Here is a 46539-nt window from a genome sequence, read left to right as displayed (position 1 = left end):
CTCCCCGCTCCTCGCGCGCCGGGTTTCGCGCTGTGGGCCGCGGGGGGGGGGGTCCCCCCCCCCCCCTGTCACCGTCGTCGCGGGGGGGGCGCCCGGGGGGGGCCCCCCCACCGCAACGTCTATGTCATGGGCCGCCACCCCCGTTCCCGGGGCCAGCGGCGCCTGGGGTGAGCTCCGGGGGACTTCCGTCCGGGTTCACGTCAGGCGGTACTGCCTGGTCCTGATGTCCGATGGGTGGATCGCCAGGGTTTTCTGGCGAGAACGAACACTTGATGCGGAACGCAACGGCTTTCCACTCGACCTCGACGTGTCCGCCCGTCCTCTCGACCCGCCCCACAAAATAGTGAGCCGAGACGATGAGCAGCACTGGGATCGATAGGGGAGTAACCGCGGCGATCCAGCTCGCGGTTTCTCCCACTGTTGCGTACCTACCTGGCGGTACTGGGCTTCATGACATGCCCACCTTTCCTGCTCGATGCTTCCAACTCCTCTTGTCGTCGCTGCCCGTGTAGGCGCCTGCGACTCAGGCGTGGTGGTGGGCAGTTACACACTGCCGTTCCGCCTTCGAGTGGGGCTGCGTTGGCGGCTCACGCAGGTTGTAGCCACGGAGGATGACGGCGGCTGCCGAAACCCCCGGTCGACCACCATCGTCGCAGCCGAGCGCTTGTCGCATGGTGGGTTACGCTGTGCGCTGAACCGCCGATGCTGGCTGCGGGCCGGTCGGGACGAGATCCCTACCGTGCTGAGGAGCCGACGGTGGACTTTCAGATCCCTCCGAGCCTGGACGGGCTCGATCTCGACGCGCTGACCGAGCTGGAGAGCCAGGCCGTTGCGGCGTTCGACGCTCTCCGCGACGACCCGGCCTTGGACGCGGACGGCCTCGCCCGGCTGCGTGAGCTGGCCGCATTCGTCCAGTCCGTGCGTACGGAGCAGGCGCGGATCGAGCAGGCGGCGGAGCAGGTCGCCTCCGAGCTGGACGACCTGACCGCGACGGTGCACGGCGCTCCGGAGGGCGGCGATGGCGACGGTGACGAGGGCGACGGCGGCGAAGCCGAGGAGGAGCCGGCCGAGGAAGAGCCAGCGGAGGAGGCGCCGGCCGAGGAGCCGGCGCCCGAGGAGCCGGCGCAGCAGCAGCCGACGCCGGTCGTCGCGTCGCTGGCCCGCCGGGCGGCCCGCCGACAGCCGAAGCCGAAGATGACCAGCGCCGGCAAGTCGGCGGTCATCAAGGCGGCCGCCGACGTGCCGAACGTGCCGCACGGGCACGTGTTCTCCTCGGTGTCGGAGGTCGCGTCGGCGTTCGACGACAAGTTCGCTGGCTTCCCGCGCGGGGTGGGGGTCGCGACCCGCATCAAGCAGAACGTGGCCCGGGTGGAGCTGCCCGTCGACCAGGCGCTCGTCGCCGGGGGCAGGGGCCTGACCGACATGGAGCTGGTGGAGCTGGCCGCGTCGGAGTCGCGGCTGTCGGGCGGCAACCTGGTCGCGGCCGGCGGCTGGGGCGCCCCGTCGGAGACGCTGTGGGAGCTGTGCGAGGGCCTGGAGACGACCGAGGGCCTGCTGGACCTCCCGGGCATCACGGTCCCGCGCGGCGGCGGTATCAAGGTGCCGGCGAACCTCGACTTCCGCGACCTGTATTCCGGGATCGGCTTCGTGCAGACCGAGGCCGACAGCACCGCGGGGGTGGAGAAGTCCTCGTACCGGGTGCCGACGGTGAACTGGGCCGAGACGCGCCTCGAGGTGGACGGGGTGCAGATCGAGCAGGACATCGTGCAGAACGCGGTGTGGCCTGAGCTGACCCGGGACGTGGTGCGGCGAGCGCTGACCGCCCACGAGCACAAGATCAACGCCCGGCTGATTCAGCGGATGGCCGCCGCCCCGGGCCAGTCGACGCAGTTCGCGCTGACCCTCGGCGGCGACGTCGACGGCGACGAGACGACCACCGCGCTGCTCGGCGCGATCTCCCTCGCGGCGACGGACTACCGGTACCGGTACCGGCTGAGCCGCCGGCAGCTCCTCGAGTGCGTGGCGCCGCTGTGGCTGATCGACTGGATCCGGGCGGACATGTCGCGCCGGGCCGGGGTGAACTACCTCGACGTGACCGACGAGCAGATCGTCGCCTGGTTCACCCGGCGGCACCTGCGCCCGCAGTTCGTCTACGACTGGCAGGACGGGTACGCCGACGCGGGCGGCAACGGCTTCGGCGGCAGCGTGGCCCCGGGCCAGTGGCCGGGCACCGCGGACCTGCTGATTTACGCGCCGGGCACGTGGGTGAAGGGCGGCAAGCCGATCATCGACCTGTCGGCGGTCTACGACAGCACGAAGCTGAAGGACAACGAGTACATCGCGCTGTTCACCGAGCAGGCGACGCTGCTGGTGAAGCGGTGCTTCGTGTCCTACAAGGTGAGCGTGCCGCTGTGCCCGACCGGCGTCACCGGCAGCACCGTGGCGTTCGACTGCTCGGCGGTCTGAGCTACCCGTTTGACGGGGCCGCGCCCAGCTCGGACGCGGCTCCCAGCCCCGAGAGGTGAGTGACGGGTGACGCAACCCCTGGTGTACGTGGACGCCCCGGCGACGACGCCGTACCGGTACGGGCTGTTCTCGGCGGCGGTCGTGGTCGACCCCGCCGACCAGCGCGAGTTCCAGGCCGGGGTGGAGTGGGAGCCGCAGTGCGTCGAAGCGCCCGCGCCGACGAGCGCGGCGGCGGCCTCGGACCCGGCGCGGGCGCCGATGACGGTGCCGGACGGGGTGCCGAACGTGAAGGCCGGCGTGGTCCGGCTGTACGCCGGTCTGACCGGCCGGTCGGTTGCCCGGGACGACCTGCTCGACCGGGCCCGCCGGGCGATGGGGGCGGTGGAGCAGCAGTCGCTGGAGCACTACGTATGGACCGGCGAGGCCGGGCAGGCGGAGTTCCTGGCGGCGGCCGGCACCGCGGTCCTGGCGAACTCCGGTGCGGCGCCGGTGCCGCTGGAGAAGGGCGTGGGCCTGCTGGAGGAGCACATCGGCGACAAGTCGGGTGTGCTCGGCGCGGTGTGGGCTCCGCGGTGGACGGCCGGATGGTTCGCGGGGAAGGGCCTGACCCGGATCGAGGGTCCCCGGCAGGTGGCCCCGCTGGGCAACCCGCTGGTGTTCGCGCAGACGACCGGCGTCGGGCCGGGCGGCGCGGCGCCGGCTGTCGACGAGGCGTGGCTGTACGCCACCGGGCCGGTGATGGTGCGGCGGTCGGCGGTGTTCCTGCCGAAGCTGCCGGAGGCCCTGGACCGCACGGACAACGAGGTGTTCGCGGTCGCCGAGCGGTTCTACACGGTGGGGTGGAGCTGCGCGGTGGCGGCGGTGAAGGTCAAGCTGCCGGGCGTGCCGGCGTAGGAGGAGACATGCCGCTGATTTACCCGAAGGACCGCGAGGACGCCCAGGCCCTCGCGAAGCAGCTGCTCGACGCGGCCGGCGCCGAGCGGCACGACGAGGTGCGCACGACGACGGACGGCCCGATCGGGCTGGCGTTCGACGTGCCCGAGGACCTGGCGCAGAAGGTGCTGGGCTCCGGCGACGGCCGGCAGCTCGTCGAGGCGCCGACCGAGGAGCCGGTCACCGCGCAGGGCACGTCGGCTGACGCCGGGGCCGACGGGTCCGGGGCGGACGCCAAGTCGGCGGACGGTTCCTCCCAGCCGTCGACGAAGGCGTCCCGGTCGACCTCGCGCACGTCGCGGAGCTGACCGGTACCCCTCGCCCCGGACCGCGCCGCCCTGCCTGGTTTCTTCCCCGTGCCAGGCGGCGCGGCGCTTTTTGTGTGACCCGCTCCACGGCCCGAGGCGTACATAAAAGATGTATGCAGAGCTGAAATTCGCATACAATGAATATGTACGCAACGCGCTACCCCTACAGGAGGCAGGAAGATGGAGAAGCGGGTCGACGAGCTGCTCGCCGAGTTCAAGGTGGAGGCCGAGGGCGCCGACCGGTACGGCCTGGTCGCCCAGCTGGCGCTGCGGGTGGTGCAGGCCGAGCAGGAGCTGGAGCGGCACTCCCACGAGCTCATCGGGGCAACCGAGGGCGCGGTGGTCGGCGCGAAGGCGGGCGAGCTGCGGACGTCGGTGCGCGGCGACCTGCTGGCCGCCGTGAGCGGCAAGGCGGCGGCGGTCGACGCGGCGATGATGAAGGTGGCCGAGCGGCGGGAGGCCCTGGCGATCGTCGCCGAGGGCGTGAAGGCGGCGCGGGAGGCGAAGCCGGAGGAGAAGCCGCTGCCCGAGCTGGCCGAGAAGGACCAGGTGCGCTGGGACGCCCTGTGGGAGCCGACCCGGCGGCACGGTGAGGTGATGCAGGTCCGCGACGGCATGGTGTGGGTCCAGGAGAGCGGCGCCGACACCGTGTGGGTGATGGGCGTGGAGCGGGTGGAGAAGGTCGAGCCCGGGACCGCGATGGATCACGCGGACTGCCGGGGCTTCGACAACCAGGAGTTCTACTGGCACTGCTACACGCACGAGGTGTACAACCAGTCGTTCTGAGCCGAGCGGCCCGACGCCCCTCGCGCCCCACGTGGGCGCGGGGGCGTCGTCGTTTGTGTGGTCCGCTCCACAGCCCGAGCCATACATAAAACTTGTAGAGGGGCCTGGCGTCTGCCTACAATGAATATGTACAGCAAACCGCCCCGAGTGCGTGAGGAGTGCCCGATGGCCCGCGAGATGAGCTACGAGATGACCCGGACGATCGAGGCGCTGGACGCGCTGACCGCGGGCTTCCGCGAGCGCCTGGTGGCCGGCGAGGGCCTCTTCCCGCGCGAGACGGAGGAGCAGGAGCGTGCCCGCCTGGCCTACAACCGGGCGGCGCGCGAGCACAACGCGCGGGTGTACGCCGACCGCGAGCGGATGGCGCGGGAGAAGCAGGCTGCCGAGAACGCGCGGGAGGTGGCGGCCGTGCGCAAGCGGCTGTGCGACGGGTGCTTCTGCGAGCTGCCGGCGTCGGGCGTTTGCGGCAACTGCTGACCGAGCGAGCCAGAGAGAGGGAGCTGACCGTGAGCATCGAGCTGATCGAGGCCGAGCCGACCGCCGACCAGTGGGAGGTCATCGCGCTGTCCGAGGTGGAGGAGGGCGACGTCCTGTCGTTCGACCTGGAGGCGCTGACCGAGCGGCGGCACGAGCGTGCCCCGCGCGTCGACTGGACGCGGGTGATGGAGGAGGCCGCCGCCGTGGCGGTGCGCGAGGAGCTGGGCGAGAGCGTGCGGCTCCACTTCTACGACCTGGCCCACGAGACGGTGGTGGGCCTGCCCGAGATGGAGGTGTTGCGGCTGGTCTGAGCCGCCCGAGCGCCCCCGCAGCCGTGCTGGCTGCGGGGGCGCTGCCGTTCCCGCCGGCGGGCAGGCCGCCGGCAGTTCACGTGGAGGAAGAGCATGACGACGACGATGGCGCGGCGCGCGAACGCCGTGCCCAGCGACCCGAGGGAGCACGCGCGGGCGATCGCGGAGGCGGTCGACGAGGCGTGGCACAGCCGGTACGGCGGCTCGCGGATCGAGGTGCCGATGAGCGTGGTGGCCGCCCTGGCGCTGGTGGCCCGGGAAGCGCCCGTCCCGGACCAGCTGGACCGGCTGGGGGAGGCGGCGGAGCGCCTGGACTACGAGGGCTTCTGGCTGCTGGTGCAGCGGCTGTGGTGCGAGTTCGCGGCGCTGCGGCCGGACCTGAACCCGCGGACGAAGCACCTGTGGTACTGGATCGACGAGGAGCCGGACGAGACGACGCAGCGGGCGGTGCACGCGGTCGGCCAGGCGGCGCTGCGGCGCGGCGTGTTCGGCCGGTGGGGGCCGGACGGCTGGGGCGACACCGACCTGCTCGGGATGCTGTTGCAGCAGATGAAGAGCCACGGCGGGCGCAAGGGCATCGGGCAGTTCCTGACGCCGGAGAGCGTGACGCTGCTGCTGGGCCGGATGGTCGCGCCGGACGAGGGCGCGAGGATCCTGGAGCCGTGCGCCGGGACGGGCACGATGCTGCTCGGCGCGGCGCAGGCGATGCGGGAGAACGGGCTCGACCCCACGAGGTGCGAGTGGTGGGCCAACGACCTGGACCCGCTGGCGGCGGCGCTGTGCGCGGTGAACCTGCACCTCTGGGGCCTGGGCTGGCGGGTGGTCGTCGGCTGCGGCGACGGGTTGCAGGACGCCTGGATGCACGAGGCGTTGCGGGACCGTCAGGTGGCGATCGACGAGATGCAGGCGGCGTGGCGGCAGGCCAGGCAGATCGTTGCGCTGCGGCAGCTGCTGGACCTGCCGACGCCGGAGAGCGAGTTGTCGCGGCACATGCGGCGGGCGGCGCCGAAGCCGCCGCCCCCGCCGCCGCCCGCGCCGGCCTCGTCGACGTTCGACGCCGACGCGGTGTACCGGCAGGGCTCGCTGTTCTGACCGGCCGCGTGTGTGACGCGCTACACGGCCCACATGTATACATAAAAAATGTACGCAAAGGTGCTGGTCACATACAATGAATATGTACACCCTGCCCCGATTCACCTGGAGGTTGAGATGGGCAAGAGCACCGTGCGGGCCGGCAAGCGCGCGGCGGTCGCGGCCGGCCGGCCGGACAGCTGGCTGGACGAGAACGACTGCTGCCGGGAGTGCGGGGAGCACTTCTCCGGGCCGTGCGCCCCGAGGTGCCCGCGCGGCGAGCCGGTCGACGAGTGCGACGCGCGGCCGGCGGACGAGGAGCCGGTGACGGTGATCGTCACCAGATGGAGCGGCGGGACGACCCGGGTGCTCGGCACGCGCGACGCGCTGGAGGAGTACGCGGCCAGCCGGGTCGCGTGGCGCTACCGGGAGTCGACTGTGGAGAAGATGCTCGCCTGGCTGGCGGACGGTGCACCGTCGCCGCACACGGTCGTCGCGTGGCACGGGGAGACGGAGTTCTGGTCGGTCGACGCGACCGCCTAGTGGCTGCGTAGGCGGGGCTGGGCGGCGTGCCCGGCCCCGGTGCGGAGTCCCTAGACGGGCTCTTGCTGTCCGGTCGCTATTGACGATTGCGGCCGGACAGCGGCAAGGTAACTGTCCAAGTAAGACCCGGTTCACGTGGAGGTAAACCATGGGTCTACGCGCGCTGGTCGGCACCGAGGGTGCCGACGGCACGTACCTGGCGCGGCACGTCCAGCACGACGGCTGCCCGACGATGGTCGTCCCGGCCCTGTCGGTGCTGCTGCACGAGCTGTGCGGCCATAGCCCCGAGCGGGCGGCGACGGTGCTGTTGCAGTGCGACTGGTCGCGGCTGTACGCGGTGCCCGGCACCGGGCCGACCGGCCACATGGTCGGCGTGCCCTCCGAGGGCTACCCGCCGCAGACCGGCCGGATCGCCGAGGCCCGCGCGGGCGACCGCGAGTGGGCGTACCTGTTCGGCGGCCACCGGCTGCACGTCTACCTGGGGGTGTACCCCGAGACGGGCGCGAAGCGGTGGCAGGCGTGGGCGTGCTGGTCGCTGCACGAGCTGCCGAGCTTGACCACCCTCGACCTGCTGGAGGTCCAGAAGGCGGGCTACGCGGCGCAGTGGCGGGCGTCCGACTACCGCGGCTACATGGAGGCGGTCCGCCGGGCCGCCCGGGACGTGACCCGCATCCGGCTCATGGAGTCGGGCCGGTGAGGGCGCTGGTGGGGCAGTTCGCCCCGGGCGGCGGCCGGTGGTACCGGGCCCGGCCCGTCGACCTGGAGGGCCAGCCCAGCTGGACGCTCGCGCAGCTGCGGGCGATGTGGGACGGCCGCTTCCAGGGGAACACGGCGCGGCTGGTGCAGGTCCTGCTGCGCCGGGACTGGTCGGTGCTGGCCGCCACGGGGTGGCCGGCGCAGGTGACGGAGCACAACCCGTGCGAGTGGCGGTACGTGCAGGGCGTCGGGCGCGGCGTCCACGAGGGGCGGTGCGGCCGGGCGCTCGTCGGGCAGCTCGGCGAGACGCCGGCCGCCGACGAGCGGTGGGCCTACCTGTGGGAGCACGGGCTGGGGGCGCTGCACGTCTACGCGGCGCACCGCGGCCGGTGGCACCACCTGGCGACGCTGCCGCCCGACGTGTGGGCCGAGCTGACGGCGCAGCTGGTGGTCGATGTGGAAGCCAGGTTCTGCTGGCTGGAGCGAGAGGAGACGGCGGCGTGACCGCTGGAACGAGGGGACCGGGCAGCCAGCCGATCCGGGCGGACGAGCTGAGGCGCCGGGACGAGGTGCTGCTGTTCGGGCAGCTGATCGAGATCGCCGACGTGCAGTCGGTGCGGGAGTTCCCGACCTGCGTCAACCTGGTGATCCTGCCGCGCGGCGGGGCGCCGAGGGAGACGCTGGTGCCCCGGGACATGCTGCTGCTGGGGATGCGGCTGCCCCGGCTGCTGCCGCTGCGGTGCCAGGGCTGCAAGGGTGCCGTGCAGACGCCGGTCGACCTGGCGCAGGGCGGGGTGCCCGAGGTGGTGTGCGGCGGCTGCCGGGGCCGGATCGTCGAGGGCACGGCGCGGCTGAGCGCCCCCGTCCCGGCGGGGAGGTACTGATGAACGACGTGCTGGCGGCCCTGATGGCAGACAACGACGCCGACCGGGAGAAGTTCCTGAACCGGGAGGTGCTGCGGCACGCGGTGATGCGGCAGATCCTCTGCGAGCGGACGGGCCACGTCCTCGACGTCCGCACGGCGGTGATGGTGACGTGGATCAAGGGCGACAGCCGCAGCGCCGTGGTGGTAACCGGTGAGGCCTGGGACGAGGTGGCCGAGAGCGTCAAGGCAAGGGTGGCCGAACTCGGGGCCGAGCTGGAGGTGATTGACGGTCGGACGCTGAGCTGACGGCCGCAGACAGCGGGGCCGCACCCAGCCGGGTGCGGCCCCGCTCCGCTTGGGCGGGGCCCTGTCTCGGCTACGCTGACGGGGTATTCGCCGCTGGCTGCGGGCCGGGCATGGACCTTCGCTGTTGAGGGATGCCAGATGACCGCAGTGTGCGACACCCCGGTGAAGGGGAAGATGCTCCGCGCCACGAGGCTCGGGGTGTGCGGCGACCCGATCCTGGGCGCCGGAGGATGGCCGGTCCACGTCACGTCGAAGGGCTTCGTCTCGGTCGAGTACGCGGCCGAGGTCGACGACGGCGAGGAGATCGACCAGAAGGACGCCAACGGCGACAGCCTGGTCTACGAGCCGGCCCGCCGGCGGATCAAGCTGTACAACGTGACGGTGACGGCCGGGCGGGTCGACCCGGAGCTGTACACCCTGTTCACCGGGATGCCGGTGGTGCTCGACGAGGACGGCAACGCAACCGGCATGAGGGTCACGACGGCGGTGAACCTCGACAGCGCGGTGGCGCTGGAGGTGTGGTCGGGCACGCAGCTCAAGAAGTGCGTGGCCGGGTCGTTGCAGCGGCCGAGGTTCGGCTACTTCCTGCTCCCGCAGATCATCGACGGGCAGATCGGCGACTTCACGATCGAGAACGGGGCGGCGAGCTTCACGCTGACCGGCAAGGCGATCGAGAACCCGGGGTGGGCTGTCGGGCCGTACGACGTCTACCTGCGTAAGACGGGCGTCGAGGCCCTGATGGACCCGATGGGCGACCAGGACTTGCTGCACCTCGACTGGACGTACCTGCCGCCGCCGGCGCCGACGTGCGGGCTGACCGTGCGGCCGCCGGACGGCACCGTGACGGAGGAGGCCACCGACCCGACGGGCATGACGGCGCAGTTCGCGCCGACGTACGTGCCGGCCGCGCCGGACGACGCGTACACGGTGGATTGGGGCGATGGGGCGTCGTCGGCCGGGCCGGCGATGGCGGCCACGGCCACCCACCAGTACGCGGCGGCCGGCACCTACCTGGTGACGGTCACGCACACGGCCAGCGGGTCGCAGCGCTTCAAGTCGTTCGTCGCCCCGGCCGTCTGAGGTAGACAGTGACGCAGCCGGCGCGGACCGGCCCGTGCGACTGGCCGCTGAACACGGCGTACTGCAAGGGCTGGGACCAGCACGACGAGGCGGTCCGGAAGGCGGCCACCGACCTGGCGACCGAGGTCCTGTGGGCGCTGTCCGGCCGCCGGTTCGGCGTGTGCGAGTCGACGGTGCGGCCGGTGCGGCGCGGCGACGGTGAGGCCTGGCGGCGGTGGGAGTCGTGGCTGGGCCTGCCGTACGGCAGCGTCGCCGTGGCGTTCTGCGGCTGCCCGGCCGGGGTGTGCGCGTGCGGGCCGGTCGGGCAGGAGCTGAGCCTGCCCGGCCCGGTCCACGCGATCGTGCGGGTGCTCATCGACGGCCAGGTGGTGCCGGCCGAGGCGTACGCCGTCTATGACCGCCGGTGGCTGGTGCGCACCGACGGCGGGAGCTGGCCGACCGGGCAGGACCTGACGGCGGCCGACGACCAGCCGGGCGCGTGGGCGGTCACCTACCAGCGCGGGATCCCGGTGCCGGGCGGCGGGCAGGTCGCGGCCGGTGCGTACGCCTGCGAGGCGGCGAAGGCGATGGTCGCCGACACGACGTGCCGGCTGCCCCGCCGGGTGCAGTCGCTGGTGCGGCAGGGCGTGCAGCAGACGTTCGTCGACCCGGCGCAGCTCGCCCGGGACGGGATGACCGGGCTGCCGGAGGTCGACCAGTGGCTGCGGGTGGTGAACCCGAACCGGCTGCCCCGCGACACGGTGGTGTGGTCGCCGGACCTGGACCGAGGACGAAGGAGGACGTCGTGACCGAGCCCGTGGTGGAGCCCGTCGACGACGTGGCCTGGCCGGTGGCGGTGAGGCTGCGCGAGCTCATCGGCGGCGCGCTGGACGGGGCGCTCGGCGGCACCCCGGCGGTGGTGTCCGTGGTGCCGGGCCGGGACGTGGCGATCGACTCGTGCTGCGAGGGCCAGGCGTGGGTGCGGATCGTGCGGACGTACCCGGTGCTGGCCGGAGAGTTCCCGGCCGGGCGGGGCACGCCGCTCGACGACGGCGGCGACCCGGGCGTGTTCTGGGCGGTGGAGATGGGCGCCGGGACGGCGCGGTGCGCGCCGAGCCCCGACGACGCGGGGAACCCGCCGACGGCGGCGCAGCTCGAGCGCAGCGCGGCGGAGCTGGCCGACGACGCCGGCCGGGTCCGGCGGACGGTGCTGTGCGAGCTGCAGAAGCTGCCGACCGTCGAGTCGGTGTGGATCGGGGAGCAGGCCAGCGTCGGCCCGTCCGGCGGCTGCGTCGGCCAGGAGGTCCTGGTCGCGGTGATGACGAACATCTGCGTGTGCGAGGAGTGAGGCCGATGCGCAAGGGCCAGAAGGTGACGGTGAAGGCGCTGACGGCGATGCCGGGCGTCGCGGACGGCGCGGTGCTGCACCTGGAGTGGGGGCCGCGGCTGGCGACGCTCGTCGACGCCGGCCGGTACGAGGTGCTGGAGGGCGAGGCGGCCGAGCAGGCGGCGACCGCGGACCTGGCCCCGCCGGACGCCAGCCAGCCGACGCCGGCGCCGACGACGGAGGCCGACGGCGACGGCAAGACGCGGAGAGCCCGCCGCTGATGGCGGTGGTCGTCCGGCCGCGCGTCGACCTGTTCGCCGGCGAGGTGCGCAAGCTGCTGACCGGCCCGACCGGGCCGGTCCTGGCGTTCGTCCGCAGCGTGACCCGGAAGGTGCGGACCCGGGCGGTGCTCAAGTGCCCGGTGGACACCGGGCGGTTGCGGGCGGCGCACCGTGAGGAGGTCGGCGTGCGGGGCGGCCAGGTGTACGGGTTCGTGGAGAACGACGTCGAGTACGCGGCGGCCGTTCACGACGGGACGGGGGCGCACGTCATCCGGCCCCGGCGGCCGGGCGGGATGCTGCGGTTCGAGACGGGCGGGCAGGTGGTGTTCACCAGCCTGGTGAACCACCCGGGGACGCGGGCGCAGCCGTGGCTGCGCGAGGCGATGGAAGAGGTAGCGGTGCCGGAGGGGTTCCGGCTCGTTCGCTCGTAGGGAGGAAGCAGGATGCGGGAGTTCACGACCAGCGCGAAGGTGGCGAAGCAGTCCGACGGCGAGAGGAAACTGCCGGACGTGCCCTTCAAGCTGGACGGGGTGGAGATGGTGTGCCGGGCGCCGAAGGACGCGCAGCTGGCGTACCTGATGGCGGCGGCCTCGTCGAGCCGGTCAGAGGCGGACCAGGTGGCGGCGGTGCTCGACTTCTTCGAGCAGACGCTGGAGCCGAAGAGCCTGACGGTGTTCCGCAAGCGGCTGCTGTCCACCGACGACAGCTTCGACTTCACCGACGCCATGGGGATCTTCCAGCACGTGTGCGAGGAGTGGTCCGGCCGCCCTACTGGGTCGGGCAGCGCCTCCTGACCTTGGCGGTCAAACGCTGGCCCGAGTTCCACGGGACGCTGCTGATGCGGACCGGCCGGGAGCCGCTGGACCTGCCGCTGCCGTCGCTGCTGGACGTGATCTACGCCTGGTGGGTGGAGGGCGGCGACGAGAAGGACGTGGCGAAGTTCCGGCAGGCGTTGGAGGCCCCGCCGGTCGAGGTGGAGCTGGAGGGCCGCGAGGAGTGGTCCGACGAGGAGACCGACCAGAGTTTCGCCCGGGCGCTGGCAGGGTCCAGTTGATGGGTAACCGGAAGCGGCGCGGGCTTGCGGTGGAGGATTGCGGGCAGTGGTCTGTCGCCCGCCAGAGGTATGTTGCCGGCGTGAGCAGGCGATGAGCAGCAGACGGAAGCGGCGCGCGCGTCGCGCGAAGAGGCAACGAGCCGGCACGCACAGGTCACGCATGGGCCAGCGCGCCCCATCCGCGACAGAGGTAGCAGTTGCAGAGGCGTATGGGCGATTCGCTCGGTACGTAGAGTCGGCCAGCAGTCACGAGGAGGCTGCCGCAGCGGCGCGGGCGGATCTGCGAGCGGCGGTCGAGGAGGTCGCTCGGCTGGCGTGCGGTCTCGATCTGGTCAAAGTCGTTTCGGGTGTCCGTGTCGCCATGATCATGAAGAGCGCCACTAGCGGAGCCGAGCCGTCGGCTGCGGTCCTGGAGCTGATCGCACTGGCGCTGGTGTGTCGAGATTCCTCCACAGCTGAAGTCTCTGCAGCGGCTGACCAGTCCGAGTTCCTGCCACCGTATGTGGAGGCGGCTGCTCGGGAGGCTCTGGCCGCGGGCAACATGATCGCGCTGTTTGACTCGCCGCCGTCAGATGCGGAGAGCGCGATCCTGTTCCACTCGGTCCAACGTGAAATCACCCTTCGCAACCCGGTGTATCCGCATATGTTGCTGGACACCCTGCGTGGCCTGTTCGGCGATCCGGCCGTAAACGACGACTGCCGGGTCACGCTGGGCTTCACGGGCTTGGAAGCCGTCAACGTGATGGAAGCAGTCCGATCGCTGTCAATCAGGGAGTTAGCGAAGCGGTTTTCGCGCATGGAGGCAGCTCGGGACGCGAGCCTCCCGTACATCATGTCGTGGCGGAGCCACGACATGGACGAGGAGCAGCTGCCAGCGGAGGAGCATCGCGCAGCCGTACAGCAAGTCCTCGACGCGGCACGAGACCTCACCATGAACATCGCCGACGCGACCGTCATCGACCCTGACGCCATCGCCCAGCACACCGGCTACGAGCGCTCCACCGTTGAGGCTGTTCTCGATGCCTTTACCCTGACCGGTTTAGCCGACCTCGATGAGACCCTCGATAGGTTCTTCCGGGGGGACAACCCCTTGCGTACGGCGCCGATCGTCGCCGACGCGCAGGGCCGGCGGATGCTAGTCCACGACGCGCTCGCGCTGCCCGCCGTACGCGAGGTGATCGAGACCAGGCTCAAAGCAGCCAACCGCTGGGAAACCTACAAGGATCACCGTGGCGAGTGGGTCGAGACCCGCGCCATCGATCTGCTGGCCGGCGTGCTCCCAGGTGCTGAAGTCTTCCGCGGGTTCAACTACTTCGTCCCCGACCCGAAAGCGGCCACCCCCCAGACCGATCCCGCAACGTTCACCAAGCGCGTCGAAGGCGACGGCCTCATCCTCGTCGACGACGTCGCGCTGATCATCGAGGTAAAGTCCGTCGCGCTGACAGCCGAGGCACGCGGCGGCGTCGCCCGCCGGCTGCGGGGAAAGCTGCGCGACATTGTGACCGACGCGGCGAACCAGGCCGCGCGGCTCCGTGAGCGCATCATGACCGACCGGCGGATACGGCTCGATGACGACCAGTGGATCGACGTCAGCGGGGTCCGCGAGATACACACCATCGCGGTCGGGCTCGAAGATCTGTCCGGTGTCACGACCGCGACAACCATGCTGGTCGCCGCCGGCATCCTCAAGCCGGACCATATCCCCTGGACCGTGTCGGTGCACGACCTGCGCATCGTCTGCGAGTTGCTGGACCGCCCCTGCGAACTGCTGCTCTACCTGCGCCGCCGCACCCAGCCAGAAGCGACATGGAAGTACAGGGCTGTGGACGAGCTTGACCTCTTCCTGCTCTTCCTCGCCCGAGGCCTCTATGTCGAACCGGACCCGCACCAGACAGCAGAGGCGCTGCCGTGGTCCGGGCCCCCGTCCACCGCGGACCTGCGTCGCTTCGCCGCACAACGCCCCGAGCTGGTCACCAGCCACACTGAACCACTCGACGCCTGGTACGAATCGCAACTCAGCCCGACGGCGACGCCGGCAGAAAAGCCGCGACTCATCGCCGATCAAAAGCTCGTCGAGCTCGTCGACGAGGTCACCAGAACCGGGGCCCCCGGCTGGCTGTCGACAACAACCTCGCTGTTGGAGGGCAACGGACAAGTCCAACGGACATTCGGCCGATACGCCGGGGACCTCGCCAAACTTGTACGGCGCGACCGGCAGCACCATTCAATGACGCATCTGATGGGAGAAACTTCCGGCAAGCACGTGCTGCTCGTCTGGGCATGTCGAGGACCAGAGGAAGATGCAGACGCTGCTGTCTCCTATCTATGGCCATACCTACAAGCCAAGAAGCATCAAATGGGCGCCTATCGGGCCACTTGCATGCTCTTCGATCCCACCGGCAGGGACCTGCAACGACTGCTCTACGACAACCGCCCTACGGGACCGGATCCGGTGCTTGACCAGGCCGCGATGCGCCTTGTACCACTGCAGGAGATGAAGCGAGCCACTCCGCGACCCATCCGCGTACCCAAGACCCGCAATTGAACCGGCCAGAAGGCGGTTGGCAAGGGGCGTCAGCGGTGCGAGCAGTCGCCAACGGCAGTAGGCGGCACCGCGACGGCCCCGGGTCTGGGTGACCGTCGGCTGTGCGTTGCTGGCGTTGGCCGGCGTCCGCTCCCTGGATGCCGTTCCACACCCAGGCCGGGGGCGCCAGGTGGAAGGAGGGCGGCCCCGAGCCCGGACCGTCCTCCTTCCCAATTGCAATCAGCGGAAGCCGTCGCGTCGGAACAGGGCGCTGCCGGGCTCGCGCCGGGGCAGCGGCGGCGCCACCTCGCCGGCCGGCGCCGACGCCAGGAACGGCAGGTACCGGCGGAGGAAGTCGTCGACGCCGGGGATCGCGAGGACGCGGGTCACCGCGGCGGCGACGGCGAGGGCCTGGGCGACGAGCGGCATGGCCTCGATGCCAGCGACGGCGGCGATGGTCGGCAGCAGCGACAGCAGCGCGACCACCGCGGCGAAGATGGTCCGCGCGGTGGCCCGCCACGGGTGGCGGGTCTGGGTGCTCGGGAGCGCGTGCTTCGGGTTGGTCATGGGTCGGTCCCTCCTCGGGTTGGTCACACACACAGGTCGAGCAGCGGCACGCACACCAGCGCCGGGCTGGGCTGGGGCGTCGGCGTGGGTGCCGGCGGGCCCGGAGGCCCGCTGTGGCCCGGCGGTCCGGCCGGGCCGGTCGGACCGGGAGCTGGCGCCGGGCGGGGCGCGCCCGACGTCTCCACCCGCGCGCCCGGCACCGTGCTGAAGGTTGGTCCGGGCCCGCCCCCAACGGGCGGCGGGGGCGGGGTCGGGGTTGGGTCTGGGGCGGTGCACCCGTACCGGCGGCGAAGGTCCTGCACGGGCGGATCCCGGGGCACCACCCGGTCCAGGACGACGCACAGGTCCCGGCGGGTCTGGGCCAGCCGGGCGTCCCGCGCCTGGTCCGCTGCGGCGGCGGCCTGCCGCCGCTGGGCCTGGTCCTGCTCCAGCGCGGCCACCCGGCGGTCCATGCTGGCGTTGGCCAGGGTGACGGCGATGTACGCCGCCGCCGCCGAGCACAGCAGCGGCAGCACGGCGTAGAGCACCAGCAGCTTGGCGAGCTGCCGCCGGGGGTTGTGCACGACGAGCCCCGGCTCGTCGGTCAGCAGCCCGTACGACCGCGGCTCACCGTGGCGCCCGGTCACCGGCGGACCTCCTGCCCAGCTCGTCGGGGTCGAGGCCGGCGGCGAAGACGTCCAGCCGCAGCCGCGCGTACATGTCGCGGTACCGGGCCAGCTCCGACTCCAGGAACTGGTTGCGCTCCTCCAGCCGGGTCAGCCGCTCGTCGACCCGCTTGTCGAAGTTGGCCTCCCGCTGAACGTCGGCGGTGCGCAGGGTGCCCCGGAACCCGAGCAGCGCGGTGACGACCGTCGCCAGCACCGCCAGGGCCCCCACCGCCACGGTGAGGCCGGAGACGTCCCCGCCGGAGGCCCTGACGATCTGCGCCGCCAGCCACACCTACCTGCCCCCTCACCGGACCGGCTGGGCGCTCACCGCACCGGGTTGCGGTACGCGGCGTCCCAGGTGTTGCGGCCGATCAGCCCGTCGACGTCCAGCCGCTGGTCGCGCTGGAACGCGTCGGCGAGCGCCCGGTACTCGGGGCCGAAGATGCCGTCGTTGCCGGCGTCGCCGAGCCACCGCTTGCCCTTGCCGATCGACCAGCCCCGGCGGCCGAGCTGGGTGGCCCACTCGCGCAGCCAGGCGCGGTCGGTTCGGCCCCGGAAGTAGCGCTCGTGCAGGCCGGACACCGAGTAGGCCGGGCCGGACGCCGGGCCGAAGTACCAGCCGGCGGGCAAGGGGAAGGCGATCGGCGTGCCCGGCGCAGGCCGGCCGGCGGCCGGCGGCTTCGGCTGCGGGGCCGGCGTCGACCCGACGATGGGGAGGCCCGCCTTGAGCCAGGCGTAGATCTCGTCGCCGGGGCAGGAGGTGGAACCGCGGTCGCGGTGGCCGAGCAGCGTGAGCCGCCGGCCTTTGCGGTCGTTGGCCTCCTCGTAGAGCCACTTGAAGGCGCGGCGGGCAGCGTCGGAGACGTCCTGCTTGCCGGCCTGGTCCTTGCCGATGATGCAGACGCCGATCGCCTCGGTGTTGTGGCCCTCGCAGTGCGCGCCCAACGTCGTCCAGCCTCGGCCCTCGAAGAGGTCGCCGGTGACGCTGTTGATGAGGAAGTTGTAGCCGATGTCGCTCCAGCCCCGGACCCTCATGTGGTAGTCCTGGATCTGGCGCGGGGTCTGCGTCGCGCTCGCGGCGGAGTAGTGCCCCATGAAGACGGTCCGCTTCGACCAGGGCACGGTCGAGCGGGACTCGGGTGGGCGGGCGCCCCATTCGGCGCGGCTGATGATGTCCACTGATGTCCTCCCGGCAGCGTGGATCGTCTGTCGGGGGACAGCGGCTCCTACGGTAGCGCCCGGGGTGACGGGCGCGGGGCTGGAAGCAGGCCCGCCGGCCGCCGCTGCGCGGACAGCGGCGACCGGCGGGGGTCGTGCGGAGGCCGGCCACGACGCTGGGGCCGGCCTCCGGGTCAGCGGGCGTGCGCGGGCAGGTCGAACTCGCCCGCCTTCGCGCCGGCGATGAAGGCGTCCCACTCGCCCGCGTCGAAGACCCGGGTCGGGCCCTGCGGGTCGCGGCTGTTGCGCAGCTCGACGTTGCCGCCGCCGAGGAACTGGACCTCGACGCAGTTGTCACAGTTGGGGCCAGACTTGCTGGACTTGAACCACTGGCCGATCGGCCGCTGGTGCATGTCCACGCTGGTGCTCCTTCGGTTGCTTTGCCGGCCGCTCCCGTCGCGGCGGGCGGGTTTACGTGCGCCAGATGTAGCGCAGGTCGTCGGGGGCGTTGGCTCGGAGGATCACCTTGACCAGCAGCTGCTCCAGCACCGACTTGCGGAACGGCGGGGCGATGCCGGAGAGGGTGGCACGGCGCTCGGCGGCGGTCCAGGTGACCGCCTCGATGGCCTCGGCGGAGAGCGGGACCTTGCGGCAGCCGAGCGGGCATTTGTAGGTGCGCTCGCCGCAGTGCGGGCTCGGGTGCATGGGCACGTCGCACCGGCCGCACCACAGCAGGGTGCGCAGCAGGTACGGGTCGGTGCTGGCGGCCATGGGTCGCCGGCTCCAGGCGGCGGCCCGGCCGCACAGGGAGCCGCCAGAAATCAGGCCGGGGCGGGTGGTGTTCATGGCCGCCCCCCGTTGCCGCGCCACCGCTGGGCGGGGGTGGTGAGCACGGTGGTGGAGAGGATGAGCGTCGGCCCGTTCCAGGAGGGCTGGGCGGCCGGGGTGGTGGGCCGGGCGTCAGCTTCGGGTCCCGACGCCCGGCGGTCCGGGGTGGCGCGGCGGCGGAGCCAGCGGGTCCAGCGGCGGTGCCGGCCGGGGGCGGTCACAGCGCCCAGCCGTAGTCGTCGACCTGGACCTGCTCCGCCCAGCTCGCGGCGTTGCACGGCCACGGGTTGTGGCACCAGATGCAGTCGCGGTCGTTGACGGCGAGGAACGGCCACGAGCGGCAGAGGCGGATGACGGGGCCGTCGGGCTCGTGGACGGCGAGCATGTGACCGGCGACCACCAGGCGCTCGGCGGGGGAGAGGACGACGTAGCCGTAGGTCGGCACCGGCTCGCCGGGCGGTGGCGGCGGCACGTCCGCCGGGAGCACGGTTGGGCCTGTGTCCCTTGTGGCGGGCTCCTGTGGTGCGCGTAGACCGAGCTGGACCATGAGATGCCCCCAGGGGTGCTGTCTCTCGCGAATGGTCTTGCGTGGCACGGTGCCATCTCGGCACTGTGCTGGCTGGCACGGTGCCAGCATGGCACGGAGCCGGTCTATGTCACAAGGGGAACGCGCAGATTGACTGCGTGTGTCTGTCGTCCGTGGACGCAGAAGGGGCCGGCACCGTACGGTGCCGGCCCCTTCGGAGTGGAGTAGGTCAGCGCAGGTCGAACGTCCCGGCCTTCGCGCCATCGATGAACGACGTCCAGCTCGCGGCGTCGAAGGAGAGGACGGGGCCGCTGCGGTCCTTGCTGTCGCGGACGCGGGCCGAAGTGCCGTCAACGGCGTCGGACACCTCGACGCAGTTCTGGCCGCCGTCGGACCGGCGGGACTTCCGCCAGGGTGTGAACTGTGGATCGGACATGGGTGGCTCCTCGGGTCAGGCTTCGGCAGCCAAGGCGTCGGCCGCCTTCTGGATGAGGTCCGCGCTCTCCTCCTGGGACAGCGCGGCGGCGCGCAGCTGGTCGAACATGGCTGCGTACCGTTGGGCCTCCCGGGCCTCGGTGACCAGCAGGTCGGCCGTCACGGTGTCGACGGCGACGAGCGTCAGGTCCTCGGGGTCCGGGTAGGCGTACAGGGAGAACGGGGAGCGCGGGACGTACCCGCGGCCGAGCCGGGCGTCAACCGGCAGGACGCGGACGCTGATGTTCTCCCTGGTCGTGGCCAGAGTGAGCAGGTGGTGCAGTTGCTCCCGCATCACAGCGGGCGGCACGGGTAGCCGCTCGATGGCCTGCGGTTCCAGCACGACGTCGTACTCCGACCCGTCCGGGCCGGAAATCTGCTGTTGCCGGCGCAGCCGGCCGGCGACGGTGCCGTTGAGGTCGAAGTCGGCTCCGTCTTCGAGCGCTACCTGGCTCCGGTGGCGGGCGTACGCCTCGGTCTGCACGAGGCCCGGCAGCATGGAGGTCTGGTACTCACGGATTGTGCGGGCGCCGGACTCGATCTCGGCTGTGCGGGCCTGCCGGGCACCCATGGCGGCGAACTCCTGCGCGGTCCACCAGCCCTTGGCAAGCCCGTCGCGGGCGACTCGCTGAAGCCGGCGGTACCGTTCGTCGCCCTCGGGCAGGAGCACGTCCAGCAGCTTGAGGATGGTGTCGAGCGGCCGGCGCTCACCGTTCTCCACCTTCGACACTGCGGTACGGTCCAGCCCGGCCTCGCGACCAAGCTGCGCACTGGTCATGCCGGCCGCATCTCGCAGCTCCCGGATGGCGTGCCCGAGCCGAAGCCGTCGCGCGAGGGGACTGATCACGTGGCCTGCACCTCCGACTGTTGGCACCGTGCCAGCCTGGCACGCCGCACCGTGAGGGTACGCGTATGCGCCGAACGGCGGCCATCGGCGCGCGTCTTCCGGTGCTCGGCGCGGCGTCGTTAGGCTGGTGGCGATCCGGCGCGGAACGGGTCGGGCTCGCTGGATGAGCGAACGGCGCAGGGCCTCGGTTGCGTCACCGAGGCCCTTCGTCATGCGTGCAGCTCACTGCCGCATTGCTATCCGGTCACAGTGAACGATTGCGACCGCGGAGACTGGCCTAGGCTGGGAGCGTGGCGCTGGGTCGGGCGTATATCGAGATCATCGGCGACGTAAAGAAGTTCGCGCCGGACCTGAAGCGCGGGCTGAACAAGGCGCTGAAGATCGGGGCGCTCGGCGCGGTCGCCTCCAGCGCGACGGGCAGCCTGGTCGGCCTGGCCGGTGCCCTGACGCAGGTCAGCGGCGCGGCGTTCGCGGCGCCCGGCGCGGCGGCCGTCTTCGGGGCGGCGATGGGCGCGTTGAAGATCGCCACCGCCGGCTTCGGGGACGCGCTGGGCGCGGTCGCCGAGGGCGACGCGAAGGCGTTCGAGAAGGCGCTGGAGAACCTGTCGCCGCAGGCGCAGAAGCTGGCGCGCGAGTTCATGGCGGTGCAGCCGGCGATCGAGGGCGTGCGGACGGCGACGCAGGACGCGTTCGCCGCCCCGATGATCGGGCAGGTCAAGCAGACCGCCTCGGTGTTGGCCGGGCCGCTGCGCACCGGCCTTGCGGGCGTCGCCGCCGAGTTCGGGCTGGCGGCGCGGCGGGCGCTGGAGTTCGCCCGCGAGGGCGCCACCGTGTCGGTGCTGCGCGGCGTGCTCGGCACGACGAAGGACGCGGTGGCGAACCTGGCCGTTGCGGTGGGGCCGCTGCTGGCCGGGTTCCGCGACATAGTCGTGGTGGCGCTGCCGTCACTGGGCCAGCTGTCCGGTGTGGCCAGCGGGCTGGCGGCGAAGTTCGGCGGCTGGCTGTCGGCGATGGCACAGAGCGGCGCGGCCACCGCGGCGATCCAGACCGCGCTGGGCATCCTGCGGCAGCTCGGCCAGGTCGCCGGCAATGTCGGCGGGATCCTCAGCTCGGTGTTCCAGGCGGTCAGCCAGGCGGCCGGCGGCGGCGGGCTGCTCGGGAACCTGGTGATGGCCACCGGCACGCTGCGAGAGTTCTTCGCCTCGGCGGAGGGTGCGACGGCGTTGCAGGGGGTGTTCGCCGCGTTGGGCGCGGCGGCGTCGGGCCTGTCGCCGGTGCTGATGACGCTGCTGGGGATCATCGGGCAGTCGATCGTGCCGGCGCTGATGCCGCTGGTGCAGGCGGTCGTGCCGGCGTTGCAGGCCGTCGCGACGGCGTTGGGGCCGGCGATCGGCACGCTCGGCGCGGCGCTCGGCCCGGTGCTGTCCGCCCTGTCGGTGGGCATCCAGGCGCTGGCCCCGTCGCTGGGCCCGATCGCGCAGGTGATCGCGTCGATCGCGCTGGCGGTCGCGCCGCTGCTGCCGGTCATCGGCCAGCTGGTGACGATGCTGATCGGCCCGCTGGCGACGGCGCTGGGCGCGCTGGGCCCGCTGATCGGGCCGCTGGTGTCGGCGCTGACCCCGGTGCTGCTCCAGATCGGGCAGACGCTCTCCGCGGTCCTCGCCCCGGCCGCCGGGCTGCTCGCCGAGCTGTTCACCCAGCTGGGGCCGCCGCTGGGCCAGGTCGTGGCCGCGCTGGGCGGGGCACTCGCCCCGATCCTGGCGCAGGTCGCACCGCTGGCCGGGGTGCTGGTGAACGCGCTGATGCCGCTGATCCCGACGATCGTGTCGCTGCTGCCGCCGATCATCGAGATCGTCGTGGCGCTGACCCCGCTGATCGGGGTGATCGCGCAGCTCGCGACCATGGCGATCCAGGTCGCGGCGCCGCTGATCCAGCTCGCCGCGATCCTGTTGCAGTTCCTGGCGGCGCAGGCGATCGCGCCGCTGATCTCGGCGATCGCGTCGGCGCTGACCTGGCTGCTGCAACCGCTGTCCGGGGTGTCGAGCTGGCTGTCGCAGATCAGCGGCTGGCTGGCCAGCATCGACTGGGCCGGGGTCGGGTCGGCGATCGGCGGGGCGTTCTCGTCGGCGTGGAACGCGGTGGTCGGGTTCTTTACGTCGATCGGGCAGTGGTTCGCCGAGCTGCCCGGGAAGATCGGCGCCTTCCTGGCGAGCCTGCCGGGCCTGCTGTGGAACCTGTTCACCTCGGCGCTGGCCATGGCGCTCCAGGCCGTGGGCGTCGGCATCGGCCTGCTGATCTTCTCGGTGACGACGCTGCCCGGCCTCGTCCTTAACGGACTCAAGGCGCTGCCGGGCTTGCTGGCCGGGTTCTTCACCCAGCTGTGGGCCAGCGCCCGGGCGCTGACCACCGCGGGCATCAACGCCGTGGTGACGTTCGTGACGGGGCTGCCCGGCCGGGTCATGTCCGGCCTCTCGCGGCTGCCGAGCATCATGGCCGGCGCGCTGTCGTCGGCGATGAACGCGGCGCGCAGCGCAGCGTCCGGCGGCGTGAGCAACCTGGTGTCGTTCATCAGCGGCGTGCCGGGCCGGATCGCCGGGCTGGCCGGGAAGTTCGTGTCGGCGGGCAAGAGCCTCATCAGCGGGTTCATGAACGGGCTGAAGAACGTCGGCGGGTTCATCGGCGACGTCGCCGGGTCGATCACGTCGGCGATCAAGGGGTTCATCAACCGGGTCATCGGCAAGATCAACTCGGGGATCGCGTCGATCGACGCCAAGCTGCCGGGGTCGCTGCCGCGCATCCCGATGCTGGCCAACGGCGCGATCCTGCGCCGGCCAACGCTGTTCGTCGGTGGCGAGGCCGGCGACGAGGTGGTGGTGCCGCTGGCCCGGCCGCGCCGGGCGCGGGAGCTGGCCGAGCAGTCCGGGCTGATGCGCCTGCTCGGCGGAGACGGCGGCGGGTCGGTCGTGTTCGGGCGCGACGCGATCCGCGTGACCTTCGAGGGTGTCCTGCCGAGCAGGCAGGAAGCGCTGGACACCGGCCGGGCGGTCGGCGAAGGCGTGTTGCAGACGCTGGCCCGCAGGGACGTGGCCACGACCGTGAGGACGATCTGAGTGGGCGAGTACAACCCTGACCGGCCCTACGTGCTGGGGATGCAGTGGGCGCCGCTGGTGGCGGACCAGGTGCAGCTCGACACGGCCAGCGAGGTCGGCTACACCCTCCGGGCCCGCACGACCCACCCGGCGGGCGATGGGCTGCGGCGGGTCCGATTGCAGCTGTCGAGCCCGCCGCCGGGCCTGGCGGACCGCAAGGAGCTGCTGGTCAACCTGTACCCGGCGGGCCGGGTGGCCGGCACCGGCCCCGTCCGCAAGCTGGTCATCCCGTGCGGGTCGGGTGCGCTGCTGACCGGGGCGACACTGGCCGGCGGCTCGTCGACGCCGAACGACGCGGTGAGCAACCCGGCGGACCCGCGGTACATCGCCCTGACGGGCCCGAACGCGGCGGCCCGGTTCTGGTTCGAGACGACGTACTCGCCGACGGCGTTCAAGCTGTCGGGCCGGCGGATCCTCGACCTGTCGGTGCTGTACGTGATCTCGGGCCCGTTCGCCGACCTGGCCCCTGCTCTGACCCTCGGCCTCGAGCGCCCGTCGGCCGGCGTCAACTGGATCATGGACGAGACGCTGAACGGCCCGGCCGAGCACTACGGCGGGACGGCGATCGGCCGGTCCAGGCTGGGCGAGCTGAACCCGTGGTGGGACACCACGGCGGCGCCGACGGCGCAGCGGGGCCGGGTGCCGTGGCGGGCGGTGAACGTCGGAGGCACCGGCCCCGTGGCGGCGGGCCTGAGCGCGCTGGCGACGTCCGGCGGGACGAACATCAACGTGCGGCTCCAGACCAGCGCGGCCGCCGCGGCAGGCGCCGTGTTCAAGGTGCACTACCTGGCGCTGGAGGTCACGTACGGGGTCGAGAACAGGATCGGCGGCGGCGGCCTGGACATCTCGCAGGGGCCCACCGGCGTCATCCCTCCCGGGACCGCCGCCGTCACCGGGTTCTACTACGACGTCCCGCTGTGGGAGGTGCAGAAGATGGTCGGCGGTGTGGAGCTCACCGCCGGGCAGGAGTACGTGGTGACGGTCGGCCAGGCGTACGTGGGGCAGAAGTCGGTGGCATCGCCCGTGCCGGTGAAGGTCGACCGGCTCGGGTCGGTCGAGCCGTTCCCGTCGCACCGCGGCGTGCTGCTGCGCAAGACGCTGCGCGCCGGGCAGACGCCGACGGAGGAGACGGTGCAGGAGATGCCGTCGATCCTGCTGCTGACTGGCGCGGTCGCGCCGGGCACCCCGGAGCTGAGCAGCCACACCTACATGAAGCAGGTGGTGGCCACCGTGTCCCGAGAGACGGGGACGTCGGACACCTTCCAGCACATCGTCGAGACGCAGGTGGGCGATTGGGTGTGGGCCCGCTTCTATGCCCGGCACATGCCCGGCACCCTGGACCCGCTGGAGCTGACGATGGTCGACGGCGACAACCCGATCGTGCCGCTGAGCACGCCGGCGCGGATCACGGTGGAGGAGTTCGACGCGTTGCCGGAGATCGCCGACGGCTGGCGGGAGGTGACGGTCCGGCTGCCCGCGCCCTACCTGTCCGGCGGGGTGGGCGACATCAGCTGGTGGGCGTGGACGAGCAACGCCGACCCGCAGGCGCCGTGGCAGGTGTTGGGCGCGGACGCCGACCCGGCCATCGAGTCGTACGGGTCCGTCGGCGTCGGTCCCGGGGGCGCCGGTGCGGCGACCTACGGCGACGACGCCCAGGTGTACGCCGCGTACGACGGGCAGCGGGACCAGGCCGCGGACCTGACGCTGATGTTCGCGCAGGAGATGGACGGGGTGCTCGGCCTCGACGTGCAGCCGGCCGTGCAGCCGCTGACCGTCGTCGACGACCAGTGCAACCGGCCGGCGGCGAAGATCCCGACCGGCATCCGCTACCACCGGCTGTCGTGGCTGGCGGTCAACACCGCGGTGGTGGCCGGCTGGGGCTTCTACGAGGTGCAGCGCCAGGACGACACGATGGCCGCCGACGAGTGGGAGGCGATCGCGAAGGTGGTCGAGCCGTCCGTGACGGCGGTCGACGACTACGAGGCGCGCGTGGGCGTCGAGTCGCGGTACCGGATCAGGATGGTGCACCGCCTCGGCATCGCCGGGCCGTGGTCGCCGCCGGTGGCGGCGACGATCGCCGCGCCGGGCGTGGAGGGCCGCAACGTCGACACCGGCGTCCTGATCCTGACCAGCAACCACAACCCGGCCGGGAACCTCGCGTACGTCGAGAACTTCGACCGGTCAACGGTCGAGGAATTCACGTTCCCCGAGGCGGGCCAGGTCGAGCTGCAGGAGATGTTCGACCGGGACTACCGGACGGCGTTCCGGCCGCTGGAGCGCGGCGGCGTCGAGTTCACCCGGACGGTGCTGGTGAACACGGCGGCGGTGCCGCCGGCCACGATGGACCGCGGCTTCACCGACCTGCGCGACCTGGCGTGGGACACGGTCCCGTACGTGTGCGTGCGGGACGAGCTGAACAACCGGTGGCTGTCGACGCTGCTGGTGCCGTCGGCGTCGGTGAAGCGCCGCAAGGCGGGGCAGCTCCAGCTGGCGCAGGTGCAGGTGGTGGAGGTGACGGCGACGCCGGCCCCGCTGGACGGCGGTCCGGCCCCGTGCGAGGGCCTGCGGCCGGACGGCCAGGTGTCGTCGGTGACGGCGAGCACGCCGGCGCCGGCGGCCGGCCTCGCCCCGTTCGTGTTCGAGGACCTGTTCAACCGGAACGTGACGGGCGGCCTGGGGAACGGCTGGACGATCATCGAGGGCGCGGCCGCGGACTATTCGGTGGCCGCCGAGGCCGCGACGATCAACCTGGCCGGCGGGGGCTCCCGGACGGCGCTCGTCGGCGCGGGCTGGGAGGACGTCGACGTCGAGGCGCGGTTCCAGTTCAGCGCGGTGGCGACGGGTCAGCCGATCAACGCGTACCTGATCGGCCGGGCCACCACCAACAACACCCACTACCGGGCGCGGCTGGCCGCGCAGACGGACGGCAAGCTGGGCGTGGCGATCGAGCGAATCGTGGGCGGCGCGCTGACGAACGTCACGGCGCTGGCGACGGTGCGGGCGACGGACGGCATCAACCTGCTCAGCTACCAGGCGGGGCCGTGGTACCGGATGCGGTTGCAGGTCCGCGACGCGGCGGTCCGGGTGGCGGTGTGGCCGGACGGGCAGGACATGGCGCGGTGGGAGCAGTCGGTGAAGGACACCGCCATCGCCGGCGTCGGGCAGGTCGGTGTGCGGGGCGTACTGACGGCCGGGAACACGAACGCGGCCCCGACGGTGAAGGTCGGCGACCTGTCGGTGAGGCAGCCGACGTCGAACGACCTGGACCTGCGGGTGGAGCTGCGGCCGACCGGCGACCAGTGGACGGCGGAGCTGTCGCGGACCGACAACGACGGCGGCGCGACCGGCTGGAAGCTGACCGCGGACGCGGCGCAGACCTGCCTCAACCTGTGGGGCGGCCCGGTCGGGTTCACCGGCTGCGACGAGACGCGGGAGCTGGTGGTGACCCGGCAGCGGCGGTGGCTGCGGGTGACGTACCGCAACGACGTCGCCGGGCAGGGGGTGGCACAGTTCTGGGCCTCGGACGACGGGGTGGCGTGGACGGCGTTCAGCACCGTGTCGGCGCCGCCGGAGCCGCCGACGCTCGACCCGGGGCAGCTGGCGGTGGTGCTGACCGGCGCCGTGACGGTGGCCCGGGCCGAGGTGCGCCAGGGCGTCGACGGGCCGCTGCTCGCCAGCCCCGCCTTCGAGGTCCAGCCGGCCGGCACGACGCAGTTCGCCGACGCGCAGGGCAACGTGTGGGAGGTGGACGGCCGTGGTATCTGCGCCCCCGCCTGACCTGCTGGACCTGCCCGCCTGGCGCGGGCAGCGGTCGGCGTCGTTCCGATTCGACCTGATCGACGGGCGGACCGGGGTGCGGCGGGCCGAGCTGACGCCGCTGCGGGACACGTCGCCGAGCCTGAGCCACGACAGCACGTCGACGATCCCGCGGCGGCTGTCCGGGGTGACCCTCGGGGTGGACGACGCGAAGCGGATCAACCAGCTGACCGACCGGGTGGCGCCCCGGATGGTGCTGGGCGACGGCAGCGCGTACCAGCTGGGCCGCTACCTGGTGTCGGACTCGGCGGACCTGGTGACCAGCGCCGGGTCGACGGCGCCGCTGACGCTGCTGGACGAGATGTTCGTGGTCGACCAGGAGCTGGATGTCGGCTTCGACGCGGGCGGGCAGCTCGTCGACCAGGTGGCGGCGCGGCTGGTGGAGGGCCTGCCGATCGGGCAGCTGGTGGTCGACGCGACGGAGTTCACGTCGGTGGCGGCCTGGTCGCCGGGCACGTCGCGGGCGAACGCGCTGCGGGACCTGGCCTCGTCGGGCGGGTACTTCATGCCGTGGTTCAACCATCGGGGCTGGCTGCGGATGCGGCGGGCGTTCGACCCGGCCGACCAGGCGGTGACGATCGACCTGGACGCCTCCCGGCGGGTGCTGCGGGGGTCGATCTCCCGGGGCATGGATCTGCTGACCGCGCCGAACCGCTTCGTGGTGGTGTCGAACGACCCGGGCTCGGACGCGGAGCCGGTGGTCGGGGTGTACGACGTGCCGGCGTCGGCGCCGCACTCGATCGCGCAGCGCGGGTTCGTGCTGCCGAAGACGGTCGACGTGCAGGTGCGGTCGCAGGCGCAGGCGACGGTGTACGCGCGGACGCTGGGGCTCCAGCAGACGGTGTACGAGGTGGTCGAGCTGAGCACCCCCGTGGACCCGCGGCACGACGCGTACGAGGTGGTGCGCTGGGACGGGGCGAAGTGGCTGGAGGTCGGCTGGACGATGCCGCTGGCACCCGGCGGGGAGATGCGGCACACGCTGCGGCGGGCGTACCCGGAGACGGAAGGCGGGGAGGCGTGAGCGACGGCGGAAGGCTGGCGGGCCTGGCGGTGCCGGTGAAGGCGCTCGCCGAGGCGGTGCTGGACAAGGCGATCCGGCTGGGGCTGACGTGGCGGCTGAGGCCGGCGACGGTGACGAGCGTCGCCGGCGACGGCACGATCCGGGCGCTGCACGACGGGGACACCCAGGCGATCCGGGTGACGTCGATGATCGGCGCCGTTCCGGTCCGCGCCCGGGTGATGGTGCTCAAGACGCCGCCGGCCGGGAACCACATCGTCGGCCTGGTCGGCTCGCCGGGTGCGGGCGCCCCGACCGGGCCTGTGCAGACGTTCACCGCGGACGGCACGTTCACCGTGCCGGCCGGCGCGCGGTGGATCCGGGCGTACGGGGTCGGCGGCGGTGGTGGCGGCGGCGGGGTGACCGGCGCGACCGGCGGCAACGGCGCGGGCGGGGGCGGCGGCAGCGGCGGGTACTGCGAGAGCGTGTGGGCGGCGGCGGAGCTGCCGGCGCAGGTGGACGTGACGGTCGGAGTCGGCGGGGCGGCCGGTGCTGCGGGCGCGGCCGGCGGGCAGGGCGGCGCGACGAGCTTCGGCGGGCTGTGGACTGCCGGCGGGGGCCTGGGCGGCGGGGGCGTGACCGCGAACGCGACGGACACGTCGGGCGGGCGCGGTGCGGGCGGCAGCGCGAACGGGGGGAACGTGCGCAACGCGCCCGGTGAGGCCGGCGGCCCGGGCCGGACCCTCGACAACCGGCACCTGTTCATGGCGCGGGGTGGCTCATCGCTGCTCGGTCCCGGCGGCGCGTCGCCCGTGTCGACGAGCGGGAACGGTCCGCAGTCTGACGGGTGGGGTGGCGGTGGTGGCGGCGCGATCGCGAGTTCGGTGTCGCGGACGGGCGGCCCGGGGAAGGGCGGCCTGGTGGTCGTGGAGGTCATCTACTGACCGCCTGACCTGGCCTTGGAAACAGCGCAGCCCCGGACCGCGAAATCCGGGGCTGTGCTGCGTTCACGTGGAGACACCAGCATAGCGGGCCGTGTCGACGGCGGGCAAAGCGCTGCGCCGCCGTACATAAAATATTGACGCCAGAGATCGATTCGTATACAATGTCTTTGTACGTCTCGCTGTCTCTACGAGGAGGAATGGATGGGCAAGGCATTGGTCGTGGCCTGGGGCCACGAGTACGTGGACGAGGTGGTGGACACCCTCGGCGACGTCGAAGTGGACGTCGTCGTCGGGAAGCCAACCGTCGTGCAGTGGCGGGGTGCCCCGCTCGTCGTGGTCGACGCCCGCGTGCAGACGCTCGCGGCCGGGATGCCGGCGCACCCGCGGATGGTGGTCGTCGCCCCGGAGAAGCTGGACGGCGACCGGCTGGCCGCCGCGTACCGCGGCTGGGCGGCCGACTACCCCGACGCCCCGGTCTATCACCTGCCGCACGGCGCGGAGGCCGTCCGCCAGCTGGTCGCCGAGGCGGCAACGGGGCAGACGCCCGAGGTGCGGATCGGCGTGGTCGGCGGCCACGGCGGAGCCGGAGCGACGACCCTCGCGGTGGCGCTGGCGCTCGTCGCGGCAGAGGAGGGGCGGCGTGCGCTGCTCGTCGACGCGACCGGGCGTGGCGGCGTGGACGACCGGCTCGGCACCCCGGCCGAGGGCCTGCGGGTGGTCGACGAGCCGTTCAAGCCGCTGCGACCGGTCGACCGGTACGCGGCCGACGTGAAGGTGGTCGACCTGGACCGGACGCTGGACGCCGGTCAGGTCGAGGTGGCCCGCCAGTGCGACCTGGTGCTGCTGGTCGCCAACGTGCAGCGCAACGCGGCGGCGACCCGGTGGGTCGCCGCCAAGCTGTCCGAGGCGGGCGTGCGGTGGGCGCTGGTGCCGACGTGGATGCACGACAAGGCGGGGCAGGAGCTGGCCGGCGAGTTCCGGGTGCGGTTCATGGACGAGGTGCCGCTGGAGCCGCCGTCGATCTTCTCGGACGGGCGGGTGCACCTGCTCGACCGGTGCTGTCTGCTCGACCTGGCGCGGGATTTGCTGCGCGCCGCGCCGTACGCCGCCGCCCGGGTGGCGGCCTGATCGTCCCCGGCGGGTGCCGTACATTGACCTTGTACGGAAACCGGCCGTGGGAGGAGAGGAACAGTGAAGGTGAACCAGGCGAAGCTGAAGGCGGTCACGCGGAGGATCGCGGCCGACCTGATGACGCCGGGCCCGGTGGAGATTCCTTCGATGGTGGGGCTCAAGGAGATCGTCAGGATGTTCGGCGTGAAGGACAACACGCCGTACCAGTGGCGGTCGAAGGGCCAGCTGCCCAAGGAGGACGGCGAGGTCAGCAACAACCCGCAGTGGAAGCTCATGACGATCTACGCCTGGGCCGAGGAGACCGGCCGGACGATCGTGTGGGACCCGTGGGACGTGCTCGAAGAGGCCGACGAGGCGGCGTAGCTATGAGCAGCGTCGCAGCCATTGCGGCCGTACACATCGGGTGTAGGGTGCCGGAAAACGTCTCGACCCCGCCAGGCGGTCATCTGGCGGGGCCGAAATGGACGTACCCGGAACGAAGAACGGGTCGCACGCGCATCGTACGCCAGTTCGGGCGACGGTGCGCTGGCGGCGCTGCACAGAGAGGCCGCCTGCATGGTGGACCGGTGGACGGTCGAGCGTGCGGTCAGGAGCGAGGAGTGCGACTTGGACCCGCCTGGCCGGCACCTCGTCCTGACGCTGCTCACGTGGTCCGACGCGGCCACGGCGATGATTCCGGAGCAGTTCACGCCCAGCCTGACCGACCTGGAGCACGCGACGGGCATGGCCCGGTCGACGGTCGCGGCGTGGCTGAACCGGCTGGAGAAGAAGTGGGTGTGGCGCGATCGGCCGAGCGTGGCCGACGCGCGGCGCAAGAAGGCGAAGACGGTCTACCGCATGGGAGTGCCGCCGGAACTGTTGCGCGTGCTCACCGACAGGGGCGTAGTTGGTCCGCGTGCCGGACCAGCGGCGCCCGAATCGCCCGGGTCTGGTAGTCCGGTGGACGGACCAGTGAAGGGCGCTTCTAGTCCGGGTCGCGGACTAGAACTAGTCCGTCAGGCGGACCGAGTTGGTCCGCCATGCGGACGCAAGACATACAGGGAACAAGAAACGGTTGGGGTCCGCGCCGCGAGCGGTGTCGACCACCGGTACGTCGAGGGGCCGAATGGCTCTTGTGCCTATCCCGGGTGCAGGAAGTCGGCTCCGCTGCACGGGCCCGCGCTGCGGGCCGTGCCCGAGGAGGGAAGGAGAGTGATCGGGGAGTGAGGGTGTACCTCGCGCCGGTCGACGTTGCGCAGTGCGCGGCATGCAGCGGCGTGCTTGTGGCGGCCGGAGACGACTGGCGGCACCGCGAGGACACGGGTTGCACCGAGCTGGCCACGCCGGTGATCTGCTGGCACCCGGACTGCGGCCTGCCGGCCGCTGTCGGGAGTGAGGCTTGCGGGGGCTGCGCGGGTGCTTTTTCGTCGGTCGAGGGTGTCGGGCCGCAGTGCTCGACCGCGACCGCATAAAGTCTATGTAGGACCGTTCGTTCACGTGGAAAGGAACGAAGGATGAGTTCACGGTTTATGCCGGCCAGCCGGAAGAAGGCGAAGGGTCGGATCGCCCTCGCGGGCCCCAGCGGCGCGGGCAAGACCCTGACCGGGTTGAAGCTGCTGTACACGCTGACCGGCTCGGTGACCGTCGCCGACGGCATCGAGCGGATCGCGTTCGTCGACACCGAGCGGGACTCGGCCGACAAGTACGCGGTGAACCCGGAGCTGCCCGGCGTCGGCGACATGACGCCCGAGGAGGCCGGTGGCTACGGCTTCTCGAAGATCAGCCCGGTGCGGTACGACCCGCGGCAGCTCGTCGAGCTGATCGACGAGGCGGCGGTGGCCGGGTACACGGGCTTCATGCTCGACTCGGCCTCGCACTACTGGTTCGGGCCGGGCGGCATCCTGGAGCTGGTCGACCTGTTCGCCCGCAACCACGGCGGCCGGTCGATGGACGGCTGGAAGGACGTGCGCCCGATCGAGCGGGCGTACATCGAGGCGCTGATGAGCTTCCCCGGGCACGTCGTGGTGTGCCTGCGGTCGAAGCAGAAGTACGAGGTCACCGAGGGCAGCGACGGCCGCAAGAAGGTGTCGAAGCTGGGCTTGCAGCCCGACCAGCGCGACGGGCTGGAGTTCGAGTTCGACCTGGTGGGCGACCTCGACCAGGACCACTACCTGCGGGTGACGAAGAGCCGATGCGACGCGCTCGCCGACCAGGTGATCCACAAGCCGGACGCGGAGCTGGGGTTGCAGGTGCTCGACTGGCTGGAGAACGGCGAGAAGCCGAAGGACGTTGACTGGCCGAAGGCCCTGGAGGCGTGCAGCTCGCGGGAGGACTTGGCGGTGCTGTGGCAGCGGGCGCAGCGGCTCGGCCTGACGCAGAAGCTGCGCGGCGCGTTCACCGAGCGGGGTGCGGAGATCGCGGCCGCCCGGAACTCGGCGGCGGTTCCGTCCGACCAGCTGGACCGGGCGCTCGCCGACGCGGCGACGTCCGCCCCGGCGGTCAACGGCCGGCAGCCGGAGACGGCGGGGGCGGGCCGGTGAGCGCGGTGCAGCAGCGGACGATGCGGGCCGTGGTGCTCAAGGCGCTGATGGACGAGGTGCGCAAGGCGTACGACGTCGCGCGGGCCGAGGCCGACGGCAGCCTGGTCGAGCTGAACGCGGAGCTGGGCGTGACGACGATCGAGGTCCGGCTGCCGGGCTACGGCGCGGCCGTGGCACAGGTGACGCTGACTGAGCCGAAGACGGGCTTCGTGGTCGACGAGGCCGGATTCCTGGCGTACTGCAAGCAGGAGCACCCGTCGGAGGTGCAGGCGACCGTCCCGGCGCCGGTCGAGTTGGTGCGGCCGGCGTTCCGCAAGGCGCTGCTCGCCCGGATGAAGGTCGAGCAGGACGGCACGGTGGTCGACGGCGAGACGGGCCGGGTCCTCGACTTCGTGGAGGTCGCCGAGCCGCCGCCGCCGTCGACGACGCTGACGTTCAAGAAGGGCGGCCGGGAGGAGGTGGCGTCGGCCTACCGGGACGGTCGGCTGGCGCTGCCCGACCTGCTGACGCTGCCGGCCGCAGAGCAGGAGTGAGCGGGTGCGGGGCCGGGCGAGGGGCGACCTTCGCCCGGCCCCGCTCCACATCGGAGCCGGGGAGGTGAGCGGTGGCGATCGACGCGAGGCTGGTGCGTGACGGCCTGGTCGACGTGGAGGCGTTCGCCGCCGCCGCCCAGGCCGGCGCGGTGGGCGTGTGCGACGGCTGCGCCGGGCTGCTCGACGGCTCGGCGACCGAGGGCGGCGGCCTGGTGTGGCTGACGACCAGCTGCCGGGGCTGCGGGCGGGAGCGGACCGCGCCGGGCGGCCGGGCGCTGCCGCGCCCCGCGGGCCGGCGGCCGGGCCCGCCGGCGTGGCTGCTGGAGGCGGCGGCCGAGCTGGACGCCCGACGGCTGGGGGAGCGGTCCGACCGCTCACAGCCCGCCTAAGCCTGGCCCGGCTGCCGCCTCACTCCACCACCCGACCCGGGGCGTTCGGTGCTCTCCGTGGACGGGGGAGGACCGCCCTTTGTGTGACGTGCTCCACGGCCCGGGGCGTAAATAAAAATTGTACGCCGGATCGACAGTTGCCTACAATGAATATGTACGCACCGCCCCCACCCTGCACTGAGGAGGAAGCCAAGATGCTGAGCTACGAGGAGATCCTGGAGCGCGCCCTGCTGGTCGCCGCCGAGACCCTGGAGCTGGAGGAGGCCGCCGAGACGATCGGCGACGAGCCGCTGCGGGACGAGCGGGACGGCGAGCCGGTGGAAATCCGCGAGGTCCAGACGCTGGCCGACGCGGGCTTCATGACGACCGACAACGGGGTGGTCATCCGGCTGACCGACGGCCGCGAGTACACCCTGACCCTCAACCGCTACCGCTGACCGAGCCGGCGGGCGCGCCTCGAGCGCGCCCGCCGGTCGTCGTTCCTGACCTGAGGAAGACGCCGTGCGCGACTACACGATCTACCGCGACGCAAACCGCGTCCGCTGCTACCGCGACGCCAGTGGCGTCACCTGGCACGTCGACTGCCGCTGCGGCGGCCTGATCGGCGCGCCGTGCCCGGTCTGCAACCCGAGCCCTGAGGAGCCGAAGATGACGACGACGACCGACCTGATCTGCACCGAGCGCCTGGTGATCCCGACCTTCAACGCCGAGTTCGTGCCCGAGGAGGACCAGGGCCCGTGCGTGGGCGTCGCGGTCGCCCGCGTGGTGATCGAGCACGACGGCGAGAAGTGCGGGGACGGCGGGGTGTGCCTGTTCGACCCGGCGGAGGGCCTGGAGCTGGCCCCGTGGCGGCAGACGCGGCTGCTGTGCGCCGACCACCTGCACGAGCACGAGCGGGCGGTGGCCGAGCGCGGCGAGCTGGCGGGGGAGACGCTGACCCGCCTGTGACGACCGAGGAGAGCCGCCCGGGGCCCCCGGGCGGCCTCGACCTGTTGGAGGGGAAACCGATGGAGAGCGAGACGGTGCCGGGCGTGCCGGCACTGCCGACCGGCGGCGGTGCCGCCGAGGCCGCCGGGTAAGCCGGCGTGGTTCACGTGGAGAAGGTCGACGTGCCGGAGCGCCCGAGCAAGGGCGCGTGGGTGTCGGTGTGGCTGGCGTTCGGTGCCGGCATCGCGGCATCGCTGGCGGCGAACATCGCGCACGCCGGTGCCGGTGCCGGCGCGAAGGCGGTCGCCGGTTGGGCGCCGCTGGCGCTGCTGCTGTGCTCGGAGGTGATGACGCGGGTGCCGGCACCGCGGAGCCGGCTGCTGAACGTGGTGCGGCTGGGCGGCACGGTGATCGTCGCGGGCGTCGCCGCCCTGGCCAGCTACCGGCACATGAAGGGCCTGGCCCTGGAGTACGGCGAGGACTGGCTGACGGCGAGCACCCTGCCGCTGTCCGTCGACGGCCTGGTGGTCGTGGCGTCGATCGGGCTGGTGGTGCTGTCGCAGATGCGGCGCGCGGCGATCGCGGCCGAGCGTGCCGCCGCCCTGGCTCGTGCCGCCGAGCGGGAGCCGTTCCTGGCTGCCGTCGCCGCGGCCCCCGTGCCGCCGCCCCCGGTGCCGCTGCCGGTGCCGCCGGCCGCCGCCGAGCCGGTGCCGCTGCGGGACCCGGACCCGGTGCCGGTGCCGCTGCGGGACCCGGACCCGGTGCCGGTGCCGGACCCCGTGCCGGTGCCGGACCCCGTGCCGGTGCCGCAGGCGGCGCGGCTGCCGATGCCGGCGCTGGACGTGGTGGTGCCGCCGGAGCCGTGGCCGGCCCAGCAGCCGCTGCCGCTGCCGGACCTGGTGCCGCCCGACCCGGCGGCCGACGAGAACGCGGCGGCCCGGAAGGCGTGGCGGGACTCGCTGGCGGCCGGCGAGCCGCTGACGGGCAAGGCGCTCGGCGACCGGTTCGGGCGCAGCGAGAGGTGGGGCCGGAACCGCATCGCGGAGGCGAAGGCGGAGCTCCAGGCCGAGCAGGAAGCCGGCGGCGACGTCGCCGGCGAGAGCGACCAGCAGGAAGCCCGGGTGCCGGTCGGTGCCGGGGTCGAGTAGTGGAGGAGAGACCGATGGTGTCGATGGCGATGATTCAGGCCGAGCGGGCGGTGCAGTGGCCCGACAACCCGTACGCCTGGGTGCTGACCCGGGACCGGGACCACGAGCTGCACGGCACGTCGGAGTCGGAGGTCGGGACGGCCGGCCCCCGGCAGGCGACCGAGGAGATGATCGAGCGCGCCCGGACGGCCGGCCGCCGGTTCCGGCTGCTCGACGAGGGTGACATCGACGAGAGCGCGATCTACGACGGGAAGCACGTCGACCCGGGCGAGCGCGGCGTGGTGTACGAGGGGCTGATCTGGACAGCGGAGGAGCCGGGGGGCGACGCGGACTTCGGGCCGCTGGACGACTTCGGGCAGCCGAACTATGGGTGCGTCGAGATCCAGTACCGCGACGGCGACCGGTGGGTTTCGCTGTAGTGGCGATCTGTCGGGTCGCAGTGGTTGAATGTAACCGGCCTTGCCACTCGTGGCTGTGCGGCTCACGGGGCCGCTCAGGGGAGTTGTCGGGGGACAGCACAGCCTGACCGGCTCCGCGACGTGCGGATGGCGAGGAGAGCCCGGGAACCTGCTCACGCGGTTCCCGGGCTCTCTGCGTCCCGGCGTCCGGCCCGGCAGGGTGGGGGGTTACGGTGGCGGGAGAGTGGCAGTCACGGTTTGTTAACTCCCACGTGCCCGTAGGTAGCCCGTTGCCATGGAGCACTGCTAGCTTATAGGTCGGCTGGGTTCAGGCCGGTTTTTGCTGGGGGTCGAGACGGTGCGGTGCTACGGGTACGACGAGACAGGGCGCGAAGTCATCGAGCCTGAGGCGGCGGTGATCCGCGACGTCGTGAAGCGGGTCCTCGACGGGGAGAGCATGCGCTCGACCGTGGCGGACCTGCGGGCGCGGGAGATCATGACGTCGGCCGGGCGGCCCTGGACCCAGCAGTCGCTGTCGCGGCTGCTGCGGAACCCGCGGCTGGCGGGCCTGCGGACGTACCACGGCGAGGTGGTCGGCAAGGGCCAGTGGGCGCCGATCATCGACGAGGCCACGCACCAGCGGCTGCTGGAGCTGCTGGACGCGCCGGAGCGCAAGCAGCCGCACGCGACGAACCAGCGGAAGTACCTGCTGTCGGGCGGGTTCCTGGTGTGCGGCTTCCCACTGGAGGACGAGGACGGCAACGGCACCCACCGGTGCGGGAAGCCGCTGTACACGCAGCCGAGCAACAGCGGCAAGCGCGGGTACGTGTGCCGGGCCGGCAGCCCCAGCTACGGCTGCGGCCGCATCCGGATCGCGGCGGAGAGCCTGGAGGAGGAGGTCGCCGCGCGGGCCCTAGCCCGGCTGGCGTCGCCGAAGGTGCGGGCCCGGCTGGAGCGCGCCGTGGGCTCGGCGATGAACGGCGAAGAGACGATGCAGGAGGTCCTGCAGGCGATCGAGGACCGCCTGGCGGAGGCGGGGCAGGCGTACGCGAAGCGGGAGATCAGCCTGGTGACGCTCACGGCGATCGAGGCCGAGGCGAAGCGCGAGCAGAAGGCGGTGCGCGAGCGGATCGCCCAGGCGCAGCGGTTGCAGGCGCTGCCGGCGACGACGCCCGAGGGCCTGGCCGAGTGGTGGGTCGACGCGCCGCTGGAGCGGCGACGGGAGCTGTTGGCGCTCGTCCTGGACCGGATCATCGTGAAGCCGGCGAGCCGCGCCGGGCAGGTGCAGCTCGACGTCGACAGGCTTGAGTTCGTCTGGAAGTGACCGCCCAAAACACTGCTCCCCATCGGTACATCGTCCAACCAGGACACCGCGTAACAAGGATTCGCGAAAATCTTTTCAGCGTGGACTTCTGACCTGTACTGATCGGTAACCACCTGCCTATGATCCCCGTCATCCACCGATCTCAAAGGGGCTGGTGAAGCCGCGTGCCCTATCGGGCCGCAGTGGGATGGTTGTCGCATCGACACGGACGACGGGGGAGCAGCGCGTTGCATCGGAAGCGCACGATCGAGGTCCAGAAGCTGGCGGAGCGGATCGAGGCCGAGCTGGCGTCGGGGCGGGCAGACGACGCCGACCTCAGCGACGAGCAGGCGGAGAAGGTGGCCGCCGTGCTGCGGCCGGCGCCGCTGGTAGAGCTGTCGCGTATGGCCGGTCGAGCTGCCCGAGGCGTGCGGCGGACGGTGCGCGACGTGGCCGCGAGGCCCTACGCCCCGGTGCTCGCTGCGCTGGCGATGGTGGTGCCGTACGCCGACGACGGGATGAAGCTGGCCTCGTGATTCAGGTCGCGGCCTACATAAAACATTGACGACAAGATCGACTTTCGCCTACAATGAATGTGTACGCACCGCGCCTACCGTTCACTGTGGAGGAAGACGATGGTTGCGACTGCGACTGCGGAGAAGCCGGCGAAGGCGAAGGCCCCGGTCCTGCGGACGATCCCCGTTGGGAAGATCGAGGCGGACCCGGACCAGCCGCGCAAGCAGTTCACCGAGGAGGAGCTGGCCGAGCTGGCGGCGTCGATGCAGAAGCTCGGCCAGCTCCAGCCGGTCGCCGTGCGGAAGGCGAAGGCGGGCACCTACCGCCTGGTCGTCGGCGAGCGGCGCTGGCGGGCCGCCCAGCAGGGCGGCATCGAGACGCTGGCCGCGATGGTGTGGGAGATGGACGACGAGACGGCGTTCATCGCGCAGGTCGCCGAGAACGTCAACCGGCAGGACATGACGCCGATGGAGGAGGCGGCGGCGTACGCGCGCCTCGCCCAAGCCGGCTGGGAGACGGAGGCCATCGCCGAGCTGTTCGGCAAGAGCCTGCCGTACATCGGGTGGCGGATCGACCTGCTCGGGCTGATCGACGACGCGAAGCAGCTCGTCGCCAAGGGGCAGCTGCAGGTGGGCGTCGCCTGGTACGTGTGCCGGCTGTCGGCCGACCAGCAGCGGAGGTTCCTGGTGAAGTGGGCGCGGGGCGAGTTCCGGTCGGCGCGGGACGCCGAGGAGTTCGCCAAGGCCTGCATGGCGGCCGAGGAGCAGGGCGGGTTCTTCCAGCTCGACGAGGCCGAGCACAGCGAGGAAGAGCAGGAGAAGGTGGTCGCCAAGCGGAAGAAGGTGGTCAGCAAGATCGAGCGCCTGGCGGCGGCCGGCGAGATCCTGGCCGAGCTGGCGCAGCTGGACGAGGTGGAGCTGGCGAAGGTGCTCGCCGGCGCCGACGGCGGCGTGGCCGCGTACCGGCAGCGGGTGGAGCACCTGCGGACAGCGGCGGGGAAGGTGGCGACGAAGCTGCGCAAGGCCCAGGCGATCGCGGCGTCGGTGACCGTGGAGCTGGACCCGGACGCCGTGGTGATCCCGGCCGAGATGGTCGACCTGACGCCGGTGCCGACGGTGCCGGTCAACGACGGGACGATCAAGGTGGACCCCAACTGCACGTGGGAGGGCCACCCGGACGCCGTGGAGGAGTACGGCTTCTGCTCGGTGTGCCAGCACTGACCGACTGGTGACTGTGGACGCCCCGCGGGCTGACCCGCGGGGCGTCCCTGTCTGTCCGGGCGATCCCTGTGCGGGCGCAGTGGGAGTGCGTATGCTCCGGGCGTGGACGCCTGTTCGCGTGGGGCCGGCTGATGTCGGTGCTCGGGCCGATCGAGCTGCCGCCGTGCGGGATCTGCCGGCGCGGCCAGGTCCGGGTGCGCAGGGGCGACCGCGACCCGGTGGTGGTGTGCCTGGCCTGCGACGGCGGGCCGCTGGTGGAGAAGGCCCGCCGGGTGCTCTCCGACGATCAGCGGCGGGCCCTGAACCTGTGAGGCGGCGTCTCCGTGCCCGTCAGCTATACGGTCGCAGTTTGACTGCGGGTGCTCGGTCGGATACAATGTCTATGTACAACCCTCGGCTGTTGGAGGCGATCGGTGCGAGGCGAGTGGTCACGGTCCTGTGGGCGTGGCCGCTGCCGTCCGGACCGGCCCGCCTGCGGCAGGCGATGCGGCGAGCGCAGGCCGAGCTGTACCGGCAGGCGCGGATGCTGAACGCGGTCCCGCTCGGACCGGCGGCCTTCCGGGTCGCCCGACGCGCGGTGTTCGACACCCACGCCGGCCCGGCGCTCGTCGCGGAAGTCAGGGCAGCGAAGCTGCCGAAGCAACCGAACGGAGAGGGGACCACTGTGTCCGAAAGCTGTACGGCCGCAGTCATCGACTGCGACCACCGAGCCGGGGCGGGTGAGACCGCGTGAGCCGGGACGCGAAGGTCGAAGAGGAGGCCGCCCGGGTCAAGGCGGCCCTGCCGGGCTACATCGACGTGCGGAAGACGGCGGCCGCCGTGCTGGCCGCCACCGCGGAAGACCTCGGCCTGGAGCTGCGCGAGCGCGACGCCCGCGACCTGGCCAGCGCCGTGGTCGACGCGATCCACAAGGCGGCCGAGCTGCACGGGATCGCGTTCGCGTGCGGCGTCGCCGACATGGAGGTGGCCGCCAACGAGCGGTGGCTGCTCCCGCCGGCGAGGGAGAAGGCCAAGACCGACCCCGACTACCGCAAGGTGGTCGGCAACCTGGAGCAGTACGCCGAGGGCGCCGAGAAGGTCCGCAACGAGCTGGTCGAGCGGCTGGCCCGCGTCGGCCGGGAGTGGCTGGCCGAGCAGCCGGGAGCGGTGGTCGCGCTGCCGGCACCGGCCGAGGCCCGGGCCGAGGCGAGGGCGGCGGCGTGACCGCGCCCGCCGTCCAGGCGCCGCAGTTCAGCCCGGAGCAGGCCGCCCGGATCCGGGCGGCGTTCGAGGAGCTGGGCCGCCAGCTCGCCGAAGCCTTCCGGGCGCTCGGCGAGCTCATGCAGCAGATGGTCCGGGCGCTGCGCCCGGCGCTGCGGGTGCTGGTCCGCCTGACGGACTACCAGCGGCAGCGGCTGCGGGTGACGCACCTGGAGTACCGGCGGCGGCTGCGGCACCGACGGCGGCGGGCCCGGTAGTGGCCGAGCAGGAGACGGCGCGGGACCGGGCGCTGGCCCGGGCCCGTGCCACCCGGCGCGAGACGGGGGCAGAGCCGCCGCCGCGCCGGGGCCGGCCGATGGTGACCCGGCCGCCGGCGGACGCCCCGCCGGTCGACGACCGGGTGGCGACCCTGGCCACGAGGTACCTCGTCGACGGCTACACGGCCGACGAGGTGGCCGAGCGGCTCGGGGTCGACCGCGGATGGTGCCGGGCGATCGCCGCCCGGCTGCGAGGGAGGAGGTAACCGATGCCTGACCAGGTGCCGGTCGACCCCGACGAAGAGCCCGTGGAGTGCGAGGACTGCGGACGTCCGCTGCGGACGAAGCGGGCTCGCGCCGAGCGGGTCGGGCCGAAGTGCCGCGTGAAGCGGCTGGCGATGGGAGGAGCAGCGTGACGGCCATCCTGCGGAACAAGGACGGGCTGTACACGCCGAGGGTGGAGGCGAGGGCGGTCCTGCCGCTGCCGCCGCTGCCCGACGGCGAGACGGTCGACGTCGCCCACGGCGACGGCATCGTGGAGCTGGAGCTGCTGACCATGCACGGCCCGCCGTCGGTGGTGGCGTCCGCGCTGGACGCGCTGGCCGCGCACCTGGACGAGCTGATCCCGATGCTGGGGCAGCTCTACGACGAGTCCACGCCTCAACATGGAGGTTGAGTTGCAGCTGTTCACGAACCGCTACCAGCGGTTCAGGCCCGACCAGGGCGCGCCGGTCCGGACGACGGTCGGCAAGCCCCGGTTCCCGTTGCCGTACGACCTGGCCGGGTTCGCCCGGCTCCTCGCGCCGAGCTACGCGATGTTGCGGATGGCCGAGGGCCCGTACCGGCACATCTACCTGGAGCGGCTGGAAGCGGCAGGGGTGGACCTGATCTCCGAGCAGTTCGCGGAGATCGCCGACGCGGCCGGAAGCGAGCAGCTGGTGCTGCTGTGCTTCTGCGACCTAAACGTGCCGCCACCGGACAACTGGTGCCACCGGCGCATGTTCGCCGCGTGGTGGGAAGACCAGACCGGCAACGAAGTACGCGAACTGGACCGGCGGCGCGAAACGCCGGCCCTGACCCTGTTCTGACGACAAAGGAGTTCACGTGGAACTGACTCTTGACCGACCGGAGGTGGGCGTGCCGCTCGACCTCAACCCGCAACTCCAGCCCGGCGAGTCCGGGTACTTCTCGGGGGAGTGGCTGGAGTACCCCTACGACGGCGGCCGCCGGTTCGAGTCGGTGTACGCCGGCACGCTGGTGCGGCGCTGGAACGGCTGGGCGGTGTGGTCCTGCACCCGCGACGTCGCCGCGGCAGTGGTGACCGACCAGGAGCTGTCCCGCCGGCACAACCGGGCGCTGCTGGAGCACTCGGGGCTGACCGGCGAGAAGCTTGAGCGGTACCTGGACCAGGACGTGCCGCCGATGCGCTGGGAAGGCGACGTGATCGTGGTCGAGCGCACGGCGCTCGACGAGGAGGATCTGCGCATCGAGCCGGACGAGCACGGCCGGTACGTTGTGATGGGCGGCCACTGGATATGGGAAGAGGTGCCGGTCGACGCGGCCGACACGGTGCACGGGGCCGCTGAGCGACCGTAGCCGTACAGCTGGGGGCCGGTCCGCTGGGCCGGCCCCCTTCGCTTGGGCAAGATCAACGATGTTCCCGGCGGGAACATCAGCGGGAACAAGGGGCTACAAGCGGCCACAATGGGCCACGAGTAGACACATGCTGAGCAGGCCCGATAGAATTTGCCCAGCTCAGCGGGCTGTTGATCTGGGGTTCAAGTCCCCCCTCGGACACCAGTATTGGTGGAGTTCCACCGAATATGAATTGGATTCGGTTCCGCCTCGATGCGCCGGCATATCTGCGCTCACCCGTCATCGTGAGCGTCGGCTAGCCGTACGTGGGTCCCGGCGCGCAGCGGGGTGTTGCCGGTTGGACCGGCCATGACACCAACTCGGCCCCGCGACCGTGAGCAGCTCATCGGCGCGCTCATTCCGGTCCCGCTTTCCGACCGACCGCGACCCCGTCCGGCGCCTCACCGGACGAGATCCTGATCGGTATGGCTCGCCCGGACCGCTCCGGCCGGGTGACCGAACGCGGTCTGCTGCGCGCGCTGCGCTGGGGCCCGGGCCATCGCATCGCCATCAACGCGCAGGACCAGATGCTGGTGATCGCGTCGGCGCGTGCGGGGCAGCACGTGGTGGGCAGCCGGGCTGAGCTGCCGCTACCGGCCAGCGCGCGTCAGATGTGCGCGATCGTGCCCGGGCAGCCGCTGCTGCTCGCCGCTCTGGTCGCCCATGACCTGCTGGTGATCCACCCGGCCAGTACCGTCGCGCGGCTGCTGGCCGACCTGCATGCCAAGGTGATCGGAGGGCATCGTGTCGGCTGATCCCGCCCGCGTCGCTGCCGCCCGGCAGCTGCTTGCCCACCTCGGCGTCACTCTCGCCGATCTGCAGGCCGACCCCGGTCCACGCCTGCCGACCCTCGCCGAGTACCTGCCCCGCGTCGCCGCCGCGGCCGGTTCCGGCGCCCGCCGCACCTACGGGACCTACTGGAACCGCATGGCCGCCGCCTGGGGCGACCTTCCGTTGGACGCCATCGCCGCCAGCGACATCGAGGCGATGCAGCGACAGATCGCCGCGACCGCCCGGTCGCGGCGTAACAGCCGCAGCGGCCGCCACGCCGGCGAGCACGTCATCGCCGCCGCCCGCGCCATCTACAACCGGGCCATCGCCGACGGGCTCATCGACGCTGCCGCCAGCCCTGCCCACCGGGTGGTCAAGCCCCGCCGACTACCGAGCACCCGCCGCGCCCTGACCTCCGACGAACTCGAACAGATCAACGCCGCCGCCCGAACCAGCGGTAACGACGTTCTTCTTGACGCCCTTCTGCTGCGGCTGCACACCGAGACCGCCTGCCGCCGCGGTGGCGCGCTCGGGCTGCGGCTGGCCGACCTGGACACCGACCGCGGGCTCGTGCGGCTGACCGAGAAAGGTGCCACCCTGCGCTGGCAACCGATCACCCTCGACCTCGCCGCCCACCTCGACGAACATGCCCGTACCCGAGGCGCGGTCGTGCCCACCGACCGCCTGCTGCGCTACCGCAATGGGCGGGCAATTGCCAGCCGCCGCTACGACCACCTGTGGAAACGCGTCGGACAGCGACTGCCGTGGGTGGCCGCCCAAGGAATCTCCACCCACTGGCTGCGCCACACCACCCTGACCTGGGTCGAACGGCACTTCGGCTACGGCATCGCCCGCGCCTACGCCGGGCACACCGACTCCACCGGACCGGCCACCACCACCTACATCAAAGCCGACCTGCAAGCCGTCGCTGCGGCGCTGTCCGCCCTGACCGGCCAACCCCACCCGCTCGCCGCCGTAAACCGCGCCAGCGGGCCGCGATGTCAGCCAGAACTGCCAGCGGCGAAATCGGGTTGATGGTCAGCCCCGTTTCGCAGTTGGCGGTCAGCGCACGGTTACAGCACATCGGACTCCTTGATATCTGGCAGCCCGGTGGGTGTAACCATGGGAGGGCACAAGAATCGGATACCGAGCCGGATCAGCCAGTCCGCGCTGGCGGCCTGCAAGGTCCACGGACGGTGCAGCAGGATCGAACGCATCGCTTCAGGCGTGGCAATCTGCGCCGGCAGTGGAGGCAGTTCTCTGAGCTGCTGGCCGTAACGGCTCCAATACTCGTGCTCACCGTCGAAGGCGGCACTAACACACTCCTTGACCAGCTGCGGCCACGTCGACGTGCCCCACCAATGCCGGCACGCAAGGGCTCCGTGCAGCGCGGCACGCCACAGGCTGCCGGCGACACCGAGGGTATCGGCCTGGGCGAGCAGCCCGCCGAGCACGCCTGCGGCGTGCTGGTCGTAATCGGCCATGTCGTCGCCGGCGAGGCCGCCGAGGATCTGCCCAGTGGGGAGCTTGCGGTGGGGGTTGGCGAACCAGGCGTAGAGCCGGGACCCCAGCCAGTCGAAGTCGCCGACGCTGTCGTCGATGGCGACGGTGGGCGTGTCGTACGGCAAACCCAGATCCCGACGCCAGCGGTGCAGGAGTTGGCGCACTCGCCAGGTCGAATGTGAGTTGATGATCAGCATATCGGCGTCGCTCAGTGGACCCCGGCCGGCGTGCCAGTCTTCCACCACGCTGTTACGCCAGGCTGAGTTCACGATGCCGACGGCGGCGACATCCAGCACCGTCCCGAGTCGATCGGGGTCGACCTGCAGGTGCGTCAGATAGGCGTGCATCCACGCGCGTAGCCGGCGCGCCGAGTCATCGTCCGCTGCGGCGGTCAATCTGCACCTCCCCGAAGGATCTTGGACACTGTAGGACCTCATCGCGTTGGCGAGCGACTCGCTCACGCAGACGCTGGGCAGCAGTCCGAGCGGCTGTCGGGTGGGTGGCTATTGGCTATGTCCGGCAACCGTCTTTGCCATTGCGACGATCACCTTGCCGTGCTCACGTTCGGTCATCCGACCGTCCGCTGGACGGATGTCGGAACGTCGCCGGCGGTCGTCGCCGGGATCAGTCCCACCAGAAGCTCCAGCAGTTCACGTCCGTGATCGCTTCGGCGTACTTGGGGAAGGTGTCGGTGTTGCTCTGCCAGATGTTGTCCGGGCAGAACGCAAAGTGTTCGGCGGTCACTCTCAGCGCCAGCTCGAGGGTGGTCGGTGGTGCGGCGATACTCAGGTGCAGGGTGTCGAAGCCCAGACCGACGACCGTGGCGCCGAACCGGCGCTGCCAGTCGCGGACAACGGCGGCGAAGCGGGCGGTGTCGTTGTCGTGGTTGAGTGGGCCGGTCCAGCCGATCGCTGTCAGCGCGTGTGCGCCGTCGGTCGCGGGGACCAGCGCGAGGCGGGCCTGGCCGGTGGCGAGTAGGTCAGCGTACTGGTCGGCGAAGTGCTCCACCGGCCCTTGCCGATCGGGGTCGGACGTGAGGCCCGGCCACCGTACCCCGATCGGATCGAGGTAGCCGCGGTCGGCGGCGGCCTCTTCGTCGAGGTTGTCATCGGTGACCTCTTGCCACCACTCGGCGAGGACCGCGCCGCTGTCGTGCTGCTCAACCGTGGTGATGCGGTCGTATTCGGCGTCGACGCCGAACGGATCGTCATCGCTTTCGGCGTCCAGCGCGAGCAGCGGCCACAGTCCATTTCGCTGATGCCGGGCCCGCCACCGAGACCATTCACCCGCCGCGACGGGTCGGGAGGAGAGCCAGTACACCGGCGTGGCGCCGTTGTACGGGATCATCAGCCGGCCCTCGGGGATGTCCGGCGGCAGCGCGTCGTACCACGTCATGGCCGATACCGTAGGCGCTGACTATGACACGGCCGTCGACGTGTAGGACGCGATCTTCAGCTGGTAGCAGGCAGCCGCCGGCTGCGGATCGGCCGCTTGCGGTGGAACACCGTGGCGGACCGCTGCTGGGTGGCCTACCGACCGAGCGTTCTGACGCGCTGGTACGCGTGGCGGATCCCGAGCGGGGAGCCTGCGGGTAACGCTTCGGCTTGGCGGCTGCCGGAAATCCCGTACGTGAGCGTTCCGGGGCTACTCGAACAGGCCGTCGAGTCCGGCCGATTGTTGCCGTTTCTGAGGCAGGGCTACCGTGCTCGAGGCCCGTGAGTACCTGGACCACGACGAGTGGGAGATCGCACTCGACGTCCTTACCGAGCTCGGCGACGTCCACTCTGCCGCCGCCGAATGGTGGGACCTGCTCATCGAGGCTGCGGAGCAGATGCGGCTGGAGCACGCGACCGCGTGGTGCCGTTGGCGTCGCCGCGAGAGCATCCATGGCATCATCCGCGCCGACCTGCAGCTGTTCGCCGGTCAGGACGGGGGCCGCCGCACGCCTATCCCTGGCCAGGGCAAGCTCCGGCCGTTCTGGGATCTTGGCCAGCTCACGGCAGCCAACGAGCCGGACTTCCGCATCGCGCTCATCTAATCCGAAAATGACCGTGTCCAGACGCGCGGCAGCATCCCGGCGTAGCGCAGCGGAGCCGGGATGGGGTTGGCGCTGTGTGGTTATGCGGCGG

61 protein-coding genes are annotated in these 46539 nt (G+C 72.0%); 49 read left to right on the top strand and 12 right to left on the bottom strand.

The annotated features are described in order from the left end of the window. Positions 1 to 756: 756 nt before the first annotated feature. From AB0I11_RS28335 to AB0I11_RS28240, 20 genes are all read left to right on the top strand, one after another. The gene (locus AB0I11_RS28335) at positions 757 to 2466 is read left to right on the top strand and encodes a major capsid protein (protein WP_357327191.1); all 1710 of its coding nucleotides are present in this window, start codon (positions 757 to 759) and stop codon (positions 2464 to 2466) included. Between the two features lie 66 nt (positions 2467 to 2532). Further along, a complete protein-coding gene (locus AB0I11_RS28330) occupies positions 2533 to 3360 on the top strand; it encodes a hypothetical protein (RefSeq protein WP_357327188.1) in 828 nt (275 codons plus the stop codon). Positions 3361 to 3368: 8 nt separating this feature from the next. Beyond that, the gene (locus tag AB0I11_RS28325) at positions 3369 to 3707 is read left to right on the top strand and encodes a hypothetical protein (RefSeq protein WP_357327185.1); all 339 of its coding nucleotides are present in this window, start codon (positions 3369 to 3371) and stop codon (positions 3705 to 3707) included. A gap of 180 nt (positions 3708 to 3887) precedes the next feature. After that, on the top strand, positions 3888 to 4493 hold the full coding sequence (locus AB0I11_RS28320) for a hypothetical protein (protein ID WP_357327182.1): 606 nt from the start codon (positions 3888 to 3890) through the stop codon (positions 4491 to 4493). 165 nt (positions 4494 to 4658) lie between these two features. Further along, complete coding sequence (locus AB0I11_RS28315) at positions 4659 to 4970, top strand: hypothetical protein (RefSeq protein ID WP_357327179.1); 312 nt, start codon at positions 4659 to 4661, stop codon at positions 4968 to 4970. Positions 4971 to 4999: 29 nt separating this feature from the next. After that, on the top strand, positions 5000 to 5281 hold the full coding sequence (locus AB0I11_RS28310) for a hypothetical protein (RefSeq protein WP_357327176.1): 282 nt from the start codon (positions 5000 to 5002) through the stop codon (positions 5279 to 5281). 93 nt (positions 5282 to 5374) lie between these two features. Beyond that, complete coding sequence (locus tag AB0I11_RS28305) at positions 5375 to 6373, top strand: N-6 DNA methylase (protein ID WP_357327173.1); 999 nt, start codon at positions 5375 to 5377, stop codon at positions 6371 to 6373. A 117-nt stretch (positions 6374 to 6490) separates the two neighbouring features. Next, positions 6491 to 6895 carry a hypothetical protein gene (locus tag AB0I11_RS28300; protein ID WP_357327170.1) on the top strand — a complete coding sequence of 135 codons (405 nt, stop codon included), beginning with the start codon at positions 6491 to 6493 and terminating at the stop codon, positions 6893 to 6895. Between the two features lie 148 nt (positions 6896 to 7043). Next, on the top strand, positions 7044 to 7592 hold the full coding sequence (locus AB0I11_RS28295) for a hypothetical protein (protein WP_357327167.1): 549 nt from the start codon (positions 7044 to 7046) through the stop codon (positions 7590 to 7592). After that, positions 7589 to 8095, top strand: coding sequence for a hypothetical protein (locus AB0I11_RS28290; RefSeq protein ID WP_357327165.1), 507 nt, complete (start codon positions 7589 to 7591; stop codon positions 8093 to 8095). The genes AB0I11_RS28295 and AB0I11_RS28290 overlap by 4 nt, the downstream gene beginning before the upstream one ends. Then, a complete protein-coding gene (locus AB0I11_RS28285; RefSeq protein ID WP_357327162.1) occupies positions 8092 to 8475 on the top strand; it encodes a hypothetical protein in 384 nt (127 codons plus the stop codon). Before AB0I11_RS28290 ends, AB0I11_RS28285 begins: the two co-directional genes overlap by 4 nt. Then, positions 8475 to 8762 carry a hypothetical protein gene (locus AB0I11_RS28280; protein WP_357327159.1) on the top strand — a complete coding sequence of 96 codons (288 nt, stop codon included), beginning with the start codon at positions 8475 to 8477 and terminating at the stop codon, positions 8760 to 8762. The genes AB0I11_RS28285 and AB0I11_RS28280 overlap by 1 nt, the downstream gene beginning before the upstream one ends. Positions 8763 to 8900: 138 nt before the next feature. Beyond that, complete coding sequence (locus AB0I11_RS28275) at positions 8901 to 9842, top strand: hypothetical protein (RefSeq protein ID WP_357327156.1); 942 nt, start codon at positions 8901 to 8903, stop codon at positions 9840 to 9842. Between the two features lie 8 nt (positions 9843 to 9850). Continuing rightward, positions 9851 to 10630, top strand: coding sequence for a hypothetical protein (locus AB0I11_RS28270; RefSeq protein ID WP_357327153.1), 780 nt, complete (start codon positions 9851 to 9853; stop codon positions 10628 to 10630). Next, entirely contained in the window at positions 10627 to 11169 is a 543-nt protein-coding gene (locus AB0I11_RS28265) for a hypothetical protein (protein WP_357327151.1), read from the top strand. Before AB0I11_RS28270 ends, AB0I11_RS28265 begins: the two co-directional genes overlap by 4 nt. Positions 11170 to 11174: 5 nt before the next feature. Then, complete coding sequence (locus AB0I11_RS28260; protein WP_357327148.1) at positions 11175 to 11429, top strand: hypothetical protein; 255 nt, start codon at positions 11175 to 11177, stop codon at positions 11427 to 11429. Then, positions 11429 to 11860, top strand: a complete 432-nt coding sequence (locus AB0I11_RS28255; protein WP_357327145.1) for a hypothetical protein — start codon at positions 11429 to 11431, stop codon at positions 11858 to 11860. Before AB0I11_RS28260 ends, AB0I11_RS28255 begins: the two co-directional genes overlap by 1 nt. A gap of 12 nt (positions 11861 to 11872) precedes the next feature. After that, a complete protein-coding gene (locus AB0I11_RS28250) occupies positions 11873 to 12223 on the top strand; it encodes a hypothetical protein (protein WP_357327142.1) in 351 nt (116 codons plus the stop codon). Positions 12224 to 12225: 2 nt separating this feature from the next. Beyond that, on the top strand, positions 12226 to 12483 hold the full coding sequence (locus AB0I11_RS28245; RefSeq protein ID WP_357327139.1) for a hypothetical protein: 258 nt from the start codon (positions 12226 to 12228) through the stop codon (positions 12481 to 12483). Between the two features lie 361 nt (positions 12484 to 12844). After that, positions 12845 to 15028: a hypothetical protein gene (locus AB0I11_RS28240; protein WP_357327135.1), complete on the top strand. Its 2184-nt coding sequence runs from the start codon at positions 12845 to 12847 to the stop codon at positions 15026 to 15028. Positions 15029 to 15247: 219 nt separating this feature from the next. On the opposite strand, the gene AB0I11_RS28235 is transcribed toward AB0I11_RS28240, so the two are convergent. The 10 genes from AB0I11_RS28235 to AB0I11_RS28190 form a co-directional block, all read right to left on the bottom strand. Next, entirely contained in the window at positions 15248 to 15574 is a 327-nt protein-coding gene (locus tag AB0I11_RS28235; protein WP_357327132.1) for a hypothetical protein, read from the bottom strand. A gap of 23 nt (positions 15575 to 15597) precedes the next feature. Beyond that, complete coding sequence (locus AB0I11_RS28230) at positions 15598 to 16200, bottom strand: hypothetical protein (RefSeq protein WP_357327129.1); 603 nt, start codon at positions 16198 to 16200, stop codon at positions 15598 to 15600. Beyond that, complete coding sequence (locus tag AB0I11_RS28225; RefSeq protein WP_357327126.1) at positions 16181 to 16513, bottom strand: hypothetical protein; 333 nt, start codon at positions 16511 to 16513, stop codon at positions 16181 to 16183. Before AB0I11_RS28225 ends, AB0I11_RS28230 begins: the two co-directional genes overlap by 20 nt. A 32-nt stretch (positions 16514 to 16545) precedes the next feature. Then, entirely contained in the window at positions 16546 to 17400 is an 855-nt protein-coding gene (locus AB0I11_RS28220; protein ID WP_357327123.1) for an N-acetylmuramoyl-L-alanine amidase, read from the bottom strand. A 173-nt stretch (positions 17401 to 17573) separates the two neighbouring features. Further along, on the bottom strand, positions 17574 to 17792 hold the full coding sequence (locus AB0I11_RS28215; protein ID WP_357327194.1) for a DUF397 domain-containing protein: 219 nt from the start codon (positions 17790 to 17792) through the stop codon (positions 17574 to 17576). Positions 17793 to 17850: 58 nt separating this feature from the next. Next, positions 17851 to 18225 carry a zinc ribbon domain-containing protein gene (locus AB0I11_RS28210; RefSeq protein WP_357327120.1) on the bottom strand — a complete coding sequence of 125 codons (375 nt, stop codon included), beginning with the start codon at positions 18223 to 18225 and terminating at the stop codon, positions 17851 to 17853. Beyond that, complete coding sequence (locus AB0I11_RS28205; protein WP_357327117.1) at positions 18222 to 18428, bottom strand: hypothetical protein; 207 nt, start codon at positions 18426 to 18428, stop codon at positions 18222 to 18224. Before AB0I11_RS28205 ends, AB0I11_RS28210 begins: the two co-directional genes overlap by 4 nt. Beyond that, positions 18425 to 18694 carry a hypothetical protein gene (locus AB0I11_RS28200; RefSeq protein ID WP_357327114.1) on the bottom strand — a complete coding sequence of 90 codons (270 nt, stop codon included), beginning with the start codon at positions 18692 to 18694 and terminating at the stop codon, positions 18425 to 18427. Before AB0I11_RS28200 ends, AB0I11_RS28205 begins: the two co-directional genes overlap by 4 nt. A gap of 268 nt (positions 18695 to 18962) precedes the next feature. After that, positions 18963 to 19169 (bottom strand): DUF397 domain-containing protein, encoded by a 207-nt coding sequence (locus AB0I11_RS28195; protein WP_357327111.1) that lies wholly within the window; start codon positions 19167 to 19169, stop codon positions 18963 to 18965. Positions 19170 to 19184: 15 nt separating this feature from the next. Continuing rightward, positions 19185 to 20267: a helix-turn-helix transcriptional regulator gene (locus tag AB0I11_RS28190; RefSeq protein WP_357327108.1), complete on the bottom strand. Its 1083-nt coding sequence runs from the start codon at positions 20265 to 20267 to the stop codon at positions 19185 to 19187. 77 nt (positions 20268 to 20344) lie between these two features. On the opposite strand from AB0I11_RS28190, the gene AB0I11_RS28185 reads away from it, so the two are divergent. The 28 genes from AB0I11_RS28185 to AB0I11_RS28050 all read left to right on the top strand — a co-directional run bounded on the left by AB0I11_RS28185 (position 20345) and on the right by AB0I11_RS28050 (position 43942). Further along, complete coding sequence (locus AB0I11_RS28185; RefSeq protein ID WP_357327105.1) at positions 20345 to 23164, top strand: hypothetical protein; 2820 nt, start codon at positions 20345 to 20347, stop codon at positions 23162 to 23164. Beyond that, a complete protein-coding gene (locus AB0I11_RS28180) occupies positions 23165 to 26980 on the top strand; it encodes a hypothetical protein (protein WP_357327102.1) in 3816 nt (1271 codons plus the stop codon). Next, positions 26958 to 28040, top strand: a complete 1083-nt coding sequence (locus tag AB0I11_RS28175; protein ID WP_357327099.1) for a hypothetical protein — start codon at positions 26958 to 26960, stop codon at positions 28038 to 28040. Before AB0I11_RS28180 ends, AB0I11_RS28175 begins: the two co-directional genes overlap by 23 nt. Further along, positions 28037 to 28960, top strand: a complete 924-nt coding sequence (locus AB0I11_RS28170; protein WP_357327096.1) for a hypothetical protein — start codon at positions 28037 to 28039, stop codon at positions 28958 to 28960. The genes AB0I11_RS28175 and AB0I11_RS28170 overlap by 4 nt, the downstream gene beginning before the upstream one ends. A 201-nt stretch (positions 28961 to 29161) precedes the next feature. Continuing rightward, positions 29162 to 30088, top strand: coding sequence for a hypothetical protein (locus AB0I11_RS28165; protein ID WP_357327093.1), 927 nt, complete (start codon positions 29162 to 29164; stop codon positions 30086 to 30088). 63 nt (positions 30089 to 30151) lie between these two features. Next, on the top strand, positions 30152 to 30454 hold the full coding sequence (locus AB0I11_RS28160; RefSeq protein ID WP_357327090.1) for a hypothetical protein: 303 nt from the start codon (positions 30152 to 30154) through the stop codon (positions 30452 to 30454). Positions 30455 to 31584: 1130 nt separating this feature from the next. Beyond that, positions 31585 to 32610, top strand: a complete 1026-nt coding sequence (locus tag AB0I11_RS28155) for an AAA family ATPase (protein ID WP_357327087.1) — start codon at positions 31585 to 31587, stop codon at positions 32608 to 32610. Then, complete coding sequence (locus AB0I11_RS28150) at positions 32607 to 33143, top strand: hypothetical protein (RefSeq protein ID WP_357327084.1); 537 nt, start codon at positions 32607 to 32609, stop codon at positions 33141 to 33143. Before AB0I11_RS28155 ends, AB0I11_RS28150 begins: the two co-directional genes overlap by 4 nt. Positions 33144 to 33214: 71 nt before the next feature. Further along, entirely contained in the window at positions 33215 to 33532 is a 318-nt protein-coding gene (locus tag AB0I11_RS28145; protein WP_357327077.1) for a hypothetical protein, read from the top strand. Positions 33533 to 33726: 194 nt separating this feature from the next. After that, complete coding sequence (locus AB0I11_RS28140) at positions 33727 to 33969, top strand: hypothetical protein (RefSeq protein WP_357327074.1); 243 nt, start codon at positions 33727 to 33729, stop codon at positions 33967 to 33969. Between the two features lie 64 nt (positions 33970 to 34033). After that, positions 34034 to 34480 (top strand): hypothetical protein, encoded by a 447-nt coding sequence (locus AB0I11_RS28135; protein WP_357327071.1) that lies wholly within the window; start codon positions 34034 to 34036, stop codon positions 34478 to 34480. Continuing rightward, positions 34477 to 34611, top strand: coding sequence for a hypothetical protein (locus tag AB0I11_RS28130; RefSeq protein ID WP_357327068.1), 135 nt, complete (start codon positions 34477 to 34479; stop codon positions 34609 to 34611). The genes AB0I11_RS28135 and AB0I11_RS28130 overlap by 4 nt, the downstream gene beginning before the upstream one ends. 6 nt (positions 34612 to 34617) lie before the next feature. Next, positions 34618 to 35607, top strand: coding sequence for a DUF2637 domain-containing protein (locus AB0I11_RS28125; protein WP_357327065.1), 990 nt, complete (start codon positions 34618 to 34620; stop codon positions 35605 to 35607). 14 nt (positions 35608 to 35621) lie between these two features. Beyond that, positions 35622 to 36026 (top strand): hypothetical protein, encoded by a 405-nt coding sequence (locus AB0I11_RS28120; protein WP_357327021.1) that lies wholly within the window; start codon positions 35622 to 35624, stop codon positions 36024 to 36026. 394 nt (positions 36027 to 36420) lie between these two features. Next, positions 36421 to 37329, top strand: a complete 909-nt coding sequence (locus AB0I11_RS28115; RefSeq protein ID WP_357327018.1) for a recombinase family protein — start codon at positions 36421 to 36423, stop codon at positions 37327 to 37329. A gap of 227 nt (positions 37330 to 37556) precedes the next feature. Further along, positions 37557 to 37844, top strand: coding sequence for a hypothetical protein (locus AB0I11_RS28110; RefSeq protein ID WP_357327016.1), 288 nt, complete (start codon positions 37557 to 37559; stop codon positions 37842 to 37844). A gap of 99 nt (positions 37845 to 37943) precedes the next feature. Further along, entirely contained in the window at positions 37944 to 39044 is a 1101-nt protein-coding gene (locus tag AB0I11_RS28105) for a ParB/RepB/Spo0J family partition protein (protein WP_357327013.1), read from the top strand. Between the two features lie 131 nt (positions 39045 to 39175). Then, positions 39176 to 39355 (top strand): hypothetical protein, encoded by a 180-nt coding sequence (locus tag AB0I11_RS28100; RefSeq protein WP_357327010.1) that lies wholly within the window; start codon positions 39176 to 39178, stop codon positions 39353 to 39355. 71 nt (positions 39356 to 39426) lie between these two features. Further along, complete coding sequence (locus tag AB0I11_RS28095; protein WP_357327008.1) at positions 39427 to 39777, top strand: hypothetical protein; 351 nt, start codon at positions 39427 to 39429, stop codon at positions 39775 to 39777. Beyond that, the gene (locus tag AB0I11_RS28090) at positions 39774 to 40247 is read left to right on the top strand and encodes a hypothetical protein (protein ID WP_357327005.1); all 474 of its coding nucleotides are present in this window, start codon (positions 39774 to 39776) and stop codon (positions 40245 to 40247) included. The genes AB0I11_RS28095 and AB0I11_RS28090 overlap by 4 nt, the downstream gene beginning before the upstream one ends. After that, entirely contained in the window at positions 40244 to 40501 is a 258-nt protein-coding gene (locus AB0I11_RS28085) for a hypothetical protein (protein WP_357327002.1), read from the top strand. The genes AB0I11_RS28090 and AB0I11_RS28085 overlap by 4 nt, the downstream gene beginning before the upstream one ends. After that, positions 40501 to 40767 carry a hypothetical protein gene (locus AB0I11_RS28080; RefSeq protein ID WP_357326999.1) on the top strand — a complete coding sequence of 89 codons (267 nt, stop codon included), beginning with the start codon at positions 40501 to 40503 and terminating at the stop codon, positions 40765 to 40767. Before AB0I11_RS28085 ends, AB0I11_RS28080 begins: the two co-directional genes overlap by 1 nt. A gap of 3 nt (positions 40768 to 40770) precedes the next feature. Next, positions 40771 to 40917 (top strand): DUF6011 domain-containing protein, encoded by a 147-nt coding sequence (locus AB0I11_RS28075; RefSeq protein WP_357326995.1) that lies wholly within the window; start codon positions 40771 to 40773, stop codon positions 40915 to 40917. Beyond that, positions 40914 to 41177 carry a hypothetical protein gene (locus tag AB0I11_RS28070; protein WP_357326992.1) on the top strand — a complete coding sequence of 88 codons (264 nt, stop codon included), beginning with the start codon at positions 40914 to 40916 and terminating at the stop codon, positions 41175 to 41177. The genes AB0I11_RS28075 and AB0I11_RS28070 overlap by 4 nt, the downstream gene beginning before the upstream one ends. A gap of 1 nt (position 41178) precedes the next feature. Continuing rightward, positions 41179 to 41589 (top strand): hypothetical protein, encoded by a 411-nt coding sequence (locus AB0I11_RS28065; RefSeq protein WP_357326989.1) that lies wholly within the window; start codon positions 41179 to 41181, stop codon positions 41587 to 41589. Positions 41590 to 41605: 16 nt separating this feature from the next. Beyond that, the gene (locus AB0I11_RS28060; RefSeq protein ID WP_357326986.1) at positions 41606 to 42097 is read left to right on the top strand and encodes a hypothetical protein; all 492 of its coding nucleotides are present in this window, start codon (positions 41606 to 41608) and stop codon (positions 42095 to 42097) included. A 464-nt stretch (positions 42098 to 42561) separates the two neighbouring features. Continuing rightward, the gene (locus AB0I11_RS28055; protein ID WP_357326983.1) at positions 42562 to 42891 is read left to right on the top strand and encodes a hypothetical protein; all 330 of its coding nucleotides are present in this window, start codon (positions 42562 to 42564) and stop codon (positions 42889 to 42891) included. Next, the gene (locus tag AB0I11_RS28050) at positions 42881 to 43942 is read left to right on the top strand and encodes a site-specific integrase (protein ID WP_357326981.1); all 1062 of its coding nucleotides are present in this window, start codon (positions 42881 to 42883) and stop codon (positions 43940 to 43942) included. The genes AB0I11_RS28055 and AB0I11_RS28050 overlap by 11 nt, the downstream gene beginning before the upstream one ends. Positions 43943 to 43980: 38 nt before the next feature. Here the strand turns inward: AB0I11_RS28050 and AB0I11_RS28045 are convergent, their stop codons facing one another. Further along, positions 43981 to 44805: a hypothetical protein gene (locus tag AB0I11_RS28045; RefSeq protein ID WP_357326978.1), complete on the bottom strand. Its 825-nt coding sequence runs from the start codon at positions 44803 to 44805 to the stop codon at positions 43981 to 43983. Between the two features lie 229 nt (positions 44806 to 45034). Beyond that, positions 45035 to 45805: a DUF4253 domain-containing protein gene (locus AB0I11_RS28040; RefSeq protein ID WP_357326975.1), complete on the bottom strand. Its 771-nt coding sequence runs from the start codon at positions 45803 to 45805 to the stop codon at positions 45035 to 45037. Positions 45806 to 46112: 307 nt separating this feature from the next. Between AB0I11_RS28040 and AB0I11_RS28035 the strand changes: the two genes are divergently transcribed. Further along, positions 46113 to 46448 carry a hypothetical protein gene (locus AB0I11_RS28035; RefSeq protein WP_357326972.1) on the top strand — a complete coding sequence of 112 codons (336 nt, stop codon included), beginning with the start codon at positions 46113 to 46115 and terminating at the stop codon, positions 46446 to 46448. The last annotated feature ends 91 nt before the right edge of the window (positions 46449 to 46539 follow it).

Origin of the sequence: Micromonospora sp. NPDC050495 (assembly GCF_040655175.1) — a bacterium.
GTDB lineage: Bacteria > Actinomycetota > Actinomycetes > Mycobacteriales > Micromonosporaceae > Micromonospora.
Note: the sequence above shows the minus strand (reverse complement) of the source record. Positions and strands in the feature narration are given on the sequence as shown.

Coding starts and splice junctions, on each gene's coding strand:
- AB0I11_RS28105 (WP_357327013.1), top strand. CDS start 37,944: ATGGTTGCGACTGCGACTGCGGAGAAGCCGGCGAAGGCGAAGGCCCCG.
- AB0I11_RS28275 (WP_357327156.1), top strand. CDS start 8,901: ATGACCGCAGTGTGCGACACCCCGGTGAAGGGGAAGATGCTCCGCGCC.
- AB0I11_RS28095 (WP_357327008.1), top strand. CDS start 39,427: ATGTACAACCCTCGGCTGTTGGAGGCGATCGGTGCGAGGCGAGTGGTC.
- AB0I11_RS28195 (WP_357327111.1), bottom strand. CDS start 19,169: ATGTCCGATCCACAGTTCACACCCTGGCGGAAGTCCCGCCGGTCCGAC.
- AB0I11_RS28295 (WP_357327167.1), top strand. CDS start 7,044: ATGGGTCTACGCGCGCTGGTCGGCACCGAGGGTGCCGACGGCACGTAC.
- AB0I11_RS28100 (WP_357327010.1), top strand. CDS start 39,176: ATGTCGGTGCTCGGGCCGATCGAGCTGCCGCCGTGCGGGATCTGCCGG.
- AB0I11_RS28055 (WP_357326983.1), top strand. CDS start 42,562: ATGGCTCGCCCGGACCGCTCCGGCCGGGTGACCGAACGCGGTCTGCTG.
- AB0I11_RS28280 (WP_357327159.1), top strand. CDS start 8,475: ATGAACGACGTGCTGGCGGCCCTGATGGCAGACAACGACGCCGACCGG.
- AB0I11_RS28165 (WP_357327093.1), top strand. CDS start 29,162: ATGGGCAAGGCATTGGTCGTGGCCTGGGGCCACGAGTACGTGGACGAG.
- AB0I11_RS28320 (WP_357327182.1), top strand. CDS start 3,888: ATGGAGAAGCGGGTCGACGAGCTGCTCGCCGAGTTCAAGGTGGAGGCC.
- AB0I11_RS28255 (WP_357327145.1), top strand. CDS start 11,429: ATGGCGGTGGTCGTCCGGCCGCGCGTCGACCTGTTCGCCGGCGAGGTG.
- AB0I11_RS28300 (WP_357327170.1), top strand. CDS start 6,491: ATGGGCAAGAGCACCGTGCGGGCCGGCAAGCGCGCGGCGGTCGCGGCC.
- AB0I11_RS28250 (WP_357327142.1), top strand. CDS start 11,873: ATGCGGGAGTTCACGACCAGCGCGAAGGTGGCGAAGCAGTCCGACGGC.
- AB0I11_RS28260 (WP_357327148.1), top strand. CDS start 11,175: ATGCGCAAGGGCCAGAAGGTGACGGTGAAGGCGCTGACGGCGATGCCG.
- AB0I11_RS28210 (WP_357327120.1), bottom strand. CDS start 18,225: ATGAACACCACCCGCCCCGGCCTGATTTCTGGCGGCTCCCTGTGCGGC.
- AB0I11_RS28215 (WP_357327194.1), bottom strand. CDS start 17,792: ATGCACCAGCGGCCGATCGGCCAGTGGTTCAAGTCCAGCAAGTCTGGC.
- AB0I11_RS28315 (WP_357327179.1), top strand. CDS start 4,659: ATGGCCCGCGAGATGAGCTACGAGATGACCCGGACGATCGAGGCGCTG.
- AB0I11_RS28235 (WP_357327132.1), bottom strand. CDS start 15,574: ATGACCAACCCGAAGCACGCGCTCCCGAGCACCCAGACCCGCCACCCG.
- AB0I11_RS28140 (WP_357327074.1), top strand. CDS start 33,727: ATGCTGAGCTACGAGGAGATCCTGGAGCGCGCCCTGCTGGTCGCCGCC.
- AB0I11_RS28305 (WP_357327173.1), top strand. CDS start 5,375: ATGACGACGACGATGGCGCGGCGCGCGAACGCCGTGCCCAGCGACCCG.
- AB0I11_RS28120 (WP_357327021.1), top strand. CDS start 35,622: ATGGTGTCGATGGCGATGATTCAGGCCGAGCGGGCGGTGCAGTGGCCC.
- AB0I11_RS28075 (WP_357326995.1), top strand. CDS start 40,771: ATGCCTGACCAGGTGCCGGTCGACCCCGACGAAGAGCCCGTGGAGTGC.
- AB0I11_RS28240 (WP_357327135.1), top strand. CDS start 12,845: ATGATCATGAAGAGCGCCACTAGCGGAGCCGAGCCGTCGGCTGCGGTC.
- AB0I11_RS28155 (WP_357327087.1), top strand. CDS start 31,585: ATGAGTTCACGGTTTATGCCGGCCAGCCGGAAGAAGGCGAAGGGTCGG.
- AB0I11_RS28040 (WP_357326975.1), bottom strand. CDS start 45,805: ATGACGTGGTACGACGCGCTGCCGCCGGACATCCCCGAGGGCCGGCTG.
- AB0I11_RS28325 (WP_357327185.1), top strand. CDS start 3,369: ATGCCGCTGATTTACCCGAAGGACCGCGAGGACGCCCAGGCCCTCGCG.
- AB0I11_RS28190 (WP_357327108.1), bottom strand. CDS start 20,267: ATGACGAAGGGCCTCGGTGACGCAACCGAGGCCCTGCGCCGTTCGCTC.